Consider the following 55,843-nt stretch of genomic DNA (forward strand, 5'->3'; position numbering starts at 1 on the left):
TCCTGATCGCCCTCGGCGGCGTCCTGATCATCGCCGAGCTTCTGCTTCTGCTGTTCATCTTCGAATTCACCAGGAAGAGAAAGCAGGCGCTCCCCGTCACCGCCGCGATCTACATTCTTTCCTTCGTGCTGGTCCTGGTGCTGGACGGCATCGCCTTTCCCTTCATCGCCTTCGGCATCAACGCGGAAATCGCCGCCATCGTCTTCGGAGGGCTTACGGGGAAAGTGCTGATCGCCATCGCGTTCGGCATGCCGCTCGCCCTGTTCGTGCTGTGGAAGCGGCAGGCGTTCGTCGACTATCTGGAGGCCGACACGATCCGCTGGCGCCTTCTCGCCTCCAGCAGCGCCGACCTGATCAGGGAAATGGCCCGGAAGGACCAGGACGTCCAGCGCGGCGATATCGTGTTCAAGAATTCGACCGATGGCCTTGCCGTCGTCGCCCACACCGGCGCCGTGCTCAAGGCCAATCCGGCTTTCGAGCGGATGCTGGACATCGGCGACGGCGCCGCCGGTTCCTATCCCGCCCATTTGCAGGAGGCGTTCTGGAGCGACGGCAGGCCCGTCCCGCTGCCGGAGGGTCCCAAGGAGACGTGGCGCCGGGAAGTGATGTTCGGGCAGGGCAGGAACCGGCCCGGCATCCTGTCGATAACGCCGGCCGGGGAGGGCGCCGGGGGCGGCGAGACCTACGTCTATTCGTTGACGGACATAACCGAACAGAAGAACGCCCAGGAGCGGTTGGAGTACCTTGCCTCGCACGACCAGTTGACCGGCCTCGCCAACCGCCGCGTTCTCGATCGATGCCTTGCCGAGCTGCGGGACGACGCTTTCGCGCTCATCATCATCGATCTCGACCACTTCAAGGACGTGAACGACAGCTATGGGCATGGAGCCGGCGATCGTGTTCTCCAGGTCGTCGCCGGTCGGCTGGAGGCGATCCGGGAGCAATACCTGAAGCCGGGCGACACGCTGTGCCGCACCGGCGGCGACGAATTCGCGCTTCTCGTCCGTTCCGGCGATAGCGGCTTCATCGAAGGCATCCTCGAGAAAATCCAGACGGCGCTCGGCCAGACCGTTTGCATCGACGACAATCTGGAAGTGTTTTCCTCGGCGACGCTCGGCGTGAGCTACAAGCCACGGGCCGGCGATCGTGACGCCTTCCTCGAAGCCGACGCGGCCCTCTACGAGGCCAAGCGCAACCGGCGCGGCTCGGTCGGCGTCTACGAGGACAGGCTGACCGCCGAGAGCCAGAAGAAGATGAAGCTGGGCGTCAAACTGAAGAACGCGCTGGCGAACAACCTGCTTGAGGTGCACTACCAGCCGCAGTTCGATGCCGTCAGCCACAAGCTGCGCGGGGTCGAGGCGCTTGCCCGATGGACCGATCCGGAGCTCGGCGTGGTGCCGCCGAGCGACTTCATTCCGGTGGCGGAGGGAACCAGCCTCATCGAAGCCCTGGGCGAGTATGTGCTCGAAAGAGCCTGCCGGGATGGCCGGGAATGGCTCGGCAGCGGCTACGCTCCCATCACGGTGTCGGTCAATGTATCGGCAAGCCAGCTCCGATTCGGCGGGTTCATATCCGTCCTGTCGAAGACATTGGCGAAGACGGGCTTTCCGGCCGGCAATCTGCAAATCGAGATAACCGAATCCTCCTATATCGAACGCGAGAACGAGGTGACGCCCCTTCTCAAGGAACTGAAGGAGCTGGGCGTCAGCATCGCCATCGACGATTTCGGTACGGGATATTCGTCCTTTTCCTATTTGCGGGAAATGCCGTGGGACTGCATCAAGATCGACCGCAGCTTCATCACCGACATTCCCCGCGACACGCAACAGTGCGGGCTGGTGTCGACGATCATCACGCTGGCAAAGGTGATGTCGTTCAAGGTGGTGGCGGAAGGCGTTGAGACCCGGGGGCAACTGGATTTCCTCACCGCCTGGGGATGCGACCTGATCCAGGGATATTATTTCGCCAAGGCCCTTCCCAAGGAAAACCTCCTCGCCATGCTGCCTCGCGACAGCGAGAGCGTCGCTCTTCAGCCGGGCCTCTGACGACCGGTATCAGCACCCTCGGCTCGCTGCTGGAGATCGTCGACGGAGTCGCGGTAGCCAGGTCGCGAACGCCCGACCGTGGCGCTTGCCGGACGAGGCGCATGATATAATAATTCTCTTATTTTCCATAGTAAGCATAAACGTACCGAACTGTGTCGTGCCAGGCCATGCCTATAGCTGGCTGTCTGCGGCGAGGATTTGCACAAAATAGTGCCATATTTCGGTAGGTCTGCGAATTGAACCGATTTATTCGGCCGTCTTTATGATTGACTATATGTTCCATATAATTTGAAAATAGATCCGTTCATTCTGAGCGATCGATGTGCGTATCGAGGTCATTCGGAAGCAGGCAACGCGAAGCGCTGTTCGGTCGGAGGGGGCCGGGGGCTGCGGGTTAGTACGCGGCGCAAGCGTTCCGACGGAGGAGGACAGAAATGCAAGGAGAACCCGGATCGGTCGAGCGCGTACCGGATCGTGCCGAAGTGGAGCGGCTTGTTTCGATCACCCCGGCCTCGGGAAGACCGCGGTCGATAGGGTTTCTCGCCGCCGTAGCCACCTTCGGCTCGCTGCTGTTCGGCTACGATACCGGCGTGATCGCCGGCGCCTTGCCATACATGGTGCTGCCGGAGGCTGCCGGCGGTCTTGGCCTCAACGACGTCGAGATCGGTCTCGTCGGCGGCTTGCTCGCCGTCGGTGCCGCCTTCGGCGCCATCTATGGCGGCTGGCTGTCCGATCGTTACGGCCGCCGTCACAACATTCTGCTGCTTGCGGCCATTTTCTTCGTTGCCGCCTTTGGATGCACCTTTGCGCCGAACGTCTGGGTTCTCTATTTCTTCCGCATCCTGCTCGGTTTCGCCGTCGGCGGCGCCTCGTCGACGGTTCCCAACTATCTTGCGGAAATGGCTCCGAAACGGGTGCGCGGGCCGCTGGTGGCGATCGACCAGTTCATGATCGTCGGCGGTCAGCTTCTCGCCTACGTCATCAATGCCGTGGTCGTTGGCTACAAAGGCGGGCCGAGCGTCGTCGTCGACCACGATCCGAGCGGTCAGTTCGCCCAGGGAGCGCTCGGCGCCTGGGACCTGCTCTCGCATACCGTCGGCCTGGTGGTGACCGGAGGCAACGGCGAGACCTGGCGCTGGATGCTGGTGGTGGCGACGCTGCCGGCCGTTGCCTTGTGGATCGGCATGCGCATGATGCCCGAATCCTCGCGCTGGTACGCGGCCAACATGCATTTCGTCGAGGCCATCGGCGCTCTGAAGCGGGTGCGCGGCGATCGGGACGACATCGCCGACGAAATCGACGACATGGTCAACCTGCACCGCGTCGAGACCCAGGAACGCTGGACGCTGCGCCAGGTGCTGACCGTTGGCTGGACCCGCAGGATCCTGGTCATCGGCCTGTTCCTGGGGTTCTTCGACCAGCTCACCGGCATCAACACGGCCATGTACTACCTGCCGACGATCCTGCACGCCGCCGGCTTTTCGTCCGCCGACGCCATCCTGCTCAACGTGGTGAGCGGCTTTGCCTCGCTGGTCGGTTCGGCGGTGGGTTTCCTGCTCATCGCCAGGTTCGCGCGCCGGCAGGTCGGCATCTACCAGGAGGCGGGCATATCGGTGTCGCTGCTGCTGCTGGCGGCCACCTTCGCCATCGGCATCCAGCCGTATCTGGCGACGGACGGCACCCTGCAGGGGGCGCCGGGGGCCGCGCCGTGGCTGGTGCTGGCTATCGTCTCGGTGTTCGTGTTCATCAAGCAGAGCGGCACGGTCACCTGGGTCATCCTCGCCGAGATGTTCCCGGCCCGCATCCGCGGCACGGCCATGGGCGTCGCCATCGGCGGCCTGTGGATCATGAACGCCATCGTGACCTTCGCCTTCCCGATCATGGTCGCCGGCATCGGGCCGGTATGGACCTATATCGTCTTCGGGCTGATCAATGTCGGCGCGCTGACCTACTATGTCCGGGTGGTGCCCGAGACAAAATACTCCTCGCTAGAAAGCCTCGAACTGCATTTCCGCCGGAAGTACTCGACCGAGGAGGAACTGGAAGAAATCCAGGTTTCGGCGCTGACGAAACCGTCGGACCTCTGACGGCTTTCAGCGATCATTACCGTATGCCGGAACTCTCGATCAGCCGTTCCATCGGTCGAACTTGTGCGGATCGACCCCGAGGATGCGCAGATCCCGATCATCCGGACGACGGTGCGCGGCGCGCTCGGCGTTCACCCGGGCCGCCGCGCCGAAGATTTGGCCGATCCTGAGCAAACCCTTCATCCCGTTCATCGCCGTCAACCCCTTCTTTGGTCATATGAGTAGCATCGACAAAATGGGGTTCGGCATCAGTCAAGACAACCGGATTGAACGCAGACCTGGACGCCACTCTCCGCATATCCGAACGGATATCCGGCGGCGGTTCACTTACAAACCCTATATCGCGGCGGATGCCCCCGGCCGGAGCCGAGGGCGATCTCCTTGCCGCCGCTTATACCGGCTTCAGCAGCACGTGCTTCTTCTTGCCGAGCGACAGCTTGATGACGCCGTCGTCGGTCAGGCTCCGAAGCGTCAGCGTTTCCTTGGGGTCGGTTACCGTGCGGTCGTTGATCTTGAGGCCGCCGCCCTGGGCGGAGCGGCGGGCATCGCCGTTGGAGGCGGCGAGGCCGGCCTGGACGAAGGCCGTCAGCACGCCGACGCCGGCCTCGAGGTCGGCCTTCGGCACCTCGATGGTGGGCAGGTCGTCGGTATGAACGCCTTCCTCGAAGGTGAGGCGCGCCGTCTCGGCCGCCGCTTCCGCCGCCTCGCGGCCATGGACGACGGCGGTCGCCTCGGTGGCCAGCACCTTCTTGGCCTCGTTGATCTCGGCGCCGCCGAGCGCGCCGAGCCGGGCGATTTCCGACAGGGGCAGGCGGGTGAAGATCTTCAGGAAGCGGACGACGTCGGCATCCTCGGTATTGCGGAAATACTGCCAGAAGTCATAGGGGCTGAACAGGTCGCCGTTGAGCCAGACGGCGCCGTTGGCGGTCTTGCCCATCTTCTGGCCCGACGCGGTGGTCAAGAGCGGCGTCGTCAGCGCGTAGAGCTGCGGGCCGTTCATGCGGTGGCTGAGGTCGACGCCGTTGACGATGTTGCCCCACTGGTCGGAGCCGCCCATCTGCAGAATGGTGCCGTAGCGGCGGTTGAGCTCGACGAAGTCGTAGCCCTGCATGATCATGTAGTTGAATTCGAGGAAAGACAGCGACTGCTCGCGGTCGAGGCGCAGCTTGACGCTGTCGAAGGACAGCATGCGATTGACCGAGAAGAAGCGGCCGACGTCGCGCAGGAACTCGACGTAGTTGAGCTTCAGCAGCCAGTCGGCGTTGTTGACCATGATGGCGTCGGTCGGGCCGTCGCCGTAGCGCAGGATGCGGGCGTAGACCTTCTTGATGCTCTCGATGTTGGCGGCGATCTGCTCGGGCGACAGCAGCTTGCGCTGGTCGTCGCGGAAGGAGGGATCGCCCACCATCGAGGTGCCGCCGCCCATCAGGCTGATCGGCCGGTGGCCGGTCTCCTGCAGCCAATGGAGCATGGTAACGGTGATGAGGTTGCCGATGTGGATGGATGTGGCCGTGGCGTCATAGCCCACATAGGCGGTGATCGGACCCTTCATGCACGCCGCGTCGAGACCTTCGGGGTCCGAGATCTGGTGGATGAAGCCACGCTCGTCGAGCGTGCGCAGGAAATCCGACTTGAAGCCGCTCATCTTTCTTACCTTTGGTTTGTCCGCGGACCGGAATTGACGTATCAGTCCGCTGGGCTTCCTATCAGGATCGAAACGGGATTTCACGGGGTATGAGGTCAAAAATGTCGGACGATTCGGCCACGTGGGCACTCGGCCTGATGAGCGGTACGTCGATGGACGGCGTCGACGCGGCGCTGATCCGCACCGACGGCGAGGGGATCGCCGCGTTCGGACCGACGCTGTTCCAGGCCTATGGCGACGAGGAACGGGCGGTTCTGAGGGCGGCGCTGAAGGATGCGCACGGCATGACCGCCCGCGAAGACCGCTTCGGCAGACTGGCCGAGGCGGAAACCGTCGTCACCGATGCGCACGCCCACGCGGTGGCGGTGCTGCTGATCGCCGCCGAGAAGAAGGGCATCCGGCCGGAGGTGATCGGCTTCCACGGCCAGACGGTGCATCACGCGCCCGACCGCGGCTTCACCGCCCAGATCGGCGATGCCGGCGTGCTGGCCGAGCGCTTCAACCTGCCGGTGGTCTACGACTTCCGCTCCGCCGACATCCGCCAGGGCGGCCAGGGGGCGCCGCTGGTGCCGGTCTATCATCGGGCGCTGGCCCGGAAGGCCGGGCTGACGCCGCCGGTCGCCTTCCTCAACATCGGCGGCGTCGCCAACGTGACGCTGATCGGCGAAGACGGCGCGCTGACCGCCTTCGACACCGGCCCCGGCAACGCGCTGATCGACGACCTGGTGTTCAACGCCACCGGCGCCCGCTTCGACGTCGACGGCGCGATCGCCGCGCAGGGGCGGGTGGACGCGAACGTGCTTGGCCAGCTGATGGATCACCCGCATTTCGAGACGCCGGCGCCCAAGTCGCTCGACCGCAACACCTTCCGCGCCGATGCCGCCGCCGGCCTGTCGTTTGCCGACCGCGTGGCGACGCTCACCGCCTTTACCGCCGAGGGCGTCGCCGCCGGCCTGCGCCTCGCCGGTGCGCCGGTCCGGACGGTGATCGTGTCGGGCGGCGGCGCCCGCAACCCGGTGATGGTGCGGATGATTGCCGAACGGAGCGGCGTCGAGGTGGTGCCGGCCGGCAACGTCGGCTTCGACGCCGACTTCGTCGAGGCGCAGGCCTTCGCCTATCTCGCCGCGCGCCGCCTGAAGGGCCTGCCGTCGACCTTCCCGACCACTACCGGCACGCCGGTGCCGGTGGTTTGCGGCGAGATCGCCTGATCTTCTGGAGCGATGCATGCTCGCCGAGGCCCTCCTGTTCGCCGTCGCCCGCCTGACCTCGCCGAGAAGTCGCGCCGCCGTCATCCGGGATGCCGTCGGGCTCTGGGCGCGCGCCCGCCGCTGCCGTGCCGCCTGGGCCGAGCACGAGGCGCGGACGCGGGCGGCGATCGACCGGGCGATCGACGGCGTCGCGGTTCGCCGCACGGCGGTGGTGCTCGGCTCGGGGCTGCTGCGCGACGTGCCGATCGACCGGCTCTCCAGCATGTTCGACAAGGTGGTGCTGGTCGACATCGTCCATCTGCCGACGGTGCGGCTGAAGGTATTGCTGCGCCGCTATCCCAACGTCAGCTTCATGACGCGGGATATTTCCGGCTATGACCGGCTGGCCGAGCAGTCGTGGATCAAGCTCGCCACCGGGCAGGACGACCTCGGCGTCCGCCTCGATCCCCTAGGCTTTCTCCGCAAGATCGATGAGCTCGATCTGGTGATCTCGGCCAACGTGCTGTCGCAGGTTGCCGTCGGCGCCCGGAAGCGCCTGGAAGAGAAAGACCGGAAGGCCAAGGACCGCAAGGCGCGCTTCATGCCGGAGGATACGGTGGCGCAACTGGTCGCCGGCCACCTCGACGGTCTGGCGCAACTGCCCTGCAAGACGGTGATCGTCACCGACGTTTCCTATGTCCGGCGCCGACGCGACGGCACCATCGTCGACACCGGCGATCTTTTATACGGCGTCACCCCGCCGTTTCCCTTCGACACCTGGGATTGGCCGGTGGCGCCGTTCGGCGAGGAGGCGGCGGACGAGGAGCGCGTTCACCGGGTGATCGCCGCCGAGGACGTGGCCGTCGACCTGTGACGGGCTATGGATTTGTTTCTATATATAATTCGTCGTCACGACCTGCGCGGGTGAACCATCTCGGAGCGGAAAAGACTCTCCTCAGAACCGCCCCTCGGTGGGCTCCACCCACCAGCCGGGGTGGTCGGCAGCGAGACGCGCGCCGGCCATTCTCGCATCTGCCTCATCGTCGAACAGGCCGAAGCAGGTGGCGCCCGACCCCGACATGCGGGCAAGCCGGACGCCCGGCAGATCGGCAAGCGCGGCGAGCACGTCTGCGATCGCCGGGGCGATGGCCTTGGCCGGCGGCTCGAGGTCGTTGCGCGTCCCGGCGGCGAGGAAGGCCGCGAGGTCCGTCCCCGTGCCGAAAGCGGGCAGGGCGGGAAGCGGCGGATTGTCGCGCCGCCCGAGCGCCCGGAAGACGGCGGGCGTCGATACGCCGACGCGCGGATTGACCAGCAGCAGGCCGAAGGCGAGCTTTCCGGCCGTCGGAGCGATGCGTTCGCCAACGCCGGCGACGCGGGCCGGCCGGCCGTCGAGGCACATGGGCACGTCGGCACCCAGCGACAGGGCCAGGGCAGTGATGGCCGGATCGTCAAGTGAGCGGCCGTACAGCCGGCAGAGGCCGCGCAGGGTGGCCGCCGCGTCGGCCGAACCGCCGCCGATGCCCGAGGCGACGGGCAGGCGCTTCACGAGGCCGATCGCCAGCGGGTCGGTTCGTCCATCCAGTTCGCGGAAACCGCGCAGGGCCCGCAGCACGAGATTGTCGCCATCGGCGCGGAGATCGCCAGCCATCGGCCCGTCGATGACGAAGCGGTCGGCGTCGCCCGGCGTCAAGGTCACCGTGTCGCCGATCCCGGCGAAGGCGACGAGCATGTCGAGGTCGTGATAGCCGTCGGGCCGCCGCCCGACGACATGCAGCGCGAGGTTGACCTTGGCGCGGGCCTCTTCGACGACCGGCATTTCCCGTCGATCCCGGCCGGTCAGGGCGTCGCCTGGGCCGGCTTGGTGTCGACGGTCTCGGCGGCGGCCTTGCCCGTGCCGTCTTCCGCGAGGCCGTGCTCGAGCTTGGCCTCGATCTTGGCGAGGTCTTCCGGTTCGGGCTTGCTGGCCTTGGCGTGGTTCCACTGGAAGCGCGCCTCGATGCGGCGGCCGACCTGCCAGTAGGCATCGCCGAGATGGTCGTTGATGGTCGGATCGGACGGCATCAGCGACACCGCCCGTTCGAGCTGGCTGACCGCCTCGTCATATTCGCCGAGCTTGTAGTGCGCCCAGCCGAGGCTGTCGACGATATAGCCGTCGGTCGGGGAAAGGCTGACCGCCTTCTCGATCAGGGCCATGCCGTCCTTGAGGTTCATGCCCTTGTCGATCCAGGAGTAGCCGAGGTAGTTGAGGACCAGCGGCTGGTCGGGCTTGAGTTCCAGCGCCTTCTTGAAGTCGGCTTCCGCCTCCGGCCAACGGTTGGTCCGCTCGTAGGTGATGCCGCGGTTGTAGAACACCTGCCAGTCCTCGGTCTGCGGCTGGCTGCCGATGGCCCGGATGGTCCGCGTATAGACGTCGGCCGCCTCGGCGAACATCTTGCGCGTCCTCAGGATGTTGCCGAGGCCGTTCAGCGCTTCCTTGTCCTTCGGGTCCTTGCGGATGACGCGCCTCAGCGTGGCCCGCGCCTCGTCCACCTTGTCGAGCGTGTTGTAGTCGAAGGCGATCATGATGTCGGCGTTGCGCCGGAGCGGCGAACGGGCGGAAACCTTGTCGAGAATGGCGATCGCGTCGTTGGGGCGGTTCAGGCGCTCGAAATTCTCGGCGAGCGTGATGCGGGTCATGTCGTCGTTTGGATCGAGCGCCAGCGCGAGCTGCAGGAAGATGACGCCGAAGTCGTTGGTATCCTCGCGCACCACGGCGGTGCCGAGGCCGGACAGGATCTCCGACGCCCCCTCGCTGACCGTGCGGACGCGGGCGGCCGGCCGGCTCTTGGCGTTGATGATGGCGGCCACCTCCTTGAGGAGCGGATGGCCGGGCGCCGAGGCCAGCGCCTTGTCGATGGTGGCCTTGGCGGCGCCATAGTCGCCGTTTCGGGCGAAGGTGCGGGTGGCCGCGTCGATCACCGACACCGGGCCGTCGTCGATGGCGAGCGCCGCCTTGAACTCCTCGGCGGCCACCTCGCCGCGGCCGGCAACCGAGGCGATGAGGCCGGCGTGGTAGTGGCGGAAAAACAGATACCATTTCTCGCCGTCGAGCTTGCCGAGGCGGGCGAGCGCGTCGTCGGTCTTGCCGGCGCCCTGTTCGGCCCAGGCCGACAGGATTTCGACGGCCAGGGTCAGGAGCGGCCCGGAGCGCGCATGCTGGAAAGAGGCGATCGCGTCGGTCCAGCGGCCGGCTTGGAAGTCGTCGAGGCCGATGGTCAGGGCGGCGATCGGGCTGTCGGCGTCGATGGCGCTCAGCCGCTCGGCGAAGGTGCGGACTTCCGTCAACTCGCCAGCGGCGATGTAGAGAGACAGGGCGCGTTCGAGCAGGAACTTGTCGTCGGGCGCGTCGAGCAGCGCCGACGCGAAATAGTCGGCCGAGGCGCGATAGTCGGCAATGCTGCCGGCCAGGCGGCCGGCGAGATAGTTGCCTTCGAGCGAGGAGGCGATGGGCAGCCCGGTGTCCGGCTGCGCCGCCACCGTGCCGCGCGCGCCGGCCGGTAGCGGACCGGCGAGGGTGAGGGTGGCCAGCGCCGCTCCGAGAAGGGGTCCCATGGCGAAGCGTCTGAAAGTCGGCCGGCGTAGCATCATGGGCGAACAATCCCGTCGTCGGTTCGTGGCGGCGCGCCACCATCGCGGCGTCCGAAACAGCCGGCCGCCGACTCCACTAAAAGGCAAAATGGCGGCAAAGGCGTGGCGCTTCAAGCGCGGTGTCGCCTCGCCGGCCAAGAAAGTCGCCGCCGTCCATTGCCATTGCATTCCAGCCGGCAAAGTTCGAAATGAAGCGTCGAACAAACCGAATGCCGGACGCCCCCTTTCATGAATATCGCCTTCCTGCTGGTTCTGCTGCTCGCTCTGGGCGCCTGGCTCATCCGCTGGCGCGGCGCCAGCCTGCGGAGCGACATCGACGCCATCGCCCGTAACTACGGTCTCTTGGCCGGGCTGGGAGTCGTCGCGGCGCTCGCGGTCACCGGTCGTCTTTCGCTCGCCGCCGTCGGCGTGGCCGTGCTGATCTGGCTGTATCGAGCGGGGCTGCTCAGGACGCAACGGCGCGGGCGGCGCGGCCAGCCGGTGCTGCGTTCGCCGATGGTCGAGGTGGTGGTCGAGGGCGACGCCGTCGGCGGACGGGTCGTCGCCGGCGCCTTCCGGGGCAGCGACCTCAATCGCCTCGGCGGGGCGGAGCTGTCCCGCCTCTACGCCGAGACGGCGCGTGACGGCCGCAGCCGCGCTACGCTAGAGATTTATCTCGACCGCCGAATGCCCGGATGGCGTGAGAACATGCAGGGTGAGGCCGCATCGCGGGGCCGTCGAGCGGCGAATGCGGGCGCCATGAGCGAGGAGGAGGCGTACGAGATCCTTGGGCTTCAAAAGGGCGCCGGAGAGGCCGACATCCGGGCCGCCCATCGCCGGCTGATAAAGCGGGTGCATCCCGACCAGGGCGGCTCCACTTTCCTGGCGGTACGTATCAACCAGGCCAAGGACCGGCTTCTGTCCAAACATGTCTAGCTCCCGTTACGCAAAAACAGTGGGTGCCGTTGACTGACTGTGCTTGTCGCGCCGGCTGAAAGGCGGAGACGTGCCTTACGGATCGGACGCGGGGCGCTCCGACCGCCGGAGGGGCGGTCAGAGCCTGATCGTGAAACAGGCGAAGTCGTTCTTCTTCAGGGCCGCGCAGGCGCGGTTGGCGGCCTTCTCGTTCTCGAAGCCGCCGAAGCGCGCCCGCACCACCGTCGAGCCGCCCTTGCTGAACGCCTCGGCGAAGGGACTGGCGGCGGCAAGCTGCGGGGCGGCCGATTTCGCCTTGTCGAGAAGGTCCATGGCGGCGGCCTTCGAGCCGACGGCGCCGATCTGGATGTACCAGCCGCTCCGCTGGCGGGTGGAGGCGGCGGCCGGCGCCTGAACGGCGTCGGTCATGACGTTGGCCGGCTCGGCGGACGCCACCTCGACGGTTTTGCCGGCGGCGCGGCGCGAGTGGACGTCGGCGCGGGCGACGAGGTCGGCCATCGGGTCGCTCTGGGGCGCCGGACCGATGTCGGCGAAGGCCTCGGCGGCGGAGGACGGCAGGTGCGCGTTGGCAAGGCTCGCCGGCAGGGTAGCCGTCGCGAGGCTGACCGGCTCGGGGGACGGGGCGGCGGCGGGAGCGACGACCGGCGCCGGCATGGCGGCGACTTCCGTGGTGTCCGGAGCGACCGGCGGCAGCGGCGCCGCCGGGGCGACCGAGGCGGTCACCAGGGCCGGATCGGGATCGGCGTTGCCGGCGTCGGCGGTCATCGGGCGCGGCAGCGGCGCCGGGTGCGGCGGCAGCGTCGAGGCAACGACGAGGCGGGCCGGCTCGGCCGGCGCCGCCGCGCTGGCGGCCGCCACCTTCGGCGCGTTCATGGCGTCGGCCACGAGCCGGTCGTCATAGCCGCGACCACGCGAAGCCTTGGGCAGGTAGGTGTTGACGAGCTGCACCATATGAGCGTCGCGCTGGGCGGCCGTCTTGCCGCCCATGACGACGGCCATGATCTTGCGGCCGTCACGCTTCACCGAGGTGACGATGTTGAAGCCGGACGCGTTGACGTAGCCGGTCTTGATGCCGTCGACGCCGTTGATGCGGCCGAGCAGGTTGTTGTGGCTGCCGATGGTCCGGCCGCGGAAATTGTAGGAGCGGATCGAGAACAGCGGATAATATTGCGGGAAGCGGGCCTGCAGCGCCACGCCGAGCTTCATCATGTCGCGCGCCGACGTGTACTGGCCGGGATCGGGCAGGCCGTTGGCGTTGCGGAAGCGGGTGTTGGTCATGCCGATGGCGCGGGCGGTGCGCGTCATGCGGTCGGCGAAGGCCGGCACGGAACCGGCGACATTTTCGGCGATGACGGCGGCGGCATCATTTGCCGAGCGGGTGATCAGGCCCTTGATGGCGTCCTCGACGGAAATCGTCTCGCCGGCGCGCAGGCCGAGCTTGGTCGGCGCCTGCCGCTGGGCGAGCGCGGAGACGCGCAGCGGCGTCGAGAACTTGAAGCGGCCCCGCTCCAGCTCCTCGAAGAGGACATAAAGCGTCATCATCTTGGTGAGGGAGGCGGGATAACGGCGGGCGTCGGAATTGGCCTCGTAGAGCACCTTGCCCGAGGCGGTATCGACGACGATTGCCGCGTATTTCGAAGGAACGACCTGGCTTGGGAATTCCTTGGCCGCGATGGCGACGGTGGAAACGCCCGTCGCGATGACGGCGACGGCGGCGGGAGCCGCCATGCGGTGCAGGACCTTGGAAACAAGACTACGCAAACTCGACAATGGACCGCCCTCTTAACGCCAACCCGGGGACTTCGTCCGTGCCGCTCGGCTGGAACGAAGCCCAATCGACCCGTTCTCCATCCCCTGAGCCCAACGGGCAACGGTCGCAAAATTAGCGGCAACGCGGTTACGGAAGCGTAAAGTTTGAATCGACTTTTCCGGATTCGTAGCGTCCCGAAACAGGACTCGGCATTTTTGGGGGAGTTCGAGGCGAGATCGGCCCGGGTCATGCGAAAAGCTGGGGGCTGCCAGCGATTCACCATATTGCATCATGGCTTGACCTAAGCGAAACTCCTTACCAGATACAGACAGACAGATCGTCGGGCCCGTCACAAGTGCGTGGAGTGTCGGGCCGGACTCCAGATTGGAATTGCGCCCCCGTTGTCCCTGATTCAATATGAGCCAATGATCGGCAAGATCGGGGCAAGCAATCGGAGGGAAAAGGTGGTTGAGGCGGTTCAGGCTGGCGTGACGGGAATGGCACCGGCAGATGTTTCCTGCGCCTTGCCGGACTGTCGTTCCGTGGCCGGCAGGTGGACCGACGGGAAGATGGAAGACGAGACGCGCCGTTCGGTCCTTTCGGCCGACGACGAGGACGGGGAGAGTGGGAACGGGTCTGACTCGGGAACCGGAGTAGCCTCCAAGGTCCTGACAAAGACCAAACGACCGAGCATGTATCGCGTTCTGATCCTGAACGACGACTACACGCCGATGGAATTCGTGGTGCACATCCTGGAGCGTTTCTTCAATAAGGGGCGTGAAGAGGCAACCCAGATCATGTTGCACGTCCACCATCATGGGGTGGGGGAATGTGGCGTCTATACCTATGAAGTCGCCGAGACCAAGGTGACACAGGTGATGGACTTCGCGCGCCGCCATCAGCATCCGCTTCAGTGCGTCATGGAAAAAAAGTGAGGGTCCATCGTGCCATCCTTCTCACGCAGTCTCGAAAAAGCCCTTCATCAGGCCCTCGCTTTCGCCAATGAACGCCGCCAGGAATACGCGACGCTCGAGCATCTTCTGCTGTCGCTGGTCGAGGACCCCGATGCCGCCGCCGTCATGCGCGCCTGCTCGGTCGATCTCGACGTCCTGAAGCGCAACCTCGTCGAATACATCGACACCGAGCTCGACAACCTCGTCACCGAGCTCGGCGAGGAGGCCAAGCCCACCGCCGGCTTCCAGCGCGTCATCCAGCGCGCGGTGATCCACGTGCAGTCGTCCGGCCGCGACGAGGTGACTGGCGCCAACGTGCTGGTGGCCATCTTCGCCGAGCGCGAGAGCCACGCCGCCTATTTCCTGCAAGAGCAGGACATGACGCGCTACGACGCGGTCAACTACATCAGCCACGGCATCGCCAAGCGGGCCGGCATGAGCGAGAGCCGGTCGGCGCGCGGCGTCGACGAGGAAGCGCCGTCGCAGGAGACGCCGCCGAGCGGCGGGCCGGCGGCCGAGAAGAAGAAGGCCGACGCGCTCGATGCCTATTGCGTCAACCTCAACGAGAAGGCGCTGAAGGGCAAGATCGATCCCCTGATCGGCCGGGCCGACGAGATCGCCCGCACCATCCAGGTGCTGTGCCGCCGCTCCAAGAACAACCCGCTCTACGTTGGTGATCCCGGCGTCGGCAAGACGGCGATCGCCGAGGGCCTTGCTCGCCGCATCGTCGACGGCGACGTGCCGGGGGTCCTGAAGGATTCGACCATCTTCGCGCTCGATATGGGCGCGCTGCTCGCCGGCACGCGCTATCGCGGCGACTTCGAGGAGCGGCTGAAGCAGGTGGTCAAGGAGATCGAGAACTATCCCGGCGCCATCATGTTCATCGACGAGATCCACACGGTGATCGGCGCCGGCGCCACCTCGGGCGGCGCGATGGATGCCTCGAACCTTCTGAAGCCGGCGCTGTCCAGCGGCACCGTCCGCTGCATCGGCTCGACCACCTACAAGGAATACCGCCAGTTCTTCGAGAAGGACCGGGCGCTGGTGCGCCGCTTCCAGAAGATCGACGTCAACGAGCCGACCGTCACCGACGCCATCGAAATCCTGAAGGGCCTCAAGCCCTATTTCGAGGAGTTCCACAAGGTCCGCTATACCCAGGACGCCATCAAGACGGCGGTGGAGCTCAGCGCCCGCTACATCAACGACCGCAAGCTGCCGGACAAGGCGATCGACGTCATCGACGAGACCGGCGCCAGCCAGATGCTGCTGCCGGAGGGCAAGCGCAAGAAGGTGATCGGCGTCAAGGAGATCGAGGCGACTATCGCCACCATGGCCCGCATCCCGCCGAAGTCGGTGTCCAAGGACGATGCCGAGGTGCTGGAAGGGCTGGAGACCAGCCTCAAGCGCGTCGTCTACGGCCAGGACAAGGCGATCGCGGCGCTGGCCTCGGCGATCAAGCTGGCGCGCGCCGGCCTCCGGGAGCCGGAGAAGCCGATCGGCAACTACCTGTTCTCCGGCCCGACCGGCGTCGGCAAGACCGAGGTGGCGCGTCAGCTCGCCTCGATCCTCGGCGTGCCCATCCTGCGCTTCGACATGTCGGAGTATATGGAGCGGCATACCGTCAGCCGGCTGATCGGCGCGCCTCCGGGCTACGTCGGCTTCGACCAGGGCGGCCTTTTGACCGACGGCGTCGACCAGCACCCGCATTGCGTGCTGCTGCTCGACGAGATCGAGAAGGCGCATCAGGATCTGTTCAACATCCTGCTGCAGGTGATGGACCACGGCAAGCTGACCGACCACAACGGCAAGCAGGTCGACTTCCGCAACGTCATCCTGATCATGACCACCAACGCCGGCGCCGCCGATCTCTCGCGCGAGCCGATCGGCTTCAACCGGGCCCGGCGCGAGGGCGACGACACCGAGGCGATCAACCGCATGTTCACGCCGGAGTTCCGCAACCGTCTCGACGCCATCATCCCGTTCGGCGCGCTGCCGCCGGAAGTGGTGCGGTCGGTGGTGCAGAAGTTCGTCATGCAGCTCGAGGCGCAGCTCGCCGACCGCAACGTCACCTTCGAGCTCGACGACGCGGCGATCGAATGGCTGGCCACCAAGGGCTACGACGAGCGCATGGGCGCCCGTCCGCTCGGCCGCGTCATTCAGGAGCACATCAAGCGGCCGCTGGCCGACGCGGTGCTGTTCGGCGTGCTGAAGAAGGGCGGCACCGTCAAGGTGTCGGTGGAGACCAACGAGGCGGGCGAGGTCGGCCTCAAGCTCGACTGCCTGCCCGACCCGGCGCTGAAGCGCAAGGTGGAGGAGGTCGACGCCAAGGTGGCCGACGCGCCGGTGCCGCCGAAGCCTCCACGCAAGCGCAGCCCCAAGCAAAGCGCCAAGGCGGAGTAAATCCAGGCGGCCGAAGGTCAATTATGTCGAGAGAGACGGCGCGATCCAAAAGGTCGCGCCGTTTTTCTATCGAGCGAAGAAAGCCGCGACGCCTTCCTTGAACACCTTGTCGCCGGTGGCTCGCATGTGATCCCGATTGGGAATGTCGAGCACCTCGGCGCCGGGGATCATGGCGGCGAGTTCGGCGGCCGAGCCGGCGACGGCGTCCCTGGTGCCGACGGCAACCAGCGTCGGAACGGCGATGCGGGCGGTTTCCGCCGGGTCGATGGGGCGGCCGTAGCCGCGAATGCAGGCGGCGAGCGCCGGCCGGTCGGACCGGGTCTGGTCGGCGAACTGGCGATAGCCGCGGCCGACCGGATCGGCGACGTCGTCGGGGGACGGGGCGAGCAGGGCGGCGGCGATCGGCTCGCGGTCGAGGCCGGTCTTCGCCATGGCGCCGCCGATGCCGCCGAGCACCAGTTTTTCCAGACGGTCGGAATGACGGACGGCGAAATCGACGAGGATGCGGGCGCCCATCGAATAGCCGATGGCCCGGACGCGTTCGAGGCCGAAGTGATCGAGCAGCGCCTCGACGTCGCCGGACATCTTGTCGAGGCGATAGTCCTCGGGCTCGTGGAGCTTGACCGAGCCGCCGTGACCCCGGTTGTCGAGGGCGATGGTCCGGTAGCCGGCCCGGACGAGCCAGTCGATCCAGCCGGTGTCCAGCCAGTTGACGCGGGCGCTGGAGGCGAAGCCGTGGACGAGCACCACCGGCTGGCCGCTGCCCTCATCGAGATAGGCGAAGTCGCCGTCGGCGGTCGAAAAGCCCGGCATGGGACGAACCTCCATCGCGCCGGCGGCGCCGTTCCGCAAAGTCCCGAGCTTTTGCCGCAAAGGGACTGTTCTTGTTGTCATCTTGCCGGTATGCTTCGGGAACTCACGGATTTCAACAAGGGTATCGTGCATGGCCGACACTTTCGTGCCTCATTTCGCCAACGACGCCGGGGTGACGACCATCCGGATTGGCGCGAAGGAATTCATGTGCATCGGCGCCAAGCCGCCCTTCGACCATCCGCACATCTTCCTGGAAATGGGAGATGACGTCGAGGTGGTCTGTTCCTATTGCTCGACCGTCTATCGCTACGATCCGTCGCTCAAGCCGACCGAATCGGAACCCAAGGACGCCGCGTGGCAGCCGAAAGCGGCCTGATCCACGCCAAGGATGGAGCTATGCCGGATCACTTACCGGTGGTGGTGGTTGGGGCCGGAATTGCCGGCCTCACGTTGTCCTTGTGTCTTGCGCGGGCCGGCGTGCGGGTCACGGTGATCGACAGGGCGCCCGAACTGAGGGAGGTCGGCGCCGGTCTGCAACTGTCGCCCAACGCCTCGTCGATCCTCTTTCACCTCGGGCTCGGTTCGGCGCTCGACGCCACGGGCGTGCGGCCGGAGGCGGTGACCATTCGCGACGGAGCGAGCGGCCGCCTCATTCTGCGCATGCCGCTCGGCGAGGCGATGGTCGAGCGCTACGGCGCGCCCTATATCGTCATCCACCGCGCCGATCTCCAGGGAACGCTGCTCGCCGCCGTCGAGCAGGAGCCGCGCGTCACCCTGCATCTCGGCGTCGACATCACGTCCATCGGCGAGGATGAAGGGGGCGTGGCGGTCGAAGGCCGCGAGGCGGGCGAGCCGGTGCGTTTTGCCGGCTGCGTGCTGGTGGGCGCCGACGGCGTCCGCTCCATGGTGCGCGAGACGGTGATCGGCGGCGGCCCGGCGGTCTACACCGGCCGCACCGCCTGGCGCGCCACTTTCGAGGCCGAGGGCTTCTTCGCCCAGTCCTTCCGGCACAACGAAACCGGCCTCTGGCTCGGCCGGCATGCCCATCTCGTCCACTACGCCATCGATGCGGGACGGGAGATCAACCTCGTCGCGGCCATCGACGACGCCTGGAACGACGATGGCTGGGACGTGCCGGGCGACCCGGCTCAAGTGCAGGCCGCCTTCGAGGACTGGCCGGAGCCGGTCAGGAAGCTGGTCGCCATGCCGGACAACTGGCGGAAGTGGGCGCTCTGCGAGGCGCCGCGCAACACGCCATGGACCAAGGGGCGGACCGTGCTGATCGGCGACGCCGTGCACGGCATGCCGCCCTTCGTCGCGCAGGGCGCGGCGATGGCCATCGAGGATGCGCGCGTGCTGGCCAACGTGCTGGCGGCCGGCTTCGGCGACGATATCGAGGAGCGGCTCGTCGAGTTCGCGGAGGGGCGCAAGGCACGCACCGACAAGGTGGCGGCCGCCGCGCGGCGCAACGGGTTCGTCTACCATCTCGGCGGAGCGCCGGCCAAGGCGCGAAACCTCGGCATGCGCCTGCTCGGCGCCGAGCGGCTCTTCAACAACATGGATTGGATTTACGGCTGGCGTCCGGTAGAAGGCTAGTCCTTTCCACGGATTCCCACCATGACGCCACCCGCCCAGGACCGTTTCGACCGGCGCCGCCTCGCCGGTCTCGCCGCCGCGATCGGAGCGATCTCGGCGGTCGGCACCTCGCTGTCGCTCGGCATGCCGCTTCTGGCCGTCATCCTCGAGCAGCGCGGCCATTCCAGTTCGACCATCGGTCTGGTGACGACGGCGGCCGGCGTCGCGGCGCTGCTCAGCACGCCTTTCGTGCCGGCGCTGACGCGGCGGTTCGGCGCCGCCTGGGTGCTGCTGCTGGCGGTGGTGCTCGGCACCGTCACCTTCCCGCTGTTCTACGTCTTCGATTCGATCGCCGTCTGGTTCGTGCTGCGCTTCGTCTTCTCGCTCTGTCTCAACACGGCCTTCATCGTCTCGGAATTCTGGATCAACGCGCTGGCGCCGGCTGAAAAGCGCGGCTTGGTGATGGGCGTCTACGCCACCATCCTGTCCGTCGGCTTCGCGGTGGGGCCGGCGATCCTCAGCCTGATCGGCTCGGAGGGCTGGCTGCCGTTTGCCGTCGGCACCGGACTGATGGCCGTGTCGATCCTGCCGATCGTCGCCGGCTTCCGGGCCGATCCGCCGATGCACGAGGGCAAGGGCGGCAACTTCCTGCATTTCCTCACCGTGGTGCCGCTCGCTACCTTCGCCGCCTTCACGGTGGGCGCCGTCGAATCGTCGGTGATGAGCTTCTCGCCGGTCTACGGTCTCCGCCTCGGCTACAGCGAGCAGATGGCGGCGCTCCTGGTGATGGCGGTGGCGATCGGCAACATCGTGGCGCAACTGCCGCTCGGCATGCTGTCCGACCGCATGGATCGGCGGCGCCTCCTGCTCTACATCGCCCTCGGCGGCATCGCCTCGGCCGCGCTGGTCGCGGCGGTCTCGTCGGTGATATCCCTGCTCATGCTGGCGATCGGGCTGTGGGGCGGGCTGGTGGCCGGCCTTTACGCGGTGGGATTGACCCATCTCGGCGCGCGTCTTACCGGCAGCGATCTCGCCTCGGCCAACGCGGCGTTCATTTTCATGTACTCGGTCGGCATGCTGGTGGGGCCGGCCGCGACCGGCGTCGGCATGGACGCGCTGGGACCGCAGGGCTTGGTCGTCGTGCCGGTGCTGATCCTTGCCGGCTATGCCGTTTTCGCCTTCGGTCGCATCCGCCGGGTACCCGAGCCAAATGCCGACGGACGGCCAAGCTCGTCTTGACTTTCGGGCGCTTTCGACTAGGGTGCCCGCCGAACGAACGACGCTTCCCGCGTGGGGCGTCCAGCCGCTTTGGCTGTCACCGTCAACAAGCACAAGGAATCGGATGCCATGGCCAAGGCAACGACCATCAAGATCCGGCTCGTCTCGACCGCCGACACCGGGTACTTCTACGTCACCAAGAAGAACTCGCGCACGATGACCGAGAAGATGACCAAGACCAAGTACGATCCGGTCGCGCGCAAGCACGTCGAGTTCAAGGAATCCAAGATCAAGTGATCCGGCCCTGGCCGGCCGCGCCGAGGGCGCCCGGCCCGGACGAGATCGATGAAAAAGGCACCCGCTCCGGGTGCCTTTTTGCTTTTGGGGCCGGCGGCGTCCGCCGCGTCACTTGCCGGGCTTCTCGCCGGCCGCCGGCGCGTCACTGTTTTCCTGCCCGGCCTTTCGGCTATCGTCCTCCGCCTTGGGAGCGGCCTCAGAGGCCGGCTTGTCGTCGGCCGGCGCCGCAGCGGCCGGCGACTCGGCGCACGGGGTCTCCGGCAACAGCTCGAAGTGGGCGATTTTGCCGTTGAGGACGAAGTCGCCGTAGTCGAGACGCATCCTGGAGGAGACGCCGTTCTCCCAGAGGTCGAAGGAGATGGAGTAGTCCGGCGGCTGGTCGCTGCCGGCATCGGCGCCGAAGTAGGAGACGGTGACCGGCCAACGCCGCATGTCGCCGATCGGCTTCTCGCTCTCGTCGGGCGGCGTGGCGCGAGGAGAGCCGATCACCGTCGAGGTGTGGAACACGTGCTGGCCGCCGTCCGAGCCGTCGTAGACATCGTCGGAAAAGACGGTGGCGCCCTTCTCGGCGGCCTCGATGGTCTTGATGAGCTGGGCGGTCGGGAACATCACCGGCTTGTCGATGGTGAACTCGGTATTCTCGGTGAGCTTCAGCTTGACGTTGACCTTGTCGCCTTCGCGGACGGCCGTGCCGTTGACGTCCTGGGTCTGCACGTCGTTGACGAAGGTCTGGGATTTGAAATCGAAGCTCCGGCTGTCGCCACTCTCGAAATTCTTGTTGCGGAGGTCGGTGACCGCCGAGTTGCCCTCGCCGTCGCCGGTTTCCAGCACGAAGCGAAAGCTGACGGTGTAGCCCTCGCAGGCGTTGCCGGTGAATTCGTAGACCATGCGTCCCTTCATGTTGACGCTGAGGTCGCTCATCTGGGGATTGCTCTCGAGGAACAGATCATAGGCGACGCGATGCGGTGCCAGGCCGCCGGCAAACGTCGGCTCGATCAGCGCCGAAAAGGCCCAGGCGATCGCCGCCGATCGGAAAAGCGCATTCTTCATGAGGTCCCCGGCGTGTCTGCAAATGGATTCGTTGAGTATGCGGATGAATGGACACAGGATAGCACGTATAGTCGCGTAAACATCAACCGATCGTATAGCGGGCAGGGCGTGCCTCCAGCCGGCCGGGTTGCCCTCGCCGGCGGGATGGGCGCGGTCGGTGGAGCCGACAGTATCTCCCGGCAAGGCCGGCCGGCGTTGGCGGACGCCGACCAAGTCTATTTCTGCATGGCACCCTTGCAAGGGCGCATAACCGGGCAATACGCTAGAAATTACGTACGTATATAGACATAGAATTAAAGATTGACGGGTAGCGGTTGGCCAAGTTCAACAGTTGGAATCCCGTCATGAACCGCCTGTCCGTGAGTTTGATCCTCAAGTTGGTCATTGGGGTGCTGGTCTCCGCCTCGCTCGTGCAGCTATCGCTTGGCGCATGGAGTTCCTGGCGACATGCGATCGCGAGCGTCAGAATCGAGGCGGTCGCACAGGCGACCTCGTCGATGTTCGACGCGTTGCACAATCTGCGCGTCGACCGGGCCAATACGGTTCGCGGACTTGCGGCCGACGACGCCGCCGGCTTTGCCGAGCAGGCCGACAAGGCCCGCGCCGTTGAGATGCCGGCGATCGAGCAGGCGGTCTCCATCCTGCAAGCGTCCGGCCTGCCGGAGAGCGGCCAACTGGCCGTCCGGCTTCAGGCGGCACACGACCGGCTCAAATCGTTGCAGGAGCAGAGTCTTGCGGCATTCGGGCGGGCCAGGGCCGATCGGCCGGGGGACCTGGCCGGCCAATATACCGCTGCGTCCACCGCGATGATCGATCTCCTGAACGAAACCTCGTCCAGGATCGCCCAGAGCGTCCGCCTGCAGGATGGCTTCACCGATCGTCTGCTCGACATCAAGGCCCTTGCCTGGACCATGAGGAGCGCCGCCGGCGACGCGTCCACGGTGACGGCCGACGCCCTCGGTCCGGCCGGCCCTTCGGCAAATGCGCTTGAAAGCTACCTCACCAACATGGCAAGCGCCCGCGTGACCTGGCAGGCCATCAAGGAAATGAGCGCCGGGGTCGCGTTGCCGCCGGCGTTCGCCGAGGCGGTTGCCGCCGCCGATCGCGACTATTTCCTGTCGGGCAGCGTCGAGCGGCAGACCGACCTGCTCAAGACGGCCATTGCCGGCGGCAAGGCCGACATGGATACGCTGAGCTGGAGCACCTACAACGCACCGCGGCTGACCAAGCTCCTCGAGGTGGCGAACGCGGCATTGACCATTGCCCGGACCAACGCGGTGGCGGCGCGACAGTCGGCGGAGAGAGACTTCTGGCTGCAGACCGCACTCCTCGTCGGCGCCGTTCTGGTGGCGGCCGGCACGATCCTGTTCGTGCAGCGGCGGGTGCTGAAGCCGCTGGAGGTCATTCGCGACCGCATGATGATCCTGGCGCGGGGAGATTTTTCGGTGGACGTGCCCTACCAGACGCGGGGCGACGAGATCGGCGCGCTCGGCAAGGCCATGGCGGTGTTCCGCGACAACATGCAGGAGACCGAGCGGCTGCGCGCCGAACGCGTCGATAACGAGCGCCTCGAAGCCGAGCGCCGGCGCGCGGCGATGAACGAGCTGGCCGATCGGTTCGACCGGGCGGTCGGCGGCATCGTCGAGGTGGTCGCGTCGGCGGCGACCGAGCTTCAGGCCTCCGCCAGGTCGCTCTCGGTGACCGCCGAGGAAACCCAGACGCAGTCGTCGTCGGTGGCCGCCGCCTCCGAACAAGCCTCCGCCAACGTGGCTTCGGTGGCCTCGGCGACCGAGGAGATGTCTTCGTCGGTCGCCGAGATCGCCCGGCAGGTGGCGAAATCGTCCGAGATCGCCTCAAAGGCCGTGGTCGAGGCCGATCATACCAACGAGCGTGTCAGGGGGCTGGCGACCGCCGCGGAGAAAATCGGCGCCGTCGTCGATCTCATCAACAACATCGCCTCGCAGACCAACCTCCTGGCCCTCAATGCGACGATCGAGGCGGCACGGGCCGGCGAGGCCGGCAAGGGCTTTGCCGTCGTCGCCGCCGAGGTCAAGCAGCTTGCCGACCAGACCGCCAGGGCCACCGCCGAAATCGGCACCCAGATCGGCAACATCCAGAACGCCACCGGCGATGCCGCCGCCGCCATCCAGGCCATCGGCGGCACGATCGAGAGCATGAACGACATCGCCTCGTCCATCGCCGAGGCGGTCGACGGTCAGAGCGAGGCGACGAGGGAGATCGCCCGCAACGTCCAGGAGGCATCGGTCGGGTCCGCCCAGGTGTCCGAAGCGATCGTGAGCGTGACCACCGCGGCGGGAGAGTCGAGCGCGGCGTCCTCGCAGGTGCTGTCGGCGGCGGCGGAACTCAGCCAGCAGGCGGAAATGCTGCGGCGGGAAGTGGGGAATTTCCTCGTCACCGTTCGCGCCGCCTGATTTCCCGGGCGGCCGTCCCGGAGAGGACGGACATGGGGTCCGGTTGCCGGTAATCCCCCAGGCCCAGCCTGGGGGCTTCCCCACGACGCCGGAAGCGGTAGATTGCCGGTGGTTCTTTTGATTCCGGCATTTGCTCCGAGGATTGTTTCGGATGGATGCAAATGCCGGAGTCGGCCCGCCGGGCCACCCATTCCGGAGATCTCCCGAAAATGACCAGTTCCGTCGAATCCGCCCTCAACGGCCTCGGCCTGACGCTGCCCGAGGCGATCGCCCCCGTCGCCAACTACGTGCCATATGTCCGCACCGGCAATCTGTTGTTCGTCTCGGGACAGATTTCCAAGACGGCGGCCGGCGCCGCCGTCATCGGCAAGCTGGGCGTCGAAGTCGACGTGGCCGGCGGACAGAAGGCGGCCGAGCTCTGCGCCCTCAACATCCTGGCGCAGGTGAAGGCGGCCGTCGGCGACCTCGACCGCATCGTGCGGGTCGTCCGCCTCAATGCCTTCGTCAATTCCGCGCCGGAATTCACCGATCAGCCGCAGGTCGTCAACGGAGCGTCAAATCTCATCGCTAACGTCCTCGGCGACAAGGGCAAGCACAGCCGTACGGCCGTCGGCGTCGCCGCCCTGCCGCTCGGCGTCGCGGTGGAGATCGACGCCATCATCGAGGTGTCCTGAGGCAAATGACGGATTTTTCCTGGCTTACCGCCCGACCGATCGCCCACCGCGGCCTGCATGACGCCAAGGCGGGACGTATAGAGAATACGCTTTCGGCTTTCGACGCCGCGGCGCGGGCGGGTTTTCCGATGGAGATGGACGTCCATCTCTCCGCCGACGGCGTAGTCTACGTCTTCCACGACGACGTGCTCGACCGCCTGACCACCGGCAAGGGCCCGGTGGCCGGCCGGACGATGGCCGAGCTCAAGTCGGTGCCGATGGTCGGCACCGGGGACCGCATCCCGACGCTGCGGCAAGTGCTCGACCTCGTCGGCGGGCGGACCGGCCTCGTCATCGAGATCAAGAGCTATTTCGCCGAGCGCCAGCGCGACCTCGTCGAGGCGACCGCCCGCGAGCTCGCCACCTACGACGGGCCGGTGGTGGTGGAATCCTTCGATCCGCGCCAGATTCAGGACCTCGCGGAGATCGCGCCCGACCTGCCGCGCGGCATCGTCGCCGACGACGCGGCCAGCGCCGCGGACTACAATCATTATCGCCATGTGGGGCGCGAGGAGCTCGCCACGCTTTCCCACCGCTCCTGGTCGCAATTCCAGTTCGTGAGCTACTGGGTGAGGCTCCTCGGCAACGACGTCAGCCGCCGGGTGCGCGACGAGTGGAAACTGCCGGTGACCGCCTGGACCATCCGCAAGCCGGACGAGCGCCGGGCGGCCACGGATTTCGGCGCCCAGCTAGTGTTCGAGGGCTTCGATCCCGACGCCTGAGAGCCTGCCCGAAATTCTACTGGGGCGGGCATCCAGCATCGAATCCGGTTCTCGTACGCGTCGCCACCTTCGCCCTGGGAGCCCTATAGCGTCGGCTCGCCTCATCCTGCCCGAGGTCCTACGCCTGCGCGTAGGATGACAGAATTATATATAAGAAACATATACATAGATTGTCATCCTACGCGCAGGCGTAGGACCTCGGACCGAAAAAGGCACTCGGTGCCTATAGGGCTCCAAAAGGATAACGGCGCTCTGGGAGGGATGCTTTTCGAGTAGAAGGGTGGAGGCGCCGCGATCGGCGCCCCTTTCTGCGTCAGGCCGTGAGGGCGGCCCGGTTCGCCTCGAGGAAGGCGGCGAGCGGGCGTGGCTTGCGTCCGGTCAGCTCCTGCACGGCTCCCGACGGCTTTGCCAGCAGGCCGGCGCTGTTGGTCGCGTCCATCGACAGCGTCAGCGTGATCAGGAACTCGGGCAGGCCGGCCGCCTTGAGGTTGGCGGCCAGCACTTCGGGCGACAGCCGGACCACGCTGATCGGCTTGCCGAGTATGCTGGAGGCCAGGCCGGCGATTTCCTCGGTGGTGAACGCCTCGTCGCCGGTGATGTCGTAGATGGTCTTGTCGTCGGCCCAGGGGCGAACGAGAGCGGCGGCGGCGGCGCGGGCGCAATCGTCGTGGGCGACATAGCTCACCTTGGTGCCGGGCTTCTCCGACGTGTACCAGGTGCCCTGCTTCAGCACCGCCGGCAGGCTCATGAGCAGATTCTCCTGGTACCAGTGGTTCCGCAGGATGCGGTAGGGGACGCCGCTATCGAAAATGGCCGTCTCGGTGCCGGCATGGTCGCCGGCGAAGAACAGCGGATGGTCGGCGCCGTGAGGGTCGGGGGCGGAGGTGTAGACGATGCCCTTGACGCCCGCCGACTTCGCAGCGGCGACGGCCGCCCGCTGGCCGGCGAGGCGGCTGCCGATGGCGTCCGTCGACACGATGAGCAGGCGATCGACGCCGGCGAAGGCAGACGCCAGCGTCTCCGGCTTGCCGAAGTCGACGGCCCGCACGGTGACGCCGCGCGCGGCAAGATCGGCGAGCTTGCCGGGATCGCGTGTACCGGCGACGAGGTCGGCGGGGGCGATGCCGAACTCGTCGAGAAGAAGGCTGACCACGCTGCGGCCGAGCTTGCCGGCGGCGCCGGTGACCATCAGTTTCTCGCTCATGGACGTTCCTTGCTTTGAGAATGGAATATTGTCTCTTTTCGAGACCACCCCTAGAATAGAGATGATGCCAAGGCGGGCAAGACGGCACTTTGGCCTGCGTTAGTTACCCGGAGGGAACCAGTGATGACGGCAGTTTCCGGCGATGTCGATGCCGTGCTCGACGGCTTTCAGAAGGCCATCGAGGCCGAACCGGATTTCGACGCCTGCCCGGTGCGCGGGGTGCTCGACCGCATCGGCGACAAGTGGAGCACGCTGATGGTGCTGACGCTGGCGCTGCGGCCGCACCGGTTCGGCGAACTCAAGCGGGCCATTCCCGACATCTCCCAGCGCATGCTGACCCAGACGCTGCGCGACCTGCAGCGCGACGGCTATGTGGCGCGCAAGGTGTTCCCGACCACGCCGCCGGCCGTCGAATACAGCCTCACCGATCTCGGCCGATCGCTGATGACGCCGCTGTCGGCGCTGGTCGACTGGGCGATCAGGACGCGCGGCGCGGTCGAGGCGGCGCGCGCGGCCTTCGATCGGGAAAACGTGTAAGGCCGGCTCTCGGTAGCAGGAACCGTTCTGTTTTGAGCCCCAAAGGCTTCATATGGCCTGCAATCAGGCCAAGGTCCCGTTACCCTTACTCTGGAAGGGATCCATCCTCGCGGCGGCCACTGATAGCTGCGACAAAAGGCGGGCCATGTACGTGGCCGTGAGGGGCGTATTCAGAACGTCGGTTATTGCCTGCTGCCGGTGCTCTTCCGCCGTCAGCGGCTTTTGATAATCGGGTGAGTTCTGCCACTCCTCCGTGACCTTTTGGATAGCCGCCCGGACATCGGCCGGGATTTCCTCGGGCGGAATGACCTTGAGAGCATCCAGGGGAATGCGTCGGCCGGTCAGGAAGTCCTCGGGACCGAGGCGGTCTTGATCGGCACCCAGGCGAATCATGTAGACAGGATCGTCGTCGGTCGCTTTACCTTCGAGCCAACGGGTCCGCCGCAGGGTCTTTTCAGCCTCCATTTCATCCCTTGAGAGGAAGCCGTCGCGATCGACGTCGGCTCGTTGGAAAAGGGCATCGATGACCCGCTTGTCATCTTCGGCGCGTGTCGCTGCGTCTGCCTTTCCATATTCCTGCCAATCGAGCAAAGGCCCGAGCATTTCCACATCCAGTGGCGAGGACGGTAGCTCGGACGAACTGAGGCTCTGGTCTCCATCGACATCGAAGGACCGGATGAGCTGATCGATGTCGACCTCGCCCTGGTAGCTCGTTTTCAGCGCGTCCAGCTCATCTTTGCTCAGGCGATTGTCTGCGTTGGTATCGCTCTGCTTCAGGAGGCGTTGCCAGATTTGGCTCGTGATACCGGAAGGTTCCACAACCGAACTCATTTGCCAGCCCCGCGTTGGCGTTCTTTCCGTTCATTCAAGCAGGATGCGGGCCATCCTTCGTGGACGACATTGCCGCCGGGCTTTGGCGCGATCCTGATGAGGATATGGCGTGAGGAACGGTGCGGAAATGGGTCTACGCCGTTGGCGAGTTGCCCAAAATCCCTTGCGGGGCGGCAAAAGCTGCCCCGCAACTATTTCCACCAGGCACGAATTGCCACCTCTGCGTGCAGTCACTCCGCCAGGGCAGCCTTGAGCTTTTCGGCGTGGCCGGTGAGGAGGGCGCTGTCGGCCATCTTGCCGGTGTGCGGACGCAGCGGCACGCCGAGATAGCGCGGCACGACGTGGAAGTGCAGGTGGAACACGGTCTGGCCGGCCGGCGCCTCGTTGAACTGCATGACGGTGGCGCCGTCGGCCTCGAAGGCGGTCACCGCCGCCTTGGCGATCTTCTGCGTGACCTTGATCACCTTGGCGAGGACGTCCGGATCGACGTCGAGGATGTTGCGGGCCGGGGTCTTGGGGAGAATCAGCGTGTGGCCGTCCGACTGCGGCATGACGTCCATGAAGGCGAGGGTGTCGTCGTCCTCGTAGACCTTGTAGGCGGGGATGTCGCCGCGCAGGATCTTGGCGAAGATATTGTCGGCATCGTAAGCGGTCATCGTGCTCTCCCGGGAGGAACTGTCGGGGCGCAAGGTGGTCCCTCGCGCCCGGCCGGTCAATCCCGTTCCTGCAGAGGCCCGCGCCGGAAGGGACCGAGGCCCTCCAGTTCCGCTTCGGCGCGAAGCACGGCGCGCTTCTCGCGGACGAGGAAGTCGGCCACCGCCCGCCGGAAGCCGGCGTCGGCGATGTAGTGAGCCGATCGGGTCGTTTCCGGCAGGTAGCCGCGCGACAGCTTGTGCTCGCCCTGGGCGCCGGCTTCCACCACCGCCAGGCGATGCGCGATCGCGTAGTCGATGGCCTGATGGTAGCAGACCTCGAAATGCAGGAAGGGGTGCTCCTCGATCGCCCCCCAGTTGCGGCCGTAGAGCCGGTCGGAGCCGATGAGGTTGAGCGCGCCGGCGATGTAGCGGCCGGCCCGGCGCGCCATCACCAGCAGGACGCGGTCGGCCATCCTTTCGGACAGCAGCGAGAAGAAGCGGCGGTTGAGATAGGGCGTGCCCCACTTGCGGCTGCCGGTATCCATGTAGAAGGCGAAGAAGGCGTCCCAGTGGGCCTCGGCGAGGTCGCCGCCGGTCACCCACTCGACGCTGATGCCGTCCTGCAAGGCTTCGCGGCGTTCGCGTTTCAGCGCCTTGCGCTTGCGCGAGGCGAGGCGGCCGAGGAAGTCGTCGTAGCTGGCGTAGCCCTCGTTCCTGAACTGGAATTGCTGGTCGAGCCGTTCGAGCCAGCCCTCGGCGCCGAGCGCGGCGGCGCTTTCCTCGTCGACGAAGGTGACATGGGCCGAGGACAGCTCGTAGCGGTCGGCAACGAGCTTCATGCCGCGGGCGAGCGCCCGCCGCGTCGCCTCGTCGGCGGCGAGAAGGCGCGGGCCGGTGACCGGTGTGAAGGGGACGGAAGACTGGAGCTTGGGGTAATACTGGCCGCCGGCCCGCTCCCAGGCGTCGGCCCAGCCATGGTCGAAGACATATTCGCCGTAGGAATGGCCCTTCAGATAGGCGGGCGCGGCGCCGATCAGACGACCGTCCCCGTCCTCCAGCAGCAAGTGGCTCGGCAGCCAGCCGGTCTCGGCCGCGACGCATCCGGAGTCCTCGCAGACGAGCAGGAAATCGTGGCTGATGAACGGATTGTAGGGGGAGGGCGGCCCGTCGCCCGTGAAGCGGATGGCGCCGCGCTGTCCCGTCTGCCAGCCGGGATTGGCGAGGCCATCCCAGTCGGCCTTGCCGACAGCGGCGAGCGTGTCGACGGTACGCAGCGAGAGCGAATGGGGCATGGACTGGCGGAATCGCGGCTCGATAAGGGTTTGTCCCTAGGATAGACCCGACTTGGGCGTCGATGCAAATGCCGGATTTTGCAGTCCAAGCGGTTCGGAAGCTTGCGGGCAGGAAACTAAGGATTAACGGGAAGGGCTCTATCTAGAATTGTCGCTACTGATGGATTTTCCAACGTGTATAAAAGCCAGAAGTTGTCGAAGCGGGAAATGGCGGAGCTGATCGCCCGCCTGAGAAACCCCAACGTCAGGGTCGGCGAGCAGCGCGGTGCGGACCGGCTGAACTGCCACTGGCCGGCTCTGGTTCAGTCCGAACCGCGCGATGTCGCCTGCGTCGTCGAGAATATCAGCCACACCGGCTGCCGCGTCCGTACCGCCGGAACGCTGTTCGCGCCGGGCGACACGGTCATCGTCCGCATCCCGTCGCAGAAGATGGTGCTGGATGGCGTGATCGCCTGGGCGCGCTCCGAGGAAGCCGGCATCCAGTTCAGCTTCGGCGAGGAAAGCCACAACCTGACCGTCTGACCGGTCGCGATCCATTGCCGGAAATGCGCCCCGCCGCGATGCCGTCAGTGCCGGTGGCCGTAGACCTCGGCCGGATCGAAGCGGCGTTCGCCGCCGACGTGCTCGAGCCGCACCGGACCGTCGGCCGCCTTCTGGCCGAGCGGCGCGCGCCGGTAGAAGCAGGACACCTGTCCGGTGTGGCAGGTGGCGCCGGCGCCGTCCACGCGCACGCGCAGCACCAGCGCATCCTGGTCGCAATCGGTCAGCAGCTCCACCACCTTCTGCACGTTGCCGGAGGTGGCGCCCTTGTGCCAGAGCTCGCCGCGCGACCGGCTCCAGTACCAGCCCTCGCCGGTCTCGATGGTCAGCGCCAGGCTTTCGGCGTTCATGTAGGCGACCATCAGCACCTGGCCGCTGTCGGCGTCGACGGTGACGCAGGCAATGGTACCGTCCGGCCCGAAGCGCGGGGTCAGCACGTCGCCCGCCTCGAGCGCCGCCTTGTCGCCGGCGGGCGGGAACAGTTTCGTCTCGGTCATGTCGGGTTCACTTGCCTTCGCCGCGCAGCATCATCATGAAGCGGGCCTGTTCGGTGGGGTCGGTCTTGAAGCAGCCGGTGAAGCGGGCGGTCACCGTCGAGGCGCCCGGCTTCTGCACGCCGCGCATGGCCATGCAGAGATGCTCGGCCTCGATCAGCACGGCGGTGCCGCGCGGCTTCAGCACCTTTTCGATGGCGTTGCTGACCTGGGCGGTCATCGTCTCCTGCGTCTGCAGCCGGCGGGCATACATCTCGACGATGCGGGCGAGCTTGGACAGGCCGACGACGCCGGTGGTGGGATAATAGGCGATATGGGCCTTGCCGATGAACGGCACCATGTGGTGCTCGCAATGGGAATAGAAGGGGATGTCGCGCACGAGGATCAGTTCCTCGTAGCCGGCCACCTCGGTGAAGATGCGGTCGAGCACCTCCTCGTCGGTCTGGCTGTAGCCGGAGAAAAGCTCGGCATAGGCCTTGACGACGCGCTTCGGCGTGTCGCGCAGCCCCTCGCGCTCCGGGTCTTCGCCGGCATAGGCGATCAGCGTGCGGACGGCGGCCTCGGCTTCCTCGCGGCTGGGGCGGCGCGTCGTGCGGGCGCCGGCGGTGAAGATGGCATCGTCCATGCTTGGTCCTTCCTGGGACTCCCGCGCCCGTATCGGCGGAGGCCGCGACGTCCGGCCGTCGCCGCGCTTGGCGGGAGGGCCGTATCAGGCCTATATACGCGCCATGTCCCGCAGTTCAAAGGTGGTTGGCGGCAACGGGACAGTATGCTCCGCCACCCGCCGAAGGTGTCAGCATGCTCGACGATGTCTACAACGCCCACATCCTCGACCTGGCCGGCAACATCGGCCGCGTCGGCCGGCTCGCCGGGCCGGATGCCACGGCGACGCGCCATTCCAAGCTGTGCGGCTCGCGGATTACCGTCGACCTCCGCATGACAGGCGACGTCGTCGCCGACTACGCCCACGAGGTCAAGGCCTGCGCGCTCGGGCAGGCGTCGGCGGCGGTGATGGCCAAAAACGTGGTGGGCGCCACGGCCGCCGAGCTCAGGCAGGCGCGGGACGACATGTTCGCCATGCTGAAGGAGGGCGGCGCGCCGCCGGCCGGCCGCTTCGCCGAGCTCCGCTATCTCGAGCCGGTGCGCGACTTCAAGGCGCGGCACGCCTCGACCATGCTGGTGTTCGAGGCGGTGGTCGCCTGCCTCGACGACATCGCGGCGGCGCGCGTCGCCAGCTAGGGACCAGCCATGTGCGAGTGCGGCAAACGGCATGCAAACGACGGCGCGGTATCGCCTCAGACGCCGGGGCGCCTCGTCGGCCGGGCGGTGATCCGCGTCTATCAGGTGGTTCTGTCGCCGTTGACGGGGCGGCAGTGCCGCCATCTTCCCACCTGCTCGAGCTATACCGACGAGGCGATCGGCCGCTTCGGCCTGTGGGCCGGCGGCTGGATGGGGCTGGCCCGCATCCTCCGCTGCAATCCCTGGGGCTCGTCCGGCTTCGATCCGGTGCCCGAGACGCTCGACCCCGCCTATCGCTGGTGGCGGCCCTGGGTGGGCGCGCGCTGGACCGGCGCCCATATCGATCCGGCCACCAGGCTAGATCGTCGTGCGTCCTGACGGACGCAAAGTGACGATCTAGTTCTTTGTCGTTGCATCGGATTTTCCGAAAACCGGAGTCCACTTTTCGGTCCGATGCTCTAGACTGACGGCTCGCCGGCCGCCTCGGCGCGATGGCCGGACACCTCGGAACCGGCGTTCGGCGACATGCGGGCGTAGATCGGGATGCAGAGAAGGCCGATCACCGCCAGCGCCAGGAAGGCCGGCGCGAAGTCGCCCGGCAGCACGGCCATGTCGCCGCGTATCGACCGGGTGATCTCCAGGGCGGCGGCACCGACCGCGACGCCGAGCGCCGCCGAGATCTGCTGGCCGACCGAGGAGATCGAGGTGGCGTGACTCATGCGCCGGTTGTCGATCTCGGCGAAGGCGAGGCCGTTGAGCGCGGTGAACTGCAAGGAGCGGAAGAAGCCGCCGATCAGCAGCACCGCGAAGATCACCATGTGCGGCGTCTCCTTGCTGAAGGACAGGATGGCGAGCAGGAAGGCGGTGGTGAACAGCGTGTTGATCATCAGCACCATGCGGAAGCCGTAGGCGCGGACGATGCGCGGTGCGGTAAACTTCATCAGCACGGCGCCGGCGGCGGTGGCGAAGGTGAGCAAGCCGCTTTCGAACGGCGTCATGCCGAAGCCGAGCTGGAGAAGCAGCGGCAGCAGGAAGGGAATGGCGCCGACGCCGATGCGGAACAACAGGCCGCCGAGCACCGACACGCGGAAGGTCGGCAGGCGAAACAGCGTCAGGTCCATCAGCGGTTCGGGCGTTTCCACCGCGTGGCGGGCATAGGCATAGAGCGCGGCGGCGCCGAGGATGATCATGACGATGTCGATCCACGACGGCAGCACGCCGATGCCGCTGGCCGCGACGCCGAACACGAAGCCGGCGAGGCCGATGCCGGACAGCACGAAACCGCGCGTGTCGAGCGGCGGCAGGTTTTCTTCCTTGTAGTTCTTGATGAAGATGCTGACGAGGACGAGACCGACGATGCTGATCGGGATGTTGATCCAGAAAATCCAGCGCCATTCGAAATAGGTGGTGATGAAGCCGCCGAGCGGCGGCCCGAGCACCGGGCCGATCATCGCCGGCACCGTCAGCCAGCTCATGGCGCGCAGATAGTCGGACTTCTGTACCGAGCGCAGCATCACCAGCCGGCCGACCGGCACCATCATGGCGCCGCCGGCGCCCTGGACGATGCGGGCGGCGACGAAGCCCTCGAGCGACGACGACAGGCCGCAGAACACCGATCCGGTGACGAACACCAGGATGGCGAGGCGGAAGATGGTGCGGGCGCCGAAACGGTCGGCCATCCAGCCGGAGATCGGCAGGAAGACGGCGACCGAGATCAGGTAGCTGGTGAAGGCGAGCTTCAGCGAAATCGGGTCGACCCCAAGGTCGAGGGCAATTTGGGGAAGCGAGGTGGAGACCACCGAACTGTCCAGATTTTCCATGAAGAGCGCGCAGGCGACGATCAGCGGAATGAGCATGGCTTTCTCGTGTTTCGTCCGGTTTATGGCGGAAGCGCGGTCTTGGGTCGAGGGGATGGCGATCACATGTCGGAGAACATGACTGTCATGCGCGCGGAAACGGTCCGTCGCCTTTGATTTCGGGTGCTTCCAGGACTAAAGTCCTTGCGTCGGCGTGGGGTTCCCCCGCGCCGGCAACCATTCTCGGGGCGGGGTGCAACTCCCCACCGGCGGTAATGGCGGCGCGAGCCGCCTAGCCCGCGAGCGCTCCGGCCACAAGCCGGAGGTCAGCAGATCCGGTTGGATTCCGGAGCCGACGGTATAGTCCGGATGAAAGAGAAGGGTATGCTGAAAATCCCCCTCGCGGCCGGCACGAGCCGATCGCGACCGATTGTCTCCATGACCCGATCGCCCTGATTCCGCGTCGTTCCTTTTCGCCAGGGATTCGAACTTGAATCAGAGCCCGAACAAGACTCGGTCGTTTCCTGTGCTCGGGGCGATCTACATGGTGTCGGCCGGCGTCGTCTTCGCCGCCATCAACGTGCTCACCCAGTGGGTGACCGGAACCTACCATTTCTCGTCGCAGGCGCTCGCCTTCTGGCAATACGGCCTGTCGCTCGTCTTCTTCCTGCCGACGCTCCTGAAGCTCGGGGCCGGCGCCTTCCGCACCGCCCATCCGGTGGCGCACGTCGTCCGCGTGATCTTCGCGACGCTCGGCGTGCAGTTCTTCGTCGGCGCGCTGGCGGCCGGCGTGCCGATCGCCCAGGTGGTGGCCGTCGACATGACCTCGCCGTTCATCGTCATCGTGGCGGCGCGGCTGATCCTCGGCGAGCGCATCGGCCCGCACCGGGCGCTCGCCACCCTCGTCGGCTTCGTCGGCGGCATGCTGATCCTCGCCCCCTGGTCGGACAGCTTCTCGGTCTACAGCCTGCTGCCGCTCGGCGCCGCGGCGATGTGGGCCGGATCGTCGGTGATGACCAAGCAGCTCGCTGCCGTCGAGCGGCCGGAGGCGGTGACCGTCTATCTCCTGGCGCTGCTGACGCCGATCAACGCCGCCTTCCTCCTGACCTCGACCGGCTTCGACGTCGCGACCGCCTTCGCGCTGCCGGGCGGCACGGTGCTCTGGGTGGTGGTGGCGCTCGCCGCGCTGACCGCGGCGGCGCAATATCTTCTGACGCTCGCCTACGCGCGCGCCGACGCCTCCTACCTCCAGACCTTCGACAACGTGCGCCTGCCGCTCAACACGCTGGCCGGCTGGCTGGCGTTCGCCTACGCGCCGAGCGGCTATCTCTGGATCGGCGCCCTGATGATCATCGGCGCGTCGCTCTACCTGCTGCGCACCGAGGCGGTGAAGACGGCCGGCCACGAGCCTGTGCCGGCTTGACGCGGAGCGGGCGCCGCCTTTTGTCGAAAGCGGTGTGAACAACGGGCGGGCGGCGGCAAGCGGCTTTGCATGTGCCGCCCATTCGTGCGAAAAGTCCGTTTCTCTCAGCGGGGTTGCCCCGCGGTTCCACGGGCTAAATGACATGTCGGTGCTGAAGTCGATCCGGAACGCCGTGCCGCCGATCCACCCGGAAGGGCACAAGTTCATCCTGGTTTTCCTGGCGGCCACCGTGCTGCTCGGCTGGCTGTTCGAGCCGCTGTTCTGGATCGGGCTGGCGCTCACCATCTGGTGCGCGCTGTTCTTCCGCGACCCCGTGCGCGTCACGCCGGTGGCCAATTCGCTGGTCGTCTCGCCGGCCGACGGCCGCGTCTCGGCGGTGGGTCTGGCGGTGCCGCCGCGCGAGCTGGGCCTCGGCCCGGAGCCGTTGCTCAGGATCTGCGTGTTCATGAACGTGTTCGACGTGCACGTGAATCGGTCGCCGGTTACCGGCCGCGTCGTCCGCATCGCCTACAAGGCCGGCAAGTTCCTCAACGCCGAGCTCGACAAGGCCAGCGACGACAACGAGCGCAACGGCCTCGTCATCGAGCGGCCCGACGGCCGCGTCGTCGGCGTGGTGCAGATCGCCGGCCTGATCGCCCGGCGGATCGTCTCCTTCACCCGCGAGGGCGAGGGCCTGACCGTCGGCGACCGCTTCGGCCTCATCCGCTTCGGCTCGCGCGTCGACGTCTACCTGCCGGCGACGGCGACGGCGCTGGTTTCCGAGGGAACGCGGGCGATCGCCGGCGAAACGGTGCTCGCCGATATCGACGGCACGACCAAGACGCCCTTCGTGCGCGTGTCCTGAGGCGGACGGCGATGCCTGGACTTTTCCCGCCGTTCGATCCCGAGCCGGAGGCCGTTGAACGCCCGAAGCGGCTCCGCCGCATTCCGATCCGCAGCGTGATCCCCAACCTCGTGACGCTCTTGTCGCTGTGCGCCGGGCTCACCTCGATCCGCATGGCCTTCGAAGGGCGGTTCGACATGGCGGTCTACGCCATCCTGGTCGCCGCCGTGCTGGACGGGCTCGACGGCCGGCTCGCCCGCTACCTGCGCGTCACCTCGAAATTCGGCGCCGAGCTCGATTCCCTCAGCGACTTCCTCAGCTTCGGCGTGGCGCCGCCGCTGCTGCTGTTCGTCTGGAACTTCCACGACATCAATTCCTTCGGCTGGGTGGCGGTGGTGCTGTTCGCCATCGCCGGCGCCCTGCGCCTTGCCCGCTTCAACACCATGCTGGGCGAGGACAAGCCGGCCTGGCAGTCCAATTTCTTCACCGGCGTGCCGATCCCGGCCGGCGCGCTGGCCGTGCTCTTGCCGGTCTACGTCGACCGCGTCGGCATCGACGTGCCGCAGGCGGCCGCTCCGGCGGTGGTCGCCTACGTGGTGCTGATCGCCGCGCTGATGGTCAGCCGCGTGCCGACCTTCTCGGGCAAGAAATACGGCGGCATCCAGCGCGAATGGGTGGTGCCGATCCTGATCGGCGTCGTCATCCTGGCGATGCTGCTGGTCAGCTATCCGTTCCACGTGCTCAGCATCCTGACCATCCTCTATCTCGCCTATATTCCGTTCGGCTGGCGCGCCTGGAACCGGCTGGCGCGCCAGCATGGCACCAAGGAGGACGAGCTGACGCTCGACGTCGGCAGTTCGCCTTTCCCCGACGACGAAAGCGTGTCCTAGCCGCGCGCCGTCGGCCGTCCGCCCAACCAGACGAGGTGACGCGACATGATCGACAAGAGCTATCCCCGCGACATGGTCGGGTACGGCCGCAACCCTCCTGACGCCGCCTGGCCGGAAGGCGCCCGCATCGCGGTGCAGTTCGTCGTCAACTACGAGGAAGGCGGCGAGAACTGCATCCTGCACGGCGACGCCGCCTCCGAGGCCTTCCTGTCGGAAATCGTCGGCGCCCAGCCCTGGCCGGGTCAGCGGCACGCCAACATGGAGTCGATCTACGAATACGGCTCGCGCGCCGGCTTCTGGCGGCTCCACCGCCTGTTCACCTCGCGCGCCGTGCCGGTGACGGTCTACGGCGTCGCCACGGCGCTCGCCCGCAATCCCGAGGTGGTGGCGGCCATGAAGGAGGCCGACTGGGAAATCGCCAGCCACGGCCTCAAGTGGATCGACTACAAGGACTATACCAAGGAGGCCGAGCGCGAGCACATGCTCGAGGCCATCCGCATCCACGAGGAGGTCACGGGATCGCGGCCGCTCGGCTGGTATACCGGCCGTGCCTCGATTTTCTCCAACGAACTCGCCATGGAGGAGGGCGGCTTCCTCTATTCGTCCGACTCCTATGCCGACGATCTGCCCTATTGGGTCGAGGGGCCGAACGGGCCGCATCTCATCATTCCGTATACCCTCGACACCAACGATATGCGGTTTGCGACAAATCAAGGCTTCAACTCGGGCGATCAGTTCTACACCTACCTCAAGGACGCCTTCGACGTCCTCTACGAGGAAGGCCGGAACGGCAGTCCCAAGATGCTGAACGTCGGCCTGCATTGCCGCCTCGTCGGCCGGCCGGCCCGGGTTGCCGCGCTCCAGCGTTTCGTGGACCATGTGCTATCGCATGACAAGGTCTGGGTACCCCGCCGGATCGATATTGCCTGGCATTGGATCGCCCAGCACCGGCCCGGCGCCTGACGCCGGCCAAGAAGAAAGAAAAACGGCTGGCGCCGTCCCGCATGACCGGCGCCTTTGGATCACTGGCAAGCAGACCAACGAAAAAAACGCAATCTTTCGGCGATCGGCGGCAAGCGTCCGGTCGGCGCGACTACAGGCAGGAGGCTCGAAAACATGAACACCCCCCGAGTATTTCGCACATTGTCGGCGACGCTGATCGCCGGCTCGATGCTGGCGGTTCTGGCGACCCCGTCGCTGGCCGAGGTCGTCATCCGCCGCGGCAACGGCGGCGAACCGCAGACGCTCGATCAGGCGCATATTTCGATCGACGTCGAAGGCTTCATCGTCCGCGACATGTTCGAGGGCCTCACCATCTATGATCCGCACGGCAAGGTGATCCCGGGCGTCGCCGAGAGCTGGACGCTGTCGGACGACGGCACGGTCTACACCTTCAAGCTGCGCGAGGGGGCCAACTGGTCGGACGGCAAGCCGGTGACCGCCGACGACTTCGTGTTCGCCTACCGCCGGATGGAGGATCCGAAGGAAGCGGCCGAATACGCGACCATTCTCTATCCGATCAAGAATGCCGAGGCGATCAACGGCGGCAAGGCGGCCGTCGATACGCTGGGCGTCAAGGCGGTCGACGCCAAGACGCTCGAGATCACGCTCGAGCGGCCGACGCCTTATTTCATCGAGCTGCTCGCCCACTACGCGGCGCTGCCGGCGCCGAGCTGGGCCATCGAGAAGTTCGGCGGCGAATGGGTCAAGCCGGGCAATATCGTCTGCAACGGCGCCTTCTGCATGACCGAGAACGTGCCGAACGACCATATCACCGCGGTGAAGAACCCGAAGTATTGGGACGAGGCCAACGTCAAGATTGACAAGATCATATACAACCCGTCGGAAGATCAGGCGACCACCGAGCGCATGTTCGAGGCGGGCGAACTCGATCTCGTCTATAATTTCCAGACCGACCAGATGAAGTTCCTGGAAGACAAGCTTGGCAAGGATCAGGTGCTGGCCTTCTCCGATCTGGCTTCCTACTATTACGTCTTCGACAGCCGCACGCCGCCGTTCGATGACGCCCGCGTGCGTCAGGCGCTTTCCATGGCCGTCGACCGCGAGTTCCTGTCCGAGAAGATCTTCTCCAACACGCAGATGCCGGCCTATTCCTTCGTGCCGCCGGGCATTCCCGGCTACGAGTCGGCGACCGTCAGCTGGGCCGATCTCGACCAGCTCGACCGCGAGGACAAGGCCAAGGAGCTTCTGAAGGAGGCCGGATACGGCGAGGGCGGCAAGCCGCTCAAGATCGACATCCGCTTCAACACCAACGACAATCACAAGAAGGTGGCCACCGCCATCGCCGACATGTGGAAGGCGCTCGGTGCCGAGGTGACCATTCAGAACCTCGATGTGAAGTCGCATTACGCCTATCTGCAGGAGGGCGGCGCCTTCAACGTGGCCCGCGCCGGCTGGACGGCCGACTATTCCGACCCGGAAAACTTCCTGAACCTGCTCGTCTCCACCAACACCAGCTTCAACTACGGTCATTGGAAGAACGAGAAATTCGACGAGCTGATGAAGGCCTCCTATGAGGAGCGCGATGCCGCCAAGCGCATGCAATTGCTGCACGATGCCGAGCGTATCGCCATGGACGAGCAGGGCCTTGCCCCGCTGATGGTCCATGCCTCGACCTGGCTCGTGTCCAACAAGGTGCAGGGCTTCGCGCCCAACCCGGCGAACGAGCACCTGACCAAGTTCCTCTCCTTCAAGTAAGTCGATCGACGACATCCGCCCTTTCCTCTGCGACCGAGGGAAGGGCGGCGCCCCCGAGGGCGGCGCTTTCCCATGAACCGGGGGGCGTCGTCCGTCGGCCTATCCCGGGGGCTGGATCGTCGTGCGTCCCGACGGACGCAAAACGACGATCCGGTCTTCCGTCATCGCATCGGATGGTCCGAAACCCGGATTCCACCTTTCGGTCCGATGCGGTAACAGGCGCCCGGGCGGACACGTCGTTCTCGCCTTCCGTGACCAATCCAACGGGGACGGGTCCATGCTACGTTTTGTCCTGCGACGGCTGATGTCGGCCCTGCCGACCATCTTCATCGTCGTCACGCTGTCCTTCTTCCTGATGCGCGTCGCGCCGGGCGGTCCATTCAATCTGGAGCGTCCCCTCGAGCCCCAGGTTCTCGAGAACCTGAAGCGCGCTTTCCTGCTCGATCGGCCCCTGGTGGTCCAGTACGGCCATTACCTGTGGAATCTGTTGCACGGCGATCTCGGGCCGAGCTTCATCTACCGCGACTTCACCGTTGCCGAGCTGATCGGCAAGAGCCTGCCCTATTCGATGACCCTCGGCGCCTGGGCGCTGGTCGTCGCGGTGGTCGGCGGCATTGCCATCGGCTCCTATGCCGCGCTGCACCAGAATTCCTTCGTCGACTATATCGTGATGGGCGTCGCCAGCTTCGGCATCACCGTCCCGAATTTCGTGCTGGCGCCGATCCTGTCCTTCATCTTCGCCGTGGTGCTGCACTGGCTGCCGGCCGGCGGCTGGGGCGACGGAGGCCCGACCAACCTGCTGCTGCCGGTGATTTCGCTGGCGCTGCCGCAGCTCGCCGTGTTCGCGCGCATCACGCGCGGCTCGATGATCGAGACGCTCCGGGCCGATCATATCCGCACCGCCCGCGCCTATGGCCTGCCCACCCGCGTCGTCGTGGTCGTCCATGCCATGCGCGCCGCGCTGGTGCCGGCGGTCAGCTATCTCGGCCCGGTCGCCGCCGCCGTGCTGACCGGCTCGGTGGTGGTCGAGACGGTCTATTCGCTGCCCGGCGTCGGACGCTATTTCGTGCTCGGCGCCCTCAACCGCGACTATACGCTGGTGATGGGCACCGTCGTGCTGATCTCGGTGTTCATCGTCGTGTTCAATCTTCTCGTCGACATTCTCTATGCCGTTCTCGATCCGAGGGTCCGTTATGAGTGAGATGACGCAAGCCCTCGTCGAGCCGGCGGCCGCGATGCGCGGCACCAGCCTGTGGGCCATGGCCCGCCACCGCTTCCTGCGCAACAAGGCGGCGATGGCCAGCCTCGTGGTGCTGATCGTCGTGGCGGTGTTCAGCTTCGGCGGCACCTGGGTGTATCCGCACAAGTATGACCAGATCTTCCCGTCCTACGTGGCGGTGCCGCCCTCGCTCGATCCCTATCCGCTCGAGGACACGTTGCAGCGGGTGATGCAGACGGCCGTCGAGCGGGCGCGCCTCAGGCTCGACGCCTTCGACGCCGACGGCACGGCCTATACGGCGCGCATCAGCTCCGACAAGCCGATCGACGCCCGCGCCACGCGCTATCTCGACCGTCCCGACGAGTTCGACGGCGCCGAGATCACCGCGACGCTGGACGACGGCAGGACCATCGAGGTCCAGGGCAAGATCAACGGGCAGTATTTCCCGTTCGGCACCGACCGCAACGGCCGCGACCTGTTGCCGCGCATCATGGTCGGCGGGCAGGTGTCGATCACCGTCGGCCTGCTCGCCACCTTCGTGTCGCTGATCATCGGCGTCACCTACGGCGCCGTGTCCGGCTATATCGGCGGCCGCGTCGACAACGTGATGATGCGCTTCGTGGAAATCCTCTACTCGCTGCCGTTCATGTTCTTCGTGATCATGCTGGTCGTGTTCTTCGGCCGGCATTTCGTGCTGATCTTCGCGGCGATCGGCGCCATCGAGTGGCTGGACATGGCGCGTATCGTGCGCGGACAGACGCTGTCGCTGAAACGGCGCGAGTTCGTCGAGGCAGCGCATGCCATGGGCCTCACCAACTGGCAGATCATCCGCCGGCACGTCATCCCCAACACCATCGGCCCGGTGGTGGTGTTCGTCACCGTGCTGGTGCCGAAGGTCATCCTGCTCGAAAGCTTCCTCTCCTTCCTCGGCCTCGGCGTGCAGGAGCCGATGACCTCCTGGGGATCGCTGATTGCCGAGGGCACCACGGGCATGCAGGCGGTGCCGTGGCTCCTGATCTACCCGGCCGTCTTCTTCGTGGTGACGCTGTTCGCCCTCAACTTCATCGGCGACGGCCTGCGCGACGCCCTCGATCCGAAGGACCGCTGACATGGCCGAAACGCTTCTCGACATTCGCGGGCTAAGCGTCCGCTTTTCGACGCCGACCGGCGACGTCCACGCAGTGAAGGGCATCGACCTTCAGGTGAGCAAGGGCGAGACGCTGGCCATCGTCGGCGAAAGCGGCTCGGGCAAGAGCCAGACCATGATGGCGATCATGGGCCTGTTGGCCGCCAACGGCCGCGCCGAGGGTTCGGCCAAGTTCCAGGGCCAGGAGATGATCGGCCTGCCGCTCGGCAAGCTCAACCGCATCCGCGGCGCCAAGATCACCATGATCTTCCAGGAGCCGATGACCTCGCTCGATCCGCTCTACAGGATCGGCAAGCAGCTCGCCGAGCCGATGATGCGCCATCGCGGCCTCACGGCCAAGGCGGCGCGGGCACGGGCGATCGAGCTCCTGAAGCTCGTCAGGATCCCCGACCCGGAGCGGCGCGTCGACAGCTACCCCTACGAGATGTCGGGCGGCCAGCGCCAGCGGGTGATGATCGCCATGGCGCTCGCCAACGATCCGGAGCTGTTGATCGCCGACGAGCCGACGACGGCGCTCGACGTCACCATCCAGGCGCAGATCCTGGAGCTGCTGGCCGAACTGAAGCAGCGGATCGGCCTTGCCATCGTGTTCATCAGCCACGACCTCGGCATCGTCCGCCGCTTCGCCGACCGGGTGGCGGTGATGCGCACCGGCGAGGTGGTGGAAAGCGGCACGGTGGCCGACATCTTCGGCAATCCGCAGCATCCCTATACCAGGATGCTGCTCGCCGCCGAGCCGACCGGCCGCAAGGCGCCGCCGGCCGACAACGCGCCGGTGCTGCTCGAAGGCCGGGACGTCGACGTTCGCTTCACCATGGGCGGCGGCTTTCTCGGCGGCAAACGGCTCGACATCCACGCCGTCGATCACGTCGACATCCGCCTCAAGGAAGGCCAGACGATCGGCATCGTCGGCGAGAGCGGCTCGGGCAAGTCGACGCTCGGCCGGGCGCTTCTGCGCCTCAACCACGGCACCGGCGCCATCCGCTTCGGCATGGACGACATTTCCGAGGCGAGCCGCCAGGAGATGCGCCGCCATCGCCGGCAGATGCAGCTCGTCTTCCAGGACCCGTTCGGATCGCTCAGCCCGCGCATGACCGCCGGCCAGATCGTCACCGAGGGGCTCCTGGTCCACGAGCCGCAGCTCAGCAAGTCGGACCGCGATCTCCGGGCCATCAGGGCCTTCATGGAGGTCGGCCTCGATCCGGCGACGCGCAACCGCTACCCGCACGAGTTCTCCGGCGGCCAGCGCCAGCGCATCGCCATCGCCCGGGCGATCATCCTGAAGCCGCAGGTGGTGGTGCTGGACGAACCGACCTCGGCGCTCGACCGGTCGGTGCAGAAGCAGATCGTCGAGCTGCTGCGCGACCTGCAGGCCAAGCACGGCCTCAGCTACCTGTTCATCAGCCACGATCTGGCGGTGGTCCGGGCGCTGTCGGACTACATCGTCGTGATGAAGAGCGGCAAGATCGTCGAGGAGGGCTCGACCGACCAGATCTTCGACGCGCCGCGCGAGAGCTACACGCGCGAACTGATGGCCGCCGCCTTCGGCAAGTGACGGCGGCTGAACGCCTCGGAAAAGCGAAGGCCGGGCAGTTTGAACTGACCCCCGAAAGTTGGACACCAACGTTCGGGGGTTTTTATGTCCAAGTACAGCGTTTCTTTCAAAGAACGCGTCGTTGCGTTTTATGGGGGTGGCGAGCGTAGCTACGCAGATGTCGGGCTACAGTTTGGCATCGACCATTCGACGGTGCGCAAATGGATCGGCCTTTATGCGGCGCACGGTTCGGCTGGGCTGACGAAGCAGCACAGCCACTACGACGCCGCATTCAAACTGTCGGTCTTGCAGCGGATGTGGACTGAGGGGTTGTCCTATCGGCACACGGCTGCGATCTTCAACATTCGCAATGCCAGCTGTCTTCCGGATTGGGAGAGAGGCTATGAGCAGGCCGGGATCGAAGGCTTGGCTCCTCGCCGCAAAGGGAGGCCACCGCGCATGAAGAAGCCCGAACCGCCCTCCGAGACGCCTGATCCATCGGTGGATTCGGCCAAGAGCCGTGAGGAGCTGTTGGCGGAGCTGGCGTATCTGCGCATGGAGAACGCTTACCTAAAAAAACTGGAGGCCTTAGCGCAGGCGCGTCAAACGCCGAACGGACGCAAGCCGTCCAGGCGTTAAGGCCACTCCACTCGTTCGACGGGCTGCTGAAGCTTTCCGGGCTTGCGCGCAGCACGTTCTATTATCAGCGGAAAGCGCTGTCGTCGGGCGACCGGCGCGCGGCGTTGAAGGTGACGATCAAATCGATCTTCGAGACGCACAAGGGGCGCTATGGCTATCGTCGGGTGGCGGCGGCGATCCGTGGCCGCGGAGAGGTGGTCAATCACAAGACCGTCCAGCGGCTGATGGTCGAGATGGGATTGAAGTCTCTGGTCCGGCCAAAGAAATACCGCTCCTACAAAGGCGAGAAAGGGCATGTGGCGCCAGACCTTCTCCAGCGCCAGTTCACCGCCGAACGCATGAACCAGAAGTGGACGACGGATGTAACCGAGTTCAATGTCGCCGGCGAGAAGCTCTACCTGTCGCCGGTGATGGACCTCCACAACGGCGAGATCATCGCCTTCGAGACGGCAAGGCGGCCTATCTTCAAGCTGGTCAAGGACATGCTCGACAAGGCATTGAACACACTGGGCGAGGCAGACGGGCCGATCCTGCATTCCGATCAGGGATGGCAGTACCGAATGCCCGCCTGGAGCAGCCTGCTCGAAAGCCGTAACATCGCACAGTCCATGTCCCGCAAGGGAAACTGCCTCGACAACGCCGCCATGGAGAGCTTCTTCGCCACTCTCAAGTCCGAGTTCTTCCATCCCAATCGTTTCGACAGCATCGAAAGCCTGCGAGACGGTGTCGAGGACTATATCCGCTACTACAACAATGACCGCATCAGGATGAAACTCAAAGGGCTGAGCCCCGTACAATACAGGACCCAGCCCTTAAATCGACCCAGCCTATGAAACCGTCCAACTTAATGGGGTCAGTTCAAACCGGGGCGGCCTTTACTGCTGTCATCCCTACAAATCCTAGAGCATCGGACCGAAAAGTGGAATCCGTTTTTCGGAAAATCCGATGCATAAACAAAAGCCTAGAGCGGCAGACCGGATATATCCGGGCGCCCGCCGCTCTAGTCGCGTTTCACTCCCGCCAGACCTGCGCCAGAATACGCAGCCAGTTGTCGCCGCAGAGCTTGGCGAGATCCGCTTCGCCATAGCCGGCCTGGCGCAACGCGCCGACCAGTGCCTGCTGACCGGCGGCGTCGCCGATTTCGGCCGGAATGGTGGCTCCGTCATAATCCGAGCCGAGGCCGACGCCGTCGATGCCGAGATGCTCCACCAGATGGTCGACGTGGCGCACCATGTCGGTGAGCGGCGTCGTCGCATTGTCCTGGCCGTCAGGCCGCAGGAAGGACGTCGCGTAGTTGAGGCCGACCATGCCGCCGGTGTCGCGAATGGCGTCGAGCTGGCGGTCGGTGAGGTTGCGCGTCACCGGCGTGATGGCATGAACGTTGGAGTGGGTGGCGATCAGCGGCATGTCCGACACCTTGGCGACGTCCCAGAAGCCCCGTTCGTTGATATGCGACAGGTCGATCATGATGCCGAGCCGGTTGCAGGCCTTCACGAGCCGGACGCCTGCCTCGGTAAGGCCGGGGCCGGTATCGGGCGAGCTCGGATAGGCGAAGGGCACGCCGTGGCCGAAGGCGTTGGTGCGGCTCCACACCGGCCCGAGCGACCTGAGGCCGGCGGCGTAAAAGGCGTCGAGCGCCAGAAGGTCGGGGTCGAGGGGCTCGCAGCCTTCCATGTGCAATACGGCGGCGAACACGCCGTCGTCCATCGCCTGGCGAATCGCGGCCGTCGACGTGCAGAGCCGCCAGGCGCCCTCGCGGTCGAGCCTGTGGGCGATGCCGGCCATGGCCACGGCGGCGGCCAGCGCGGCCGGCTGGTCGATCGGCTCGGCGAGCGGCGAGGCATAGCTGCCCCCGTCGAACGTCGGGCGGGGGCCCTGCCTCGACGGCACGAAAATGGCGCAGAGACCGCCGGCGAGACCGCCGGCACGGGCGCGCGGACCATCGATATGGCCGGTGGCGATGCCGTCGCGGAACTCGGTGACCGGATCGCCGCCTCTGCCCGCGGTTTCCCAGAGGCGCATCAGAACATCGTTATGTCCGTCGAATACAGGCTGCATCACACCATCGCTCGGTCAGAAGGAAGGACCGCCCGAAAAGGGCAGGGACTTCGGGGCGGCGGCACGGCGGAACCGGCGGTCGCACCGGCCCGTGTCGCATCCGTGGAGATACCAAGTGGTAGGAGGCTCGCCGGGGGAGGTCAACATGCCTCGGCGCCGGCGATGCGCAGTCGTCCGGATAGGAGAGAATTATCCTCCGGTTTGCGCCGGCGCAAAGTATCCGGATGCCGGCATCCCTATGATCGAACCACTGACGAAGCGGAGAGAAAGCATGACCGATACTGCCACCCGTGATCTCGAACTCGACGTGCGCGGGCTGCCCTGCGTCAACCGTCGCGCCATCATCTTCGGCAGCTTCGACCGGTTGGCCGACGGCGAGTCGCTCGTCGTGATCAACGACCACGAGCCGGTCGGCCTGCGCGGCCACTTCGAGGATATCGTGCCGGGCCGCTACCGCTGGGAGGCGCTGCCGCGCACCGACGAGGCGTTCCGCGTCCGCATCACCCGCGCCGCCTTCGATCCCGAACTGGCGCGCGAAGGCGCCGCGGCGCTCGCCGCGCTGGCACGCCATAGCTGCGACCATTGATTTTCTGCCCGGGGCGGAAAACGGAACGGGCGGCAAGGCCGAAAGCCTGCCGCCCGTTTTGTCGTCTCCGAGCTCCAAGGAAAATCAGAAGTTCGGCTCGACGCCCCAGACGTCCTTGGAATAGCCGCGAATGGTGCGGTCGGAGGAGAACCAGCCCACCTTGGTGGTGTTGAGGATCGACCGTTCCGTCCAGCGGGTCTTGTCGCGATAGTCGACGTCGACGGTGCGCTGGGTCTGGAAATAGGACTGGAAGTCGGCCGTCACCAGGAACCAGTCGGTGTGCCACAGGCGGTCGGCCACCTCGTTGAACCGGCCGTGGTCGTCGGGCGAGAAGGTGCCGTTGACCATGGCGTCGATGGCGCCCTTCAGCGTCGGGTCGCTGTCGATGGTGGCGTTGGGGTTGTAGCCGCGCTGACGCAGGCCGGCGACATCGTCGGCGGTGAGACCGAAGATGTAGATGTTATCAGGGCCGACACGCTCGGCGATCTCGACGTTGGCGCCGTCGAGCGTGCCGATGGTCAGCGCGCCGTTGAGCGCCAGCTTCATGTTGCCGGTGCCGGAGGCCTCCATGCCGGCCGTCGAGATCTGCTCGGAAAGATCGGCCGCCGGAATGATCACCTCGGCCAGCGACACGTTGTAGTTCGGCAGCACCGCCACCTTCAGCCGGTCGCCGATGATCGGGTCGTTGTTGACGACGCGGGCGACGTCGTTGGCCAGCTTGATGATCCGCTTGGCGATCTGGTAGCCGGGGGCCGCCTTGCCGCCGAAGATCTTGACGCGCGGCGTCCACTCGGCGCCGGGGCCGCGGCGAATGGCCTGATAGAGGGCGATCGTTTCGAGGACGTTGAGAAGCTGGCGCTTGTATTCGTGCATGCGCTTGATCTGCACGTCGAACAGCGCGGTGGGATCGACGCGCAGGCCGATGCGCCGCTCGATCTCGGCGGCGAGGCGCACCTTGTTGGCCTGCTTGGCGGCGGCGAACTTGTCGCGGAAGCTGGCGTCGGTGGCGAACTTCGCTGCGTCCTCGATCTTCTCGAGATTGTCGACCCAGCCGTCGCCGATCGCCTCGAGCAGCAGCGCGCGCAGGCCGGGGTTGCACTCGTAGAGCCAGCGGCGCGGCGTGATGCCGTTGGTCTCGTTGACGATGCGGTCGGGGTAGAGCAGGTGGTAGTCCTTGAACACCGTCTGCTTCATCAGCTCGGTGTGCAGCGCCGACACGCCGTTGACCCGCCGCGAGCCGACGAAGGCGAGGCTGCCCATCTTGATCTCGCTGCCCCACTCGATGATGCGGATATTGTCCAGCGACACCGGCAGGTTGCGCCCCTGCACCTCGGCGAGGTGGTGGTAGTCGATCCATTCGATGATCTGCATATGGCGCGGCAGCACCTTGCGGAACAGGTTGGTGTTCCAGCGCTCCAGCGCCTCGGGCATCAGCGTGTGGTTGGTGTAGCTGAGGCACTGGCGGGTGATCTCGAAGGCTTCCGGGAAGGTCAGCCGGTAGTCGTCGGCGAGAATGCGCATCAGTTCGGCGACGGCGATCGCCGGATGCGTGTCGTTCATCTGGATCGCCACCTGCTCGGGCAGCTTGCGGATGTCATCGTTGTCTTCGAGATAGCGGCGGAGGATGTCCTGCAGCGAGGCGGAGGTGAAGAAATATTCCTGCTTGAGGCGCAGTTCCTTGCCTTCGGCCGTGGTGTCGTCGGGATAGAGCACGCGCGAGATGGTCTCGGCGCGGATGGTCTTCTCGGCGGCCGACATGTAGTCGCCGTGGTTGAAGCGGCCGAGGTCGAGCACCTCGACGGGGCGCGAGGCCCAGAGGCGCAGCGTGTTGACGTGGCGGCCCTTCCAGCCGGCGATCGGCGTGTCGTAGGCGACCGCCTTCACCGTCTCGTCGGCGCGCCAGTAGGTGGCGCCATGGCCATCGAAGGAGATCTGGCCGCCGAACTTGACGAGATAGGCCATCTCGGCCCGCTCGAACTCCCAGGCGCGGCTGGACACCAGCCAGTCCTCCGGCTCCTCCACCTGCCAGCCGTCGTGGAAGCGCTGGCGGAACAGGCCGTGGTCGTAGCGGATGCCGTAGCCGTGGGCCGGGATGCCCAGCGTCGACATGGAATCCATGAAGCAGGCGGCGAGGCGGCCGAGGCCGCCGTTGCCGAGGGCGGCGTCGCTCTCCTGCTCGAGCTGGGCCTGGTAGTCGATGCCGAGCTCGGCGCAGGCGGTGCGAACCTGGGCCTCGATGCCGAGATTGCAGACGGCGTCGTTGAGCAGGCGGCCGATCAGGAACTCCATGGACAGGTAGTAGACGTGCTTCTTCTGGCCGGCGTGCGAAGCCTTGGTGGATTCGAACCAGCGCTCCACCACCTGGTCGCGCACGGCGAGCGACAGCGCCATGCTCCAGTCCTTGGCCGTCGCCCGGGACGGATCCTTGCCCACGGCGTATTTCAGCTTGGCGCGGACGGCCTCCCTGAAGGCCTCCGCCGTGAGGGCGGGCGCCTGACCGGCGGAGCCGGCGGCCTCATCGATCCTGATCGTGTCGTTCATCGGTGATCCCTGCGGTTTCGATCGATTGTCGCCGATGAAGGTTACGAGGCAGTGACCGATTTCTCCGGCCGCACCGTAACGCCAAGTACCGTCACCGGATAATCGTCGCCAAGACTACGCGGCACTTGGCCACGGCCTCTTGAAGCGGACACTGGCGAGCACTGCCGCGGCTGTCTAGGTCTTCGGCACCACAGTCGAGAAAAAACGCCGGAAAATGCCGATTATGCCATCTATAAATGCATAACTCCGACATTTGTTTCGTCGAGATATGCGTAAATTGCAATTCTAGACATCTTCCGTCACACCGAGATCCTCGGCCGACAGCCAGAAAACCTCGCCCTCGGACTCGGCCGTGTCGAGCCAGACGAAGGGCAGGTCGGGATAGGTCATCTCGAGGATTTCCCGGTCGCTGCCCACCTCGCAGAGGAGACCACCGCCGGGGTTGAGGTGATCGGGCGCCGCCTCGATGATGCGGCGGACGATATCGAGGCCGTCGAGGCCGCCGGCGAGCGCCATCTCCGGTTCCTGCCGGTATTCGTCCGGCAGTTCGGCCATGGCCTCGTCGTCGACATAGGGGGGATTGGTGATGATGAGATCGTAACGGCGGCCGTCGAGCGGGGCGAACAGGTCGCCGTGATAGAGGCCGACGCGGCCGTCGCCGAGGCGGTCGACGTTGATCGCCGCCACATCGAGCGCATCCTCCGAGAGGTCGACGGCGTCGACGGCGGCGTTCGGGAAGACCATCGCCGCCAGAATGGCGAGGCAGCCGGAGCCGGTGCAGATATCGGCGACCGACAGGATGTCGTCGGGATCGCGGATCAGCGAGGCTTCGCCTTCGCCGGAGAAGGCTTCCGAGAACAGCAGCTCGCCGACGAACGAGCGCGGCACGATGACGCGCGGATCGACGACGAAGGGCACGCCCTGAATATAGGCCTTGCCGACCAGGTAGGGCGTCGGCATCCGTTCGTCGACACGCCGGTCGATCCGTTCGATGACGAGCCGCCGCTCGGCGCGCGTCAGGCGGGCATCGAGCCAGGGATTGATGTCGTCGATCGGCAGGTGCAGCGATTCGAGGATCAGGAAAACGGCGTCGTCGATCGCCTCGCTGGTGCCGTGGCCGATGCCGATCTCGGCGTCGCCATAGCGGCTCATGGCATAGCGCAGGAGGTCCCGGACGGTGAGGAGGTCGTCGGCAATGTCGGTCACGGCTGTATTCCCGGAAAAGAGGGCGCGGCTGCTATGGCACGGCGCAGGCATCGCTGCAATCAGGCGTGTGGAGACGGCGAAAACAACGCTCAACGTTCGTCGAAACGCACGTCGCTCCGGTACGAACAGTGAAATAAAATGTTCGGAAGAATGGTACGGCCTACGGGAATCGAACCCGTCTCTCCAGCGTGAAAGGCTAGTGTCCTAACCGATAGACGAAGGCCGCCCAACGAGGGGCGCTTATAGTGAGCTTCTGCCGGTTGGGCAAGAGCCAATCGGTATTTGCCGAGGCTTTTTTGCAGCTTCATCTAGGCGCTTGATCGGCAAGCGTTATCCGCGCTTGCGACAGGCCCAGCGCCACTCGCGCCGCCGCCCGGTATCCACATGGATCGACTTGGTGTGGCAGTAGAGGCCGAGGCCGCCGCGCGAAGGATGGCTGTAGAAATAGCGGGCGAGCTCATCGCGCGCGATGCCGGGCATATAGAGATCGACGGCGTTGCAATAGAGGTGCTGCGAGTGCAGCGCGCCGCGGACGCTCCGATTGTGCGACGGGGAGCGATAGCCCGAGGTGATCACCGCCTTGCGGCTGAAATGCCGCTCGGCGTCGCGGATCATGCCGAGCAGCGGCGACTTGACGCAGGACACGTTGATCGCCGAATGGGCGAGCAGCAGTCCGTTGGCCGCCTGCACCACGTCGCGCGGCAGGCCGGGAACGTAATGGGCGTAGGGCTGGACCTCGCCGTCGAACAGGCCGCGCGGGTCGCCATCCGGACCGCGCGAGGCGAGCACCAGGTTGCCCTGCCAGGCGACGCCCGGCAGGCCCTCGAACAGCTCCTGCGGCCGCTCGGGGCGGGCGGTGTAAACGTTGACGAAGTCGTGCTCGAGGCCGTCGTCGACGGGCGGCTTGGGCACGGCGATCTTGGCCGGGTCGGCCTCGTCCTCGCCGGTGAGTTCGGCCTCCGACACCTCGGCGGCTTCCTCCACGGGGATCGCGGCGAGGTCGGCCTCCGCTTCCGCCTTGGCCGCCGCGACGTCGGCGGCCGTCGGCCGGGCTTCGTCGGGTTTGGCCGCCGTTTGCGAAGCGGCGGGCGTGGCGTCGGGCCCGGCGGATGCGGGTTCGGCGGCGGACGGCTCACCGCCGCCGAACAGCGAGGCGAACAGTCCGGAGGCCCTGGGCTTTTCCTCGAGAGCCACGGCGGCGACCACGGACGCGGCCGGCGCGTTCCCGTCGTCCGGCTTGGCCGTCTCCTCCTGCGGGACGGCGGACGCGGCATCCGGCTTCTTCGGGCCTTCTTCCGCGCTCTTCTCGGCGTCGGCCTTCGCCTTGATCTCGGCGATCTCGACCGGGGTGAGCGGTTTGAATTCGGAACGGTCCAGCACCGCGCCGCAGCCGGCCGCGGCGAGGCTTGCCAATACGAGCAGTGCCGACCGCAGCGTCATGGCTGCCCCGTCCTTGCCGATCAGCCGGCGCACGGGCCGCGCCTCACCACTTGCCGGTGTTGGGCATCGAGACCCAGGGCTCGGCCGGCGGCAGGGCATCGCCCTTCTGCAGGAGCTCGATGGAGATATTGTCCGGCGAGCGGACGAAGGCCATGCGGCCGTCGCGCGGCGGCCGGTTGATGGTGACGCCGCCCTTCATGAGACGGTCGCAGGTGGCGTAGATGTCGTCCACCTCGTAGGCGAGGTGGCCGAAGTTGCGGCCTTCACCGTAGGCTTCCGGATCCCAGTTGTAGGTCAGCTCGACGAGCGGCGCGCTGTGCGCCCGGCCGGCCTCGACATCGTCGGACGCGGCCAGGAAGATCAGCGTGTAGCGCCCCGCCTCGTTCTCGCTCCGCCGGACCTCGGTCATGCCCAGCAGGTCGCGGAAGAAGGCGAGCGACGCGTCGACGTCGGTGATCCGCACCATGGTGTGAAGATAGCGCATGTCGTTTTCCTCCGCTTGAGCCGCCGGGCGGCCGGTTTCCGTTTCGGTTCGGCGGGTAGTTATCCCCGGTCCGCCGACGGATGCAAGGCTGGCGGCTTTGCGAACAAACCGGCACCGCCGCCGTGGTGCGAGAGGCTGCTGGCGGAAAGCGCGCGCAAAACCGTTAACAGCGGTTAACGAGGGGCTTGCGGAAGGGTGGCCCTCAGGTGGTATTTTAGCAGAAGAATCACGAATAGTCGGGGCGCGGAACTATCCGCGCTTGTCGTAAGTGCGATCGTGGAGACTGGCTCATGGCCAAGGCTCAGTTTGTGTCGGAAGACAACACCGCCGACGAGGACGTCGGCGTGGAAGTCATTGAAGTCGCGGGCGTCATCAAGTGGTTCGACGTCGCGAAGGGATTTGGCTTCGTCGTGCCGGATGAGCCGGGCTTGCCTGACGTGCTCCTCCACGTCACCTGCCTGCGGCGCGATGGGTTCCAGACCGCCTACGAAGGCTCGCGCGTCGTTTGCGAGGCGATGCGCCGGCAAAAGGGGTTGCAGGCGATGCGCGTGCTGTCGATGGACGAATCGACGGCGGTGCATCCGTCTCAATTGCCGCCCTCGCGCACCCATGTTCAGGTGACCGCCTCGAGCGGCCTCGAGCAGGTCGAGGTGAAGTGGTTCAACCGCGTGCGCGGGTTCGGCTTTCTGACGCGTGGCGACGGTACCGAGGACATTTTCGTCCACATGGAAACGCTGCGCCGCTTCGGCATCACCGAGCTTCGGCCGGGCCAGCGCGTGCTGGTGCGCTACGGCGACGGGCCGAAGGGAAAGATGGTCGCGGAAATTCGCCCGCTTCAGCCCGGCGGCATACCTTCGTCACATTGATGCCTTAGTGGGGCGGCGCGCGGCGTCGGCAAGGTCCGGCGGGCGCGCCGTGTCGTGTGCAAACACCGAACAGTCAGGGATCGAAGGCAAAAATGTCGGAAGTAACGTCGTGGCGCCTCGTCATACGGGCGCTCGCCGCAGGTCTTGTTGCAGCATTCGCCATTCTCTACTTTTTCGGAAACGGCTCGAAGGCCGGCGAGGGCGACAACCCCGTCGGCCCTCGTTCCAGCCTCAGCGTGGAAACTTCGACCGGCGTCTATCCCTATCAGGTGGAGATTGCCGACACCGATGAGAGCCGGTCGCGCGGCCTGATGTTCCGCCGCGAAGTCGCCCCGGGAACCGGCATGCTGTTCGACATGGGCGCCACGCGCGACGTCGCCTTCTGGATGCACAACACTTTCGTGCCGCTCGACCTGGTCTTCATCTCGGAAAAGGGCAGGGTGGTGTCGATCGCCCATGGCGCCAAGCCGCAGTCGGATGCCCGCATTCCCTCGCAATCGCCGGTGCGGTTCGTTCTCGAACTGCCGACGCCGGAGGCCAAGCGCATCGGCCTGTCGGTCGGCGACCGGGTTCGCCATCCGGCGATCGACGCCGTGCTGGGGCAGTGATCCCGGCTTAATCCGTTCCCTGAGCGGCCTTCTTGACGGCTTCCGCCGGCTTCTCCTCTTTCGAAAAGCGCTGGTGCAGCCGGCCGTACAGGCGACGCATCAGTTTCGGCGGCGGCATTTGCGGCGACCGCATGGACAGGTCGACGACATCCTCGAGCCTCAGGCTGGCCTTGACGAGCTGCCCGTCCTCGACGGCGCGCGCCACGAGCTCGGCATAGGAAGCCAGCGTCAGCCGGCTGCCGGCGCGCAGCCGGCTGCCGTGACGGGCCGAGAAGGCTTCGGCGACGGTGAGACCGGCAAGGTTCGGGGGGATCTGCATTTCATAGAAGGTGGCGAGATCGGACAGCGAGGCGTCCGGCGCCACCGCGAATTCGCCGAAGGCCGTGCGCTTGGCCGCGGCCAAGGTCTCGGCCGGCAAGGGCGCGAACAGCCGGTCGAGGCGGTTGACGCGATCCAGGGGCGAGATGAAGTAGGCGTAGTCGCCACTCCGGATCTGGCCGGCCTCGGCGGCGTTCTTGACCGCGCCGTCGCGCACGACGATCACCGGCTTCAGCCAGGCGGGCAGGGAGGTCGGCCGCAGCGCGGCATAGCTGTCGGACCGCACGGGATAGCCGACCATCTCGTTGTCGGTCTGGCCGGGCAGGTCGATCTCGACGCGGCGCGCGCTGGCCGCCGTCCGCTTCAGCGCCATTCCGAAAAAGCGCGCCGCCGGCGCGATGCTCCACCCCTGGATGAGCAGCGATATCAGCACCACGAAGAAGGCGACGTTGAAATACATCGGCGCGTTGGGCGCGCCGGCCAGCGTCGGCACGGTGGCCAGGAAGATCGAGACGGCGCCGCGCAGGCCGACCCACGAGACGAAGTTGATCTCCGGCGGCGTGAAGCCGAAAGGCTTCAGGCAGATCCAGACGGCGGCCGGCCGGCCGAGGATGATCAGGAACAGCGCGATCGTCAGGCCCTGCGGCGCATACTCGATCAGCTTGCTGGGCGTCACCAGCAGGCCGAGCATCAGGAACATGACGATCTGGCAGAGCCAGGTGGCGCTTTCGAGAAACTTGCTGATGGCGGGGTAGGCGCGGACGGTGCTGTTGCCGACCACCAGGCCGGCCACGTAGACGGCGAGAAAACCCGATCCATCGAGATAGGAGGTGATGCCGAACATGCTGACGGTCAGCGCGATGACGAACAGCGGATGCAGCCCGCCGGGCAACGTCAGCCGGTTGAGCGCCAGCGTCGCCAGCGCACCACCGGCGACGCCCATGGCGCCGCCGAGCGCCGCCTGCCGAGCCAGCGCCGTCAGCGTGCCGAAGCCGGGCGCCGAATGGGCGACGGCCAGTTCGGTAAGGACGATGGTGAGGAAGACCGCGACCGGGTCGTTGGAACCGGATTCGATTTCCAGCGTGGCTCCGACGCGCGGCCTCAGTTGCAGGCCACCGGTCTTCAGCAGGAAAAAGACCGCTGCCGCGTCGGTCGAGGCGACGATCGAGCCGAGCAGCAGCCCCTCGATGAGATCGTAGCCGAGAACAAGATAGCTGAACGCGCCGATGAGCAGGGCGGTCGCCGCGACGCCGGCCGTCGCCAGCGTGAGGGATGGCCCGAGCGCCTCGCGGGTCTCGGCTAGCCGCATTCTCAGGCCGCCGTCGAACAGGATGATGGCCAGCGCG

51 protein-coding genes, 1 tRNA gene and 1 riboswitch (2 of these 53 cut by a window edge) are annotated in these 55,843 nt (G+C 66.2%); of the genes, 31 read left to right on the forward strand and 21 right to left on the reverse strand.

Features of this window, described 5'->3' with window-relative positions:
- A protein-coding gene (locus tag CJ014_RS02610) for a putative bifunctional diguanylate cyclase/phosphodiesterase (RefSeq protein ID WP_100078940.1) crosses the window boundary here: on the forward strand, positions 1-2,045 show its 3' portion. It extends 394 nt beyond the left edge of the window; 2,045 of the gene's 2,439 nt are visible here — the last part of the coding sequence; its start codon lies beyond the left edge, outside the window; it ends in the stop codon at positions 2,043-2,045.
- A 434-nt stretch (positions 2,046-2,479) separates the two neighbouring features.
- Entirely contained in the window at positions 2,480-4,132 is a 1,653-nt protein-coding gene (locus CJ014_RS02615) for an MFS transporter (protein ID WP_100078941.1), read from the forward strand.
- 39 nt (positions 4,133-4,171) lie between these two features.
- Here CJ014_RS02615 and CJ014_RS27735 read toward each other — a convergent pair whose 3' ends face one another.
- On the reverse strand, positions 4,172-4,324 hold the full coding sequence (locus CJ014_RS27735) for a hypothetical protein (RefSeq protein WP_165790719.1): 153 nt from the start codon (positions 4,322-4,324) through the stop codon (positions 4,172-4,174).
- Between the two features lie 199 nt (positions 4,325-4,523).
- Positions 4,524-5,777: a tyrosine--tRNA ligase gene (gene tyrS, locus CJ014_RS02620; protein WP_100078942.1), complete on the reverse strand. Its 1,254-nt coding sequence runs from the start codon at positions 5,775-5,777 to the stop codon at positions 4,524-4,526.
- A gap of 101 nt (positions 5,778-5,878) precedes the next feature.
- On the opposite strand from tyrS, the gene CJ014_RS02625 reads away from it, so the two are divergent.
- Complete coding sequence (locus tag CJ014_RS02625) at positions 5,879-6,985, forward strand: anhydro-N-acetylmuramic acid kinase (RefSeq protein ID WP_100078943.1); 1,107 nt, start codon at positions 5,879-5,881, stop codon at positions 6,983-6,985.
- A gap of 16 nt (positions 6,986-7,001) precedes the next feature.
- Positions 7,002-7,838 carry a hypothetical protein gene (locus CJ014_RS02630; protein WP_100078944.1) on the forward strand — a complete coding sequence of 279 codons (837 nt, stop codon included), beginning with the start codon at positions 7,002-7,004 and terminating at the stop codon, positions 7,836-7,838.
- An 81-nt stretch (positions 7,839-7,919) separates the two neighbouring features.
- On the opposite strand, the gene CJ014_RS02635 is transcribed toward CJ014_RS02630, so the two are convergent.
- Both CJ014_RS02635 and CJ014_RS02640 read right to left on the reverse strand, forming a co-directional pair.
- Entirely contained in the window at positions 7,920-8,780 is an 861-nt protein-coding gene (locus CJ014_RS02635) for a 4-(cytidine 5'-diphospho)-2-C-methyl-D-erythritol kinase (RefSeq protein ID WP_100078945.1), read from the reverse strand.
- Between the two features lie 20 nt (positions 8,781-8,800).
- Positions 8,801-10,555, reverse strand: a complete 1,755-nt coding sequence (locus CJ014_RS02640; RefSeq protein ID WP_165790720.1) for a tetratricopeptide repeat protein — start codon at positions 10,553-10,555, stop codon at positions 8,801-8,803.
- On the opposite strand from CJ014_RS02640, the gene CJ014_RS27740 reads away from it, so the two are divergent.
- Together CJ014_RS27740 and CJ014_RS27330 are read left to right on the forward strand one after the other, a co-directional pair.
- Positions 10,554-10,823 (forward strand): hypothetical protein, encoded by a 270-nt coding sequence (locus tag CJ014_RS27740; protein ID WP_165790721.1) that lies wholly within the window; start codon positions 10,554-10,556, stop codon positions 10,821-10,823. The two genes, CJ014_RS02640 and CJ014_RS27740, sit on opposite strands and share 2 nt — an antisense overlap.
- Complete coding sequence (locus CJ014_RS27330; protein ID WP_118847907.1) at positions 10,820-11,506, forward strand: DnaJ domain-containing protein; 687 nt, start codon at positions 10,820-10,822, stop codon at positions 11,504-11,506. Before CJ014_RS27740 ends, CJ014_RS27330 begins: the two co-directional genes overlap by 4 nt.
- Before the next feature lie 117 nt (positions 11,507-11,623).
- On the opposite strand, the gene CJ014_RS02650 is transcribed toward CJ014_RS27330, so the two are convergent.
- A complete protein-coding gene (locus CJ014_RS02650) occupies positions 11,624-13,234 on the reverse strand; it encodes a D-alanyl-D-alanine carboxypeptidase (protein WP_100078948.1) in 1,611 nt (536 codons plus the stop codon).
- Between the two features lie 591 nt (positions 13,235-13,825).
- On the opposite strand from CJ014_RS02650, the gene clpS reads away from it, so the two are divergent.
- Both clpS and clpA read left to right on the forward strand, forming a co-directional pair.
- Positions 13,826-14,191 carry an ATP-dependent Clp protease adapter ClpS gene (gene clpS / locus CJ014_RS02655; RefSeq protein WP_100079327.1) on the forward strand — a complete coding sequence of 122 codons (366 nt, stop codon included), beginning with the start codon at positions 13,826-13,828 and terminating at the stop codon, positions 14,189-14,191.
- A 9-nt stretch (positions 14,192-14,200) separates the two neighbouring features.
- Positions 14,201-16,609: an ATP-dependent Clp protease ATP-binding subunit ClpA gene (gene clpA / locus CJ014_RS02660; protein WP_207765651.1), complete on the forward strand. Its 2,409-nt coding sequence runs from the start codon at positions 14,201-14,203 to the stop codon at positions 16,607-16,609.
- A gap of 66 nt (positions 16,610-16,675) precedes the next feature.
- Here clpA and CJ014_RS02665 read toward each other — a convergent pair whose 3' ends face one another.
- Positions 16,676-17,422, reverse strand: coding sequence for an alpha/beta fold hydrolase (locus tag CJ014_RS02665; protein ID WP_100078949.1), 747 nt, complete (start codon positions 17,420-17,422; stop codon positions 16,676-16,678).
- Positions 17,423-17,552: 130 nt separating this feature from the next.
- On the opposite strand from CJ014_RS02665, the gene CJ014_RS02670 reads away from it, so the two are divergent.
- The 4 genes from CJ014_RS02670 (at position 17,553) to rpmG (ending at position 20,512) form a co-directional block, all read left to right on the forward strand.
- The gene (locus CJ014_RS02670) at positions 17,553-17,798 is read left to right on the forward strand and encodes a zinc-finger domain-containing protein (RefSeq protein WP_100078950.1); all 246 of its coding nucleotides are present in this window, start codon (positions 17,553-17,555) and stop codon (positions 17,796-17,798) included.
- Positions 17,799-17,818: 20 nt separating this feature from the next.
- Complete coding sequence (locus CJ014_RS02675; RefSeq protein WP_100078951.1) at positions 17,819-19,018, forward strand: FAD-dependent oxidoreductase; 1,200 nt, start codon at positions 17,819-17,821, stop codon at positions 19,016-19,018.
- A gap of 21 nt (positions 19,019-19,039) precedes the next feature.
- Positions 19,040-20,236, forward strand: coding sequence for an MFS transporter (locus tag CJ014_RS02680; RefSeq protein ID WP_100078952.1), 1,197 nt, complete (start codon positions 19,040-19,042; stop codon positions 20,234-20,236).
- A gap of 108 nt (positions 20,237-20,344) precedes the next feature.
- Positions 20,345-20,512 (forward strand): 50S ribosomal protein L33, encoded by a 168-nt coding sequence (rpmG, locus tag CJ014_RS02685; RefSeq protein WP_026782960.1) that lies wholly within the window; start codon positions 20,345-20,347, stop codon positions 20,510-20,512.
- 108 nt (positions 20,513-20,620) lie between these two features.
- Here rpmG and CJ014_RS02690 read toward each other — a convergent pair whose 3' ends face one another.
- Positions 20,621-21,562: a cell envelope integrity EipB family protein gene (locus tag CJ014_RS02690; RefSeq protein ID WP_100078953.1), complete on the reverse strand. Its 942-nt coding sequence runs from the start codon at positions 21,560-21,562 to the stop codon at positions 20,621-20,623.
- A gap of 344 nt (positions 21,563-21,906) precedes the next feature.
- On the opposite strand from CJ014_RS02690, the gene CJ014_RS02695 reads away from it, so the two are divergent.
- The 3 genes from CJ014_RS02695 to CJ014_RS02705 all read left to right on the forward strand — a co-directional run bounded on the left by CJ014_RS02695 (position 21,907) and on the right by CJ014_RS02705 (position 25,429).
- Complete coding sequence (locus CJ014_RS02695; RefSeq protein WP_100078954.1) at positions 21,907-23,994, forward strand: methyl-accepting chemotaxis protein; 2,088 nt, start codon at positions 21,907-21,909, stop codon at positions 23,992-23,994.
- A gap of 209 nt (positions 23,995-24,203) precedes the next feature.
- Positions 24,204-24,668 carry a RidA family protein gene (locus CJ014_RS02700; protein ID WP_100078955.1) on the forward strand — a complete coding sequence of 155 codons (465 nt, stop codon included), beginning with the start codon at positions 24,204-24,206 and terminating at the stop codon, positions 24,666-24,668.
- Between the two features lie 5 nt (positions 24,669-24,673).
- Positions 24,674-25,429, forward strand: a complete 756-nt coding sequence (locus CJ014_RS02705) for a glycerophosphodiester phosphodiesterase family protein (protein WP_100078956.1) — start codon at positions 24,674-24,676, stop codon at positions 25,427-25,429.
- Positions 25,430-25,742: 313 nt separating this feature from the next.
- Here CJ014_RS02705 and CJ014_RS02710 read toward each other — a convergent pair whose 3' ends face one another.
- On the reverse strand, positions 25,743-26,633 hold the full coding sequence (locus CJ014_RS02710) for an SDR family oxidoreductase (RefSeq protein WP_100078957.1): 891 nt from the start codon (positions 26,631-26,633) through the stop codon (positions 25,743-25,745).
- Between the two features lie 123 nt (positions 26,634-26,756).
- Between CJ014_RS02710 and CJ014_RS02715 the strand changes: the two genes are divergently transcribed.
- Complete coding sequence (locus tag CJ014_RS02715; protein WP_100078958.1) at positions 26,757-27,170, forward strand: winged helix-turn-helix transcriptional regulator; 414 nt, start codon at positions 26,757-26,759, stop codon at positions 27,168-27,170.
- Between the two features lie 63 nt (positions 27,171-27,233).
- Here the strand turns inward: CJ014_RS02715 and CJ014_RS02720 are convergent, their stop codons facing one another.
- The 3 genes from CJ014_RS02720 to CJ014_RS02730 all read right to left on the reverse strand — a co-directional run bounded on the left by CJ014_RS02720 (position 27,234) and on the right by CJ014_RS02730 (position 29,928).
- Positions 27,234-28,001 (reverse strand): EF-hand domain-containing protein, encoded by a 768-nt coding sequence (locus CJ014_RS02720; RefSeq protein ID WP_100078959.1) that lies wholly within the window; start codon positions 27,999-28,001, stop codon positions 27,234-27,236.
- Positions 28,002-28,231: 230 nt separating this feature from the next.
- Positions 28,232-28,657 carry an HIT family protein gene (locus CJ014_RS02725; RefSeq protein WP_100078960.1) on the reverse strand — a complete coding sequence of 142 codons (426 nt, stop codon included), beginning with the start codon at positions 28,655-28,657 and terminating at the stop codon, positions 28,232-28,234.
- A gap of 56 nt (positions 28,658-28,713) precedes the next feature.
- Positions 28,714-29,928 carry a GNAT family N-acetyltransferase gene (locus CJ014_RS02730; protein ID WP_100078961.1) on the reverse strand — a complete coding sequence of 405 codons (1,215 nt, stop codon included), beginning with the start codon at positions 29,926-29,928 and terminating at the stop codon, positions 28,714-28,716.
- A gap of 207 nt (positions 29,929-30,135) precedes the next feature.
- Between CJ014_RS02730 and CJ014_RS02735 the strand changes: the two genes are divergently transcribed.
- The gene (locus CJ014_RS02735) at positions 30,136-30,450 is read left to right on the forward strand and encodes a PilZ domain-containing protein (protein ID WP_100078962.1); all 315 of its coding nucleotides are present in this window, start codon (positions 30,136-30,138) and stop codon (positions 30,448-30,450) included.
- Between the two features lie 44 nt (positions 30,451-30,494).
- On the opposite strand, the gene hisI is transcribed toward CJ014_RS02735, so the two are convergent.
- Together hisI and folE are read right to left on the reverse strand one after the other, a co-directional pair.
- Positions 30,495-30,965: a phosphoribosyl-AMP cyclohydrolase gene (hisI, locus tag CJ014_RS02740; RefSeq protein ID WP_100078963.1), complete on the reverse strand. Its 471-nt coding sequence runs from the start codon at positions 30,963-30,965 to the stop codon at positions 30,495-30,497.
- 7 nt (positions 30,966-30,972) lie between these two features.
- Entirely contained in the window at positions 30,973-31,587 is a 615-nt protein-coding gene (folE, locus tag CJ014_RS02745) for a GTP cyclohydrolase I FolE (RefSeq protein WP_100078964.1), read from the reverse strand.
- 173 nt (positions 31,588-31,760) lie between these two features.
- On the opposite strand from folE, the gene CJ014_RS02750 reads away from it, so the two are divergent.
- Positions 31,761-32,201, forward strand: a complete 441-nt coding sequence (locus tag CJ014_RS02750) for an iron-sulfur cluster assembly scaffold protein (RefSeq protein ID WP_100078965.1) — start codon at positions 31,761-31,763, stop codon at positions 32,199-32,201.
- A 9-nt stretch (positions 32,202-32,210) separates the two neighbouring features.
- Positions 32,211-32,579 carry a membrane protein insertion efficiency factor YidD gene (yidD, locus tag CJ014_RS02755; protein WP_100078966.1) on the forward strand — a complete coding sequence of 123 codons (369 nt, stop codon included), beginning with the start codon at positions 32,211-32,213 and terminating at the stop codon, positions 32,577-32,579.
- An 80-nt stretch (positions 32,580-32,659) separates the two neighbouring features.
- Here yidD and CJ014_RS02760 read toward each other — a convergent pair whose 3' ends face one another.
- Positions 32,660-34,057 carry a DHA2 family efflux MFS transporter permease subunit gene (locus CJ014_RS02760; protein ID WP_100078967.1) on the reverse strand — a complete coding sequence of 466 codons (1,398 nt, stop codon included), beginning with the start codon at positions 34,055-34,057 and terminating at the stop codon, positions 32,660-32,662.
- Between the two features lie 175 nt (positions 34,058-34,232).
- A riboswitch (FMN riboswitch) is annotated at positions 34,233-34,382 on the forward strand.
- A 105-nt stretch (positions 34,383-34,487) separates the two neighbouring features.
- Between CJ014_RS02760 and CJ014_RS02765 the strand changes: the two genes are divergently transcribed.
- From CJ014_RS02765 to CJ014_RS02805, 9 genes are all read left to right on the forward strand, one after another.
- Positions 34,488-35,420 (forward strand): DMT family transporter, encoded by a 933-nt coding sequence (locus CJ014_RS02765; RefSeq protein ID WP_100078968.1) that lies wholly within the window; start codon positions 34,488-34,490, stop codon positions 35,418-35,420.
- A gap of 142 nt (positions 35,421-35,562) precedes the next feature.
- Positions 35,563-36,264, forward strand: a complete 702-nt coding sequence (locus tag CJ014_RS02770; RefSeq protein WP_100078969.1) for a phosphatidylserine decarboxylase — start codon at positions 35,563-35,565, stop codon at positions 36,262-36,264.
- Between the two features lie 11 nt (positions 36,265-36,275).
- Positions 36,276-37,133: a CDP-diacylglycerol--serine O-phosphatidyltransferase gene (gene pssA / locus CJ014_RS02775; protein WP_100078970.1), complete on the forward strand. Its 858-nt coding sequence runs from the start codon at positions 36,276-36,278 to the stop codon at positions 37,131-37,133.
- Positions 37,134-37,178: 45 nt separating this feature from the next.
- A complete protein-coding gene (puuE, locus tag CJ014_RS02780) occupies positions 37,179-38,096 on the forward strand; it encodes an allantoinase PuuE (protein WP_100078971.1) in 918 nt (305 codons plus the stop codon).
- Positions 38,097-38,249: 153 nt separating this feature from the next.
- Positions 38,250-39,851, forward strand: a complete 1,602-nt coding sequence (locus tag CJ014_RS02785; RefSeq protein WP_100078972.1) for a peptide ABC transporter substrate-binding protein — start codon at positions 38,250-38,252, stop codon at positions 39,849-39,851.
- Between the two features lie 277 nt (positions 39,852-40,128).
- Positions 40,129-41,052 (forward strand): oligopeptide ABC transporter permease OppB, encoded by a 924-nt coding sequence (gene oppB / locus CJ014_RS02790; protein ID WP_100078973.1) that lies wholly within the window; start codon positions 40,129-40,131, stop codon positions 41,050-41,052.
- Position 41,053: 1 nt separating this feature from the next.
- Positions 41,054-42,178, forward strand: coding sequence for an ABC transporter permease subunit (locus CJ014_RS02795; protein WP_245427087.1), 1,125 nt, complete (start codon positions 41,054-41,056; stop codon positions 42,176-42,178).
- Between the two features lies 1 nt (position 42,179).
- Complete coding sequence (locus CJ014_RS02800; RefSeq protein ID WP_100078975.1) at positions 42,180-43,772, forward strand: ABC transporter ATP-binding protein; 1,593 nt, start codon at positions 42,180-42,182, stop codon at positions 43,770-43,772.
- A gap of 84 nt (positions 43,773-43,856) precedes the next feature.
- A protein-coding gene (locus CJ014_RS02805; RefSeq protein ID WP_425351887.1) for an IS3 family transposase occupies positions 43,857-45,223 on the forward strand; the annotation gives its coding sequence in 2 pieces (ribosomal slippage) (positions 43,857-44,352 and positions 44,352-45,223; 1,368 coding nt in all).
- A 178-nt stretch (positions 45,224-45,401) separates the two neighbouring features.
- Here CJ014_RS02805 and CJ014_RS02810 read toward each other — a convergent pair.
- Complete coding sequence (locus CJ014_RS02810; protein ID WP_100078976.1) at positions 45,402-46,448, reverse strand: dipeptidase; 1,047 nt, start codon at positions 46,446-46,448, stop codon at positions 45,402-45,404.
- Positions 46,449-46,719: 271 nt separating this feature from the next.
- Between CJ014_RS02810 and CJ014_RS02815 the strand changes: the two genes are divergently transcribed.
- On the forward strand, positions 46,720-47,034 hold the full coding sequence (locus CJ014_RS02815; protein ID WP_100078977.1) for a DUF2249 domain-containing protein: 315 nt from the start codon (positions 46,720-46,722) through the stop codon (positions 47,032-47,034).
- A gap of 84 nt (positions 47,035-47,118) precedes the next feature.
- Here CJ014_RS02815 and CJ014_RS02820 read toward each other — a convergent pair whose 3' ends face one another.
- The 5 genes from CJ014_RS02820 to CJ014_RS02840 form a co-directional block, all read right to left on the reverse strand.
- Positions 47,119-49,575 (reverse strand): glycogen/starch/alpha-glucan phosphorylase, encoded by a 2,457-nt coding sequence (locus tag CJ014_RS02820; RefSeq protein WP_100078978.1) that lies wholly within the window; start codon positions 49,573-49,575, stop codon positions 47,119-47,121.
- 285 nt (positions 49,576-49,860) lie between these two features.
- Positions 49,861-50,781, reverse strand: a complete 921-nt coding sequence (gene prmB / locus CJ014_RS02825; protein WP_245427021.1) for a 50S ribosomal protein L3 N(5)-glutamine methyltransferase — start codon at positions 50,779-50,781, stop codon at positions 49,861-49,863.
- Positions 50,782-50,932: 151 nt separating this feature from the next.
- Positions 50,933-51,007: transfer RNA gene (locus tag CJ014_RS02830), tRNA-Glu, on the reverse strand.
- Positions 51,008-51,111: 104 nt separating this feature from the next.
- The gene (locus CJ014_RS02835; RefSeq protein ID WP_118847908.1) at positions 51,112-52,254 is read right to left on the reverse strand and encodes a YcbK family protein; all 1,143 of its coding nucleotides are present in this window, start codon (positions 52,252-52,254) and stop codon (positions 51,112-51,114) included.
- A 10-nt stretch (positions 52,255-52,264) separates the two neighbouring features.
- Positions 52,265-52,705, reverse strand: coding sequence for a VOC family protein (locus CJ014_RS02840; RefSeq protein WP_100078981.1), 441 nt, complete (start codon positions 52,703-52,705; stop codon positions 52,265-52,267).
- 290 nt (positions 52,706-52,995) lie between these two features.
- Between CJ014_RS02840 and CJ014_RS02845 the strand changes: the two genes are divergently transcribed.
- Together CJ014_RS02845 and CJ014_RS02850 are read left to right on the forward strand one after the other, a co-directional pair.
- Positions 52,996-53,571 (forward strand): cold-shock protein, encoded by a 576-nt coding sequence (locus CJ014_RS02845; protein WP_100078982.1) that lies wholly within the window; start codon positions 52,996-52,998, stop codon positions 53,569-53,571.
- 92 nt (positions 53,572-53,663) lie between these two features.
- Positions 53,664-54,179 (forward strand): DUF192 domain-containing protein, encoded by a 516-nt coding sequence (locus CJ014_RS02850; RefSeq protein WP_100078983.1) that lies wholly within the window; start codon positions 53,664-53,666, stop codon positions 54,177-54,179.
- A 7-nt stretch (positions 54,180-54,186) separates the two neighbouring features.
- Here CJ014_RS02850 and CJ014_RS02855 read toward each other — a convergent pair whose 3' ends face one another.
- Positions 54,187-55,843 carry the 3' portion of a potassium/proton antiporter gene (locus CJ014_RS02855; protein WP_165790723.1) on the reverse strand. It continues 203 nt past the right edge of the window, so only the last 1,657 of its 1,860 coding nucleotides appear in the window; its start codon lies off the right edge, out of view; it ends in the stop codon at positions 54,187-54,189.

Origin of the sequence: Pleomorphomonas carboxyditropha (genome assembly GCF_002770725.1) — a bacterium.
GTDB lineage: Bacteria > Pseudomonadota > Alphaproteobacteria > Rhizobiales > Pleomorphomonadaceae > Pleomorphomonas > Pleomorphomonas carboxyditropha.

Bases quoted from the DNA above. Each gene is read 5' to 3' on its own strand.
- CJ014_RS02615 (WP_100078941.1), top strand. From the start codon at position 2,480: ATGCAAGGAGAACCCGGATCGGTCGAGCGCGTACCGGATCGTGCCGAA.
- CJ014_RS27735 (WP_165790719.1), bottom strand. From the start codon at position 4,324: ATGAACGGGATGAAGGGTTTGCTCAGGATCGGCCAAATCTTCGGCGCG.
- tyrS (WP_100078942.1), bottom strand. From the start codon at position 5,777: ATGAGCGGCTTCAAGTCGGATTTCCTGCGCACGCTCGACGAGCGTGGC.
- CJ014_RS02625 (WP_100078943.1), top strand. From the start codon at position 5,879: ATGTCGGACGATTCGGCCACGTGGGCACTCGGCCTGATGAGCGGTACG.
- CJ014_RS02630 (WP_100078944.1), top strand. From the start codon at position 7,002: ATGCTCGCCGAGGCCCTCCTGTTCGCCGTCGCCCGCCTGACCTCGCCG.
- CJ014_RS02635 (WP_100078945.1), bottom strand. From the start codon at position 8,780: ATGCCGGTCGTCGAAGAGGCCCGCGCCAAGGTCAACCTCGCGCTGCAT.
- CJ014_RS27740 (WP_165790721.1), top strand. From the start codon at position 10,554: ATGGCGAAGCGTCTGAAAGTCGGCCGGCGTAGCATCATGGGCGAACAA.
- CJ014_RS02640 (WP_165790720.1), bottom strand. From the start codon at position 10,555: ATGGGACCCCTTCTCGGAGCGGCGCTGGCCACCCTCACCCTCGCCGGT.
- CJ014_RS27330 (WP_118847907.1), top strand. From the start codon at position 10,820: ATGAATATCGCCTTCCTGCTGGTTCTGCTGCTCGCTCTGGGCGCCTGG.
- CJ014_RS02650 (WP_100078948.1), bottom strand. From the start codon at position 13,234: ATGGCGGCTCCCGCCGCCGTCGCCGTCATCGCGACGGGCGTTTCCACC.
- clpS (WP_100079327.1), top strand. From the start codon at position 13,826: ATGGAAGACGAGACGCGCCGTTCGGTCCTTTCGGCCGACGACGAGGAC.
- CJ014_RS02665 (WP_100078949.1), bottom strand. From the start codon at position 17,422: ATGCCGGGCTTTTCGACCGCCGACGGCGACTTCGCCTATCTCGATGAG.
- CJ014_RS02670 (WP_100078950.1), top strand. From the start codon at position 17,553: ATGGCCGACACTTTCGTGCCTCATTTCGCCAACGACGCCGGGGTGACG.
- CJ014_RS02675 (WP_100078951.1), top strand. From the start codon at position 17,819: ATGCCGGATCACTTACCGGTGGTGGTGGTTGGGGCCGGAATTGCCGGC.
- CJ014_RS02680 (WP_100078952.1), top strand. From the start codon at position 19,040: ATGACGCCACCCGCCCAGGACCGTTTCGACCGGCGCCGCCTCGCCGGT.
- rpmG (WP_026782960.1), top strand. From the start codon at position 20,345: ATGGCCAAGGCAACGACCATCAAGATCCGGCTCGTCTCGACCGCCGAC.
- CJ014_RS02690 (WP_100078953.1), bottom strand. From the start codon at position 21,562: ATGAAGAATGCGCTTTTCCGATCGGCGGCGATCGCCTGGGCCTTTTCG.
- CJ014_RS02695 (WP_100078954.1), top strand. From the start codon at position 21,907: ATGAACCGCCTGTCCGTGAGTTTGATCCTCAAGTTGGTCATTGGGGTG.
- CJ014_RS02700 (WP_100078955.1), top strand. From the start codon at position 24,204: ATGACCAGTTCCGTCGAATCCGCCCTCAACGGCCTCGGCCTGACGCTG.
- CJ014_RS02705 (WP_100078956.1), top strand. From the start codon at position 24,674: ATGACGGATTTTTCCTGGCTTACCGCCCGACCGATCGCCCACCGCGGC.
- CJ014_RS02710 (WP_100078957.1), bottom strand. From the start codon at position 26,633: ATGAGCGAGAAACTGATGGTCACCGGCGCCGCCGGCAAGCTCGGCCGC.
- CJ014_RS02715 (WP_100078958.1), top strand. From the start codon at position 26,757: ATGACGGCAGTTTCCGGCGATGTCGATGCCGTGCTCGACGGCTTTCAG.
- CJ014_RS02720 (WP_100078959.1), bottom strand. From the start codon at position 28,001: ATGAGTTCGGTTGTGGAACCTTCCGGTATCACGAGCCAAATCTGGCAA.
- CJ014_RS02725 (WP_100078960.1), bottom strand. From the start codon at position 28,657: ATGACCGCTTACGATGCCGACAATATCTTCGCCAAGATCCTGCGCGGC.
- CJ014_RS02730 (WP_100078961.1), bottom strand. From the start codon at position 29,928: ATGCCCCATTCGCTCTCGCTGCGTACCGTCGACACGCTCGCCGCTGTC.
- CJ014_RS02735 (WP_100078962.1), top strand. From the start codon at position 30,136: ATGGCGGAGCTGATCGCCCGCCTGAGAAACCCCAACGTCAGGGTCGGC.
- hisI (WP_100078963.1), bottom strand. From the start codon at position 30,965: ATGACCGAGACGAAACTGTTCCCGCCCGCCGGCGACAAGGCGGCGCTC.
- folE (WP_100078964.1), bottom strand. From the start codon at position 31,587: ATGGACGATGCCATCTTCACCGCCGGCGCCCGCACGACGCGCCGCCCC.
- CJ014_RS02750 (WP_100078965.1), top strand. From the start codon at position 31,761: ATGCTCGACGATGTCTACAACGCCCACATCCTCGACCTGGCCGGCAAC.
- yidD (WP_100078966.1), top strand. From the start codon at position 32,211: ATGTGCGAGTGCGGCAAACGGCATGCAAACGACGGCGCGGTATCGCCT.
- CJ014_RS02760 (WP_100078967.1), bottom strand. From the start codon at position 34,057: ATGCTCATTCCGCTGATCGTCGCCTGCGCGCTCTTCATGGAAAATCTG.
- CJ014_RS02770 (WP_100078969.1), top strand. From the start codon at position 35,563: ATGTCGGTGCTGAAGTCGATCCGGAACGCCGTGCCGCCGATCCACCCG.
- pssA (WP_100078970.1), top strand. From the start codon at position 36,276: ATGCCTGGACTTTTCCCGCCGTTCGATCCCGAGCCGGAGGCCGTTGAA.
- puuE (WP_100078971.1), top strand. From the start codon at position 37,179: ATGATCGACAAGAGCTATCCCCGCGACATGGTCGGGTACGGCCGCAAC.
- CJ014_RS02785 (WP_100078972.1), top strand. From the start codon at position 38,250: ATGAACACCCCCCGAGTATTTCGCACATTGTCGGCGACGCTGATCGCC.
- oppB (WP_100078973.1), top strand. From the start codon at position 40,129: ATGCTACGTTTTGTCCTGCGACGGCTGATGTCGGCCCTGCCGACCATC.
- CJ014_RS02795 (WP_245427087.1), top strand. From the start codon at position 41,054: ATGACGCAAGCCCTCGTCGAGCCGGCGGCCGCGATGCGCGGCACCAGC.
- CJ014_RS02800 (WP_100078975.1), top strand. From the start codon at position 42,180: ATGGCCGAAACGCTTCTCGACATTCGCGGGCTAAGCGTCCGCTTTTCG.
- CJ014_RS02810 (WP_100078976.1), bottom strand. From the start codon at position 46,448: ATGCAGCCTGTATTCGACGGACATAACGATGTTCTGATGCGCCTCTGG.
- CJ014_RS02815 (WP_100078977.1), top strand. From the start codon at position 46,720: ATGACCGATACTGCCACCCGTGATCTCGAACTCGACGTGCGCGGGCTG.
- CJ014_RS02820 (WP_100078978.1), bottom strand. From the start codon at position 49,575: ATGAACGACACGATCAGGATCGATGAGGCCGCCGGCTCCGCCGGTCAG.
- CJ014_RS02840 (WP_100078981.1), bottom strand. From the start codon at position 52,705: ATGCGCTATCTTCACACCATGGTGCGGATCACCGACGTCGACGCGTCG.
- CJ014_RS02845 (WP_100078982.1), top strand. From the start codon at position 52,996: ATGGCCAAGGCTCAGTTTGTGTCGGAAGACAACACCGCCGACGAGGAC.
- CJ014_RS02850 (WP_100078983.1), top strand. From the start codon at position 53,664: ATGTCGGAAGTAACGTCGTGGCGCCTCGTCATACGGGCGCTCGCCGCA.